This window comes from Vagococcus salmoninarum, assembly GCF_003987495.1.
Lineage (GTDB): Bacteria > Bacillota > Bacilli > Lactobacillales > Vagococcaceae > Vagococcus_D > Vagococcus_D salmoninarum.
In genome coordinates this window covers 1-57,425 of record NZ_NGJU01000017.1, presented here as the reverse complement: position 1 = coordinate 57,425, position 57,425 = coordinate 1, and the positions used below count along the sequence as shown (strand labels likewise).

The window sequence follows — 57,425 nt, the reverse complement described above, 5'->3', positions numbered from 1 at the left end:
AGAAGAGAACTGGAGGAAAGGGATGAAACGAATTAGAAGTGTTGTCGGCTACACCTTAGCTGGTTTAATTGTGATGTCAGTTTGGGGAGAAATCGGTCAAGTCGGAATTTTAGGTGGTTTTGTGGCTGCGATTATCATTATTGGTCCTTTATGGTTTTTAAACCATTTTTTAAATTTAACGAGTAACGAAGACGGCGTAGCCTTTGTTGATATGGGCTTAGCGATTGGCATTTGTGGGATTGCTCGAGATAGTTTTATTCACGGCAGTCAGCAACTAGTAGCAGCTTTACCAACTATCAGTTTAGTCGTCATCGGGGCTGTTGTCGGTGGTGTCCTGTCTGCTAAAATTGAAAAACATCAAAAAGCAGAGGAGGAACAAAAATGACCGTTAATTTAGCGATGGCAACAATTGTCGGCAGTGCGATTTTTCCTTTGGCGATTCGTTTAATGTGGGGCAAGATGGTAGCTGAATGGGGAGCCTTGGGAGGTTGGATGGCTGCCGCCTTTATTGTCGGGACTGTCTGGTGTTTAAACCATGGCTTAGCTACGCCGATGATTACCCAAACAGGCGCTTGGGTTGATCAAGGTCTGGCGGCTGGAGTTGGGATTTGGGTCGGAGCTGTTTTGACAGGAGATAAAGTCAAACCTTCTTTGCCAATCATTGCTTGTGCCGTCATTGGAGGAATTTTAGGCGGTTGGTTGTTGTCATTATTTTTGTAGGCGGAGCTGAAAGTTAAAGAAAGGAAGAGGATAGTCGATGAGACGATTATTAAATGATGGTTATGAAGCAGTGGAGGAAATGTTAGCAGGCTATTGTCTAGCTCATTCAGAACATGTCTATTTGTTAGAAAATGATCAGCGAGTCGTCGTTAGTCGTCACTTAAGTCAGGAGCCACGGGTGCGGATTATTGTTGGAGGCGGTTCTGGTCATGAACCACTCTTTCTCGGCTATGTTGGGAAAGACTTTGCTGATGCTGCGGTTATCGGTAACGTCAATACTTCCCCTTCGCCGGAACCTTGTTATCAAGCTGTTAAAGCCGTTGATAGTGGTCGGGGCTGTCTCTATTTATATGGAAATTATGCCGGTGATGTCATGAATTTTGATATGGGCGCCGAGTTAGCAGCTGAAGATGGCATTCAAGTAGAAACGGTCTTAGTAACTGATGATGTCTATTCCGCCAAAGAAGTCAGTGAGCGAAGAGGGGTGGCTGGGGATATTATTGTCTTTAAAGTTGCTAGTGGAGCAGCCGCTCAAGGCTACGACTTAGCTAAAGTCAAAGCCCTTGCCGAAAAAGCGAACAGTCGCACCTATTCTATGGGGGTGGCGTTGTCTTCCTCCACACTACCAGTGACAGGGGAAGTTATTTTTGAAATGGCTGATGGCGAGATGGAAGTCGGTATGGGGATTCACGGTGAGCCAGGAATTGAACGAACGGCATTAGCCACAGCGGATGAAGTCGTCGAACAACTGTTAAGTCATATTTTAGCCGAAGCCAAATTAGCTGAAGGGGCAGAGATTCACGTCTTAGTAAACGGCTTAGGTGGTCTGCCTTTAATGGATCAATACATTTCTTACCGACGAGTCGTTGAAATTTTAGAAGAAGAAGGCTTTGAAATCGCCAGCTCCCAAGTCGGTAATTACGCCACCTCAATGGACATGATTGGTTTATCAATCACGATTGTTGATTTAGATGAAGAAATAAAAGGATTATTAGCTGCCCCTTGTGACACCCCTTACTGGCGCCAGTAAGAGATTGGAGAACGGAAATGAATCAATACACGGGATTTGATATTAATTTTAGTTTAGCAGATAAAGTCGCTGTAGTAACTGGGGGAGGCAGTGGCATTGGCAATGCTATGGTTCGTTTATTTCACGGTAAAGGAGCCAAAGTAGCTATCTTAGATAAAAAACTAGAGACGCCAGAGTTAGCGAAAGAGATTAGTGAGGAAGGTGTCATGGGAGTAGTCACAGACATTACTAATAAAAGCCAAATTGAAGCTAGTTTAGACAAAATTGAAGCCACCTTTGGAAAAATTGATATTTTAGTTAATTCCGCCGGGGTCGTTTTCTTAGAAAAAGCCGAAGACGTAAAGGAAGCTGACTGGGATTTAACTTTCGAGATTAATGTGAAAGGAACTTTTTTAGTGGCTCAAGCAGTTGGGCAGCGGATGATCAAACAAGGTGGGGGCAAGATTGTCAATATGGCGTCCCAAGCTGCCAAAGTCGCCCTTGATCAACATGCGGCCTACTGTGCTAGTAAAGGGGCAGTCGTGTCATTGACTCAAGTTTTAGCAATGGAATGGGCCCCTTATCAAATTAACGTCAACAGTATCTCGCCAACAGTTATTTTAACTGAACTAGGTAAAAAAGCTTGGGCTGGGGAAGTCGGGGAAGAGATGAAAAAATTAATTCCTTTAGGTCGCTTTGGCTACCCGGAAGAAGTGGCAGCGGCTGCTCTTTACTTAGTTTCCGATGGGGCTAGTTTAATTACTGGTGAAAACTTAATGATTGATGGCGGTTATACGATTAAGTAAAGAAAGGTGGTAAAAGAATGTCAGAGGAAAGTGGCTTAACGACGGATTTTTTTATTGATACTTTTGCAAAGATGGCTGACTTAGTCGAAGAGCAACGAGACTACTGGTCTAGTCTAGACTCAGCTATTGGAGATGGGGACCACGGCATTAATTTAAGTATTGGCTTTCGGAAAATTAAAACCGAATTACCCCAACTTAAAGCTGCTGATTTAACAGTTGAAGAACTCTTTAAAACCATTGGTCGCTTCGTTTTAAATAAAGTTGGTGGAGCCGCTGGACCTTTATATGGGAGTTTCTTTATGAAGATGGGCTTAGGTTTAGGACCGAAAAAAAAGGTCACGCCGAGTGAGTTCATCATCATGTTAAGTCACGGTTTAGAAGCAGTTAAATACCGTGGCAAAGCTAAAGTTGGTGATAAAACGCTGATTGATGCTTTAGAACCTGGCATTCTAAATTTACAAGATTACTCAGAAGGAGTTGATTTTTTACCGCACTTTTCAGAGAGTCTTAAGTTAATGAAAGCTGGGGTAGAAAGTACCCGACCAATTGTGGCTCGCAAAGGTCGGGCCGCTCGCCTTGGTGAACGAAGCATTGGTCACCTTGATCCCGGTGCGACGTCAGCTTGGATGTTGATGACCGTTTTTTATGAGGAGCTAGTCAAGGTAGTACAGGAAGAGGGTGTAGAACTAAAGTAACCGAAAAACTGATCGTGAGAGTAGCGAAAGGAGTCCGCCATGAAGAAGTCTCCCTTGAAAATTTGGCCTTTAGGAATTATCAGCTTATTACTTTTAAGTGCCTGTCGCCAAGGAGAACGTCAGCCAAGCCAGATAAGTGAAGCAACTAATAATAGCCTTAGTTCGGTTAATGAAACAAGCCAAGAGTCAACTGAAGTCGAAGCTGTTAGTGGCGCCTCAGTTACTCGCCGGCTCTATCAGGAGCAAATTCCGTATCCGCACTTTACAAATATCGCCAATGCAGAGGGGATCAATAATGCTATTTTAAGCTACTTAGATGAGTTATCCCACCGCCTTATTTTTGACGAAGGGACTTCTTTAGATTATGTTGTGCTATTTGAAAATGCGGACTTTATCTCAATTCTCTTTGAAGGAAGTACGATTCATGGGGCTTATCCAAGAGAAGTAAAAGAAAGTTTGAATCTCAATCTTAGGGAAATGGAGCGAGCCCAGTTAAAGGAAATTATAGCAGTTGATGAGCAGTTAACAGCGCTAATCGCCAGTCAATTAAGTAGAAACCTTCAAGAATTAGGAACAACTTATGAAGCTGCTTTCAATCATCCTTTAGGGGAACTCTTAGTAGAAATCAGTCAAGATGACTCTTTAAAAGGTCAGTTTGTCTTTACTAGTGAGGAATTAACATTATATCTCAGTGTTCAACATGCTTTAGGGGATTACCTTGAAGTCAGGATTCCTTTAGAGATGCTAGCTCGCAGCTTATAGCTCAGTTAATTAGGCAGCTAATGAAAAAGACATTCAAGTTTATGAATGTCTTTTTTTGAGGGGAATCATAATTAGTTATTAAGGCTATTCAACAACGAGACAATCTCATCACGATACCCGTAGCGCTGATTTAAGTCTGCTAAAAGGCCAGGTTCGTGAGTTCGGCGATGACCCGTTTGCAGTAATTCTTCGTATAATTCAAAATACGGTAACTCTTTGGTTTGAGCTAAGTTAATTTCTTGTGGCACATCATAAGGGGTACGCTTAAAATTAACTTGTGGGCGACCTTCTTCGTCAATTTCTAAAATGGCATACTGAGCCCGTAAATCTTTTTGAAGAGTTGGCCAGTGAGTAAAAGGCTGTCCGATGGAACCAGGATTAATAATTAATTGATCCTGATTACTATAACGCATTAACTGATGATGCACGTGAGCATAAACCGCAATATCAACTTCTTCAGCGAATAGCTGTTCAAAGTTTTCTTGTTTTTGGTTCGGCATCAGAGCAGGACCGTAGTTTTTAGTCGGTAAATTATGGGTTAAACTAATTTTTAAGCCATTGATTTCTTGAACAGTTGCTAGAGGTACGTCTTTGATCAAAGTTAAATCAGCAGCTGTTAAGTTTTGCTTTAAATAATGAGCTAAAGTGGCAATGTAGATATCCATTGGCTCATCCACATCTATCTCAGAACCAAGACCAGCTAAAAAACAATCTTCCCAATTCCCTTTGAGAAAAACAGTTGGTGTGACCGATTGAATTAAGCTGAAAAGAGAAGAGGCGCCTGGGCCGGGCATAATTAAATCACCTAGAAACCAATAATCAGTAATTATTTCTTTTTTACAATCGACTAGAACAGCTTTCAAAGCTGTCTCGTTCCCGTGAACATCTGCTAAAATTGCGATTTTATGAATCATATCTTGGCTCCTGACTAGTGTTTATTATAATAAATGACTTTTAAACTTCTTTTAATGCTAGTTAATTATACAAGGTGAGGGATGTGTGGGGCAAGGATAAAAGTTATTAAAATAGTACAAAAAAAGCAACCAGCGGGTAACTGGTTGCTTAAGGAGATTTTATTTACTTTGGAGGAGTAAATAATGAAAAAGTTTGTTAGGGTTGTTTGTTTGGTATGTCATTATTATAGCGTGCAAATTTGACGAAACTATGACGAAAGGTTAAAGGAAAAATAACTATTTAGATTTTTTCTTGACCTCTAAAGAAAAAACTTTGATTTTTCAATAATGAGGGCAGTGGGTCTCAAAGTCGCTTGTTCAATTGTTTCTCCCGTTTGTTGTAAATAAGCTTTGATAAGATGATAACCAATCGTATAGCCAGCGTTTTTAGCAAGGCCAACTGGTTGAAAGCCTTGAGCCTTCGCTACTTCGTCACCATACATATAGGCAGAGACTTGATCAAAGCCACGGGCAGAACGGCCGTCTTTCATGACTTCAATTGTATAAGCCATTTCTTCATCGTCGTAGTCTTGAACCCAAGGCCCCCGGTAAAGAGGGCCATACAGTGATTCAGCAAAGACTTCTGCCAGACCTTCAATGACTAAATAATCGCCGACACTGACATCACCGTAGTTGAAAGGTTCATAAGTAAAGCGGACGTTGTGGTTAAATTCGTGGGCTAAAGCTGATTTTAAGCGCGGGCTGTTAAAGTCATTAGGAACAACAATCAACATAATATAACCAGGGATACCACCAAAACCACTATAACTTTCATTAGCTGCTAGGAGTTTGTTTTCAGAGTCCCCTAATAAAATAGCTAAAGTTATTTCTGATAAGGGAAGGTCGTAACCGATTTGCTGAAATCGGTGAAGTGCTGTAGTTAAAACCGCTTCTGCCTCAGTGAAAATTTTAGTTTCTTTGAGATCCCTTAGCTGGGTGGTAAGTAAAGGATTCGCTTTAATTGGCGTCCAAATGCCTAACATTTCAGCTGCCATGACCACATCGTAACCACCTGGTGTTTTAGCCACTAAAGGGGCATTTAAGTAGTGCCACATTTGCGTTAAAGGTTTCATTAAGTCGTAACGAAAGTCATTGTCATCTGCCTGTCCTAGTAGACACTTATCGTAATAAGCTAGGGAATCGACAATGGTTATTTTTGTTTTATTCATCTATCACACCTCTTTCTCCTTTAGTCTAATGGCTGACGTAAGGGGAAGGTCAAACAAGTGTTACTGATTAGCAGTAAAAAAAATTGATAGCCGAAAGACTAAACAGTCTCAACTATCAGTTTTTTTTATTTTTGAATGGCCTTTGCAAATTTTTCAGTAATCAATTGTGGCCGGGTAATGGCACCACCAACAACGACACTATGGAGACCAAGAGCAAGAATTTTTTTGGCCTTTTCTGGTGTATCAATATTACCTTCAGCAATTAAAGGTAGCTTTGAGATTGCTAGCATTTCGTTTAAAATGGCAAAGTTATTAGATGCTAATGAATGTTACTCCTGTCTTTTTCGATATAGTCATTAACTCGACAGACTTTGATTACTGATTAACCAATTAAAGACTTAACAGCCATAAAAGTCATGTAGAGACTTAAAACAATTAAAAATAAGGCGAAATAGCGTTTAAGGTGGTTATCAGATAGTTTTAACATCAGTTTGACACCGACTTTCGACATGGGTACCGATAATAATGAAATAATAGCCACAGTTGGCAGATGAATAAAGCCTAAAGAATAAGGGGGTAAATTATCGTAACTTAAACCGCTAATAATAAAACCAATGGCTGCAAAAAGGGTTAAAAAGACCCCACAAAAGGCGGCTGTGCCGATAGCTTTTTTGATTGTTAAGCCAGTTTTATTAAAGAAAGGCACAATTAAGCCGGCGCCAGAAACCCCACCTAACGTTGCGATTAAACCAATTCCGATAGCGGCAAAGATATTATTTCTTTTACTATGAGTTAATTCAGGCGGTGTCCCAGGGGCAACTCGTTGACTTTGGCGAAACATTTTATAACCAAAATAAATTAAAAATAAAGAGAAAAAGAGCTTTAAAAAGTTTTGATTAAGACTAGTTACTACCCGACTAGTTAATAAAACCGTCAATAAGAGAGGTGGTAAAAAAAGTGAGACCCGGTCAAAGGCAATGTTTTGATTGCGGTACTGATTATAAGCTGTCGCTGAAGTGCTAATAATCATCGTTGCAAAGGAAGTCCCCATAGCCATGAACATCAGCTCAGATGACGGGACGCCAATCAAAGGCAATAAAGGCAAGAGGGCGGGGACAATAATCCCACCGCCACCAAGGCCAAACATTCCTGACACTAAGCCAACAAAGAGGCCTAAAAGTAATACTCCTAAAATATATGTTGTCATGGCAATCAATGTCCTTTCAAACAATCTATGGCTTTACGCATGATTGTCAATTAGTTTCGTAGAATGTGTAAGAAAGTCAGCAATAGTTGTTAATTCTGTCGGTGATAAGTCAGCCAAGTAAGTAAAAAGTTCTTGGTCTTGAGCCTGGTGATACTCTTCATGATAAGTGTAAGCTTGTTGGCCAGTGTCACTTAAAAAGAGATGGAACCTTTTTTTATCCTCTTCGTCGGGGCCTTTTGTCACAAGCCCTCTTTTATGTAAAATCCCGACAGTTCGGTGAACGACTGCCCGAGTGATCCCTAGTTTTCGGGCTAATTCGGAACAATAGATACCAGGAAAGTCGCCAATCATTTTTAACATATGAATCTCTCCTCGGTGAAAAGTCATTTCAGGACTCCCGAAGTCTAAAACATTTGTCCGACTGTTGGCAATTTTTTCAGTTAAAGAAACAAAGGCTGTGACAATTTCTTTTGGCGTAGTAGTCATTTCCAGAACCTCCTAAGTTTTTGATGTTGTCATCGTAGCATACAATATTTTTGGATGTCAAGCTGACAAAGGTGAAAAAGCTATTTTTAGTTCAATAAATATCAAAAGAAAGCAGTAAAAAAGCTACTAGTAGACAGGCAGTTAACCTGTAGGCACTAGTAACTTTTTAGAAATTAAAGATTTTCCCCATTCGAGCGAATAACTTCCTGATACCAGGAAAATGAGTCTTTTTTATAGCGAGCGAGGGTTCCCTTACCTTCGTCATCTCGATCGACATAAATAAAACCGTAACGTTTAGACATTTGGCCAGTGCCAGCTGAAATTAAATCAATGCATCCCCAAGGTGTATAGCCGATTAGCTCAACGCCATCAGCAATGGCTTGTCCCATAGCAAGAATATGCTCTCGTAAATAAGTAATGCGGTAATCGTCATGAATCTTGCCATCTGTAGTTAATTCGTCTTTGGCCCCCAAACCATTTTCGACGATAAACAAAGGCTTTTGGTAGCGATCTGCTAAAGTATTTAAAACAATCCGTAAACCAAGAGGATCTGTTTGCCAGCCCCATTCACTGACAGCTAAGTAAGGATTTTTTAACCCCGGTAACACATTGCCAGCTGTCACTTCATGCTGTTCGGGAGTGGCACTTTTAATTTCAGAAGAGTAATAACTAAAAGAAACAAAGTCGACAGTATGAGCTTTCAACAAGGCTAAATCATCTGGTTCTAAGACAAGTTCGACGCCTTTTTTCGCCAGTAGTTTTTGAGCATAAGGGGAATATTCCCCTTTAGCTTGGACGTCAATAAACAAGAAGTTTTCTTGGTCATGTTTAAAGGTTTCCCAGACGTCTGTCGGCTGACAAGTGGCAGGATATGCCCCAGTACCAGCCATCATACAACCAACTTGGCAAGTCGGATCAAGCTGATGGGCTAATTTAGTCGCTAAACTTGATGCTACTAGTTGATGATGAGCGGCTTGAAAACGGACCTGATCGGTGATTTCTCCCTCAGCTGCTGACATGGCGCCAGCGAAAAATTTACCATGTAAGAGCATATTGATTTCATTAAAAGTCAGCCAATAAGCGACTTGCCCTTGATAACGGGTCAAGATTGTTTCGGCATAACGAACAAATAAATCAATGACTTGACGATTGCGCCAGCCACCGTATTTATTAAAAATAGCTAAAGGAGTATCAAAATGGTTCATGGTCACCATTAGTTTGATGCCATATTTTCGACATTCGGCAAATAAGTTATCGTAATAGTTGAGGCCTTCTTCATTAGGTAGCAAGTCATCGCCATTGGGGAAAATTCGTGGCCAACTAATCGATGTTCGTAAGATTTTAAAGCCCATTTCGGCAAATAAAGCCACATCTTCTTTGTAACGATGGTAAAAATCAATGGATTCGTAACTAGGATAATAATCAAAGGTGGTGGCAACCATTTTATCAGGATCGCTCATAGCTGCCCACCGGCCTTCCTTTTGACTAGGTGTGACATCGACTAAAGATAAGCCTTTGCCACCCGTTAAGTAGGCGCCTTCTGTTTGATTGGCAGCAATCGCGCCGCCCCAAAGAAATTCTGCTGGAAATTGTTTCATAATTGACCTACTTTCTAAGAGTGCCTATTTGGCAATTTTTAATTAGTTGTTGTTACTTGAGCTTCTTCGGCTAAGGCTTTTTTCTCCATCAGCTTAAAGAAAGGCAAGTAGACAAAATAGCTAATGACTAATAAGGCAACTTGGAAAAGGGCCCAACGCCAACCACCGTTAATAAATCCAGAGAAAATTACTGGTGTCCCAAGAGGTAAAGTGACGCCTGGTAAGTAATTTAACAGACCGATACGAGACAAAACATAAGCTAAAGTTAAATTAATTGCTGGCATGGAAATAAAAGGAATCGCAAGTAAAGGATTTAAAATCACTGGCGTTCCGAAAATCACCGGCTCATTGATCGAGCAAATATTAGGAATCAAAGCTAATTTCCCAAGAGTTCGGTACTGTTCTGATTTCGAGCGGGACATGGCGATGACTAAACCTAAAGTTTGACCAGAACCCATCACAAAAGCAGTCGCAAAGAAACTCCAAGAAATCATATTGGGAATCGGTAAACCAGCATTATAAGCCGCTAAATTTTCCATGTTAATCGGCATTAAAATGGGCATTAAGACGGGAACAGCAATCATCGTGCCATGAATTCCGACAAACCATAAGATCTGGGCGATAATGACAATTAAAAGTAAGGCTGGGAAAGAAGTCCCTAATTTCGTTAAAGGCACTGACAGAACCCCAAAAATCATGTCATGAATACTACCATAAGAAGTTAACCCCATCACCCCACGAATCCCAATCATTACAAAAGCAATCGCCACACCTGGTAATAAACCAGAAAAAGAGTCGGCAATCGTTGATGGTACACCTGGCGGCATTTTAATAACCCATTGTTTTTTGACAAAAGTAGTGAAAATTTTAGCAGTAATTAAACCAACAATAAAAGCTGTAAACATCCCTGTGACACCTAGCCATTGATTAGAGTAACCAGCAAAGGTGCCAGTCTCGCTAAGCTCGTAAGGGGTCACAATGAAGAAAGACATCAAACTAATTAACCCAGCAATTAAGCCTTCACCAATCTGATCTTTAGCAAACTGATATGCTATTAAAAAAACAATATAGACCGACAACAAATTATTCGTAATATCAGCGGGAATCGCCGTTAAGACTTTTAACCCACTGCCGACTAAAAATTCTTGATAAGCAGGAATTGGTAAGCCATTAATCAAACTCCCGATTCCACCAACAATCGTTAAAGCTACTGTCGTCGTTAAGGCCTTAGTAATCGCCCCAATATAGGGATTACTTTGAATCTTACCGGCAACAACTTGAACCTTATCAATCAAAACATCTTTATTCATCTTGCAAAACCTCCTATTTTTAAGGTACGAATTCTGTTAAAATAAAACAAACAGAAAAGCCCTTTCATTAAAAAGTTTAACTGAAAGGTTAAGTTCCATATAGCATGATTTTTGCAAGATATTTGGCAGCTTTTTTAAGCTTATATCAACTGGTCTCAGAGTAACTGTCATTAGTGGAGGATAGAAAATGAAAGAAAAATTATTACTAACTTATTATTTGCAACAAAATCGGCTAATCAAACTGACAGAAATTGCTAGAGACTTTAGAATTTCTCAACGGAAGGCCCAGATGTTAATTCAAGATTTTAATTATTTCAGTCGTAAAACCGGCTGCTTACTAAAAGCTCGGACTAACTTAGGTTACGAACTGATTGTACAAGATGCTCCTAAAATGGCAGACTTTATTAAAGAAACTGCGAGTAGTGTCGCTTATTTGAATCCAAATCACCGACGCTTGTTAACTCAAATATATTTAGTTAGTCAAACTAGTTATGTTAGTAGTAGCCAGTTAAGTGACTATTTAGGTGCCAGTAAATCGACGATTACTGCAGATTTAAAAGCCTTAGCCCCAAAAATGGCCGCCTTTCAGCTAGAAATCACTGCTAAAACGTATTATGGACTAAGAGTTACCGGTAGCGAGTTAAACAAACGTTTATGTTTAATTAAAGCAGTCAATTTATTGCCAGTCATGACCTTGGAAGAAGAGTTAGGGGACTATCAAGTGTCAGAAGCTTTTCAACAAGCAGTCAGGGAGCTTTTTGGAGACTATCAAGTAAATCTGACGGAAAGTGTTTTTTTAACGATCGTGCAATATATGGTAGTGATGGTTGAGCGGTTAGCCACTGGTCAAAAGTTGACGTATTCTCTAGAAATGAAAAATCAACAGCTAGCTTCTTTACAAGAGCCATTAAAAGCCTTACTTGAAAATTGGTACCAGATTGATTTACCAAAAGTTGAGATTAACTATCTGATTGATTACATTGGTGATCAATTAATGACGTATCAGGCGGAAGACCTTGAGTACGAAAGGGTGACAGAACAGGCTTTCGTAAGACTCAGTCAGAAGCTAGGTCTGAGGGGGCAAACTGAGCCTTCTTTTTTCAAAAAACTAAGTAAACATCTACTGAACTTAAGTAAGCGACTGACTTACGGCACCCAAATTTTATTTCCCCAACGAAACGAGTATTACCAAGGACACTTTTTCGAGATTTATCTCACCCAAGCTTTTTTAGCAGAACTAAGTTTAGAGATTACTTTAACAAGTATCACGATTGATGAAGTCTTATATGTCTCCCTTTATTTTAAAGCGTGGCTGTTAGAAACAGGGGAAGTTTTTGATATCTATCGTAAAAAGGTTGCCGTAATGATGGAAAGTCGGAGCGGAAGTTACTTACTTAAAACTCAGTTAGAACATGATTATCCAAGTCTGTCAGTCACTATTTTTGATGAAATTAATTTATTAAGGATTCGTGAAAAAATTAGCAACTACGATTTAGTGATGACATCTAAAGTAATTAATCAGCAATTACAAAAAAGATATCCTTCAATTCTTCAAATCACTGATTATCTTTCAACGAAGGAACACCAGTTAATTGAAAAAAGAATCAAAGAGCTTTTTGAATGGCCGGCGCTGACAGGTTTATTACATTCAAGTAATTATCAAAGGGCCCAAGTTAAGAGCGATCAGAACTGGCAGCAACAAGAGCCGCTATTAATCGTTGAAGGGCTATTTGCCTGCCAACTGAGAATAGTTAAAGAAATCAGTAATAGTCAATTAGTCATTGAACAATTTAGCCAACCAATCATCATTTCAGATAAGAAAGTCTTTGTTTTACTAAGTCTGAGTTACGAGAAAAGTCAGCTTAAAGTTGTTAAAAATGTCTGTCAAGCTTTAGAAAATATCACGAAAAGTAGCCTACTTAAAGGAGAATTGCTAAGTTGCCAAAATGGTGAGGCATTTATAGATATCTTGAGAAGAGGGTATTTAGAGAAGGTGGTTTAAAAATGGAAAATGATTTTATTATGCGACAAATAAAGTTAATGGGTGAAGGGATTGGCATACTCTTTAAAAAGAAGATTTCTTCAGAATCCCTAGGTGAAATCCAAAGTGAGGAAGGAACGACGGTTTCCAGAATGGACTTGTTACTAGAGTACATCGCTGATGACCGGATTTCTGAGGCAGTCCTGTTAGTTAATTCATTGAAGTATAAGATGTCGGTGTATGACTTTCAAAATGTCTCTCATTGGTTTCTGAATTTACTAAAAGATTACCAAGGTGAGAAACCTGATTTATTATCTAATACAGAGTTAGAGCATTATCGCTCAGTCTTAAACGACTTACTTTAAACAGTCTGATTAAAATAAAAAGCCAGTCTAAGTTGACTGGCTTTTTCCAATCCCTTAAATGTTCGTTGTTAAACGTTCTGCCAACTTAATTGCCGTTAACATGGAGCGTTCATTAGCAATCCCTTGACCAGCGATATTGAAAGCTGTGCCATGATCGACAGACGTCCGAATAATTGGTAAGCCTAAAGTCACATTAACCCCCTCATCAAAGGCAAGTAATTTCATCGGAATATGACCTTGGTCGTGGTACATGGCAATGACGACATCGTATTCTTTTTTCAGTGCTTTTAAAAAGACCGTGTCAGGTGGCAAAGGGCCTGTCACTTCAAAACCAGCTTGTCTTTTAGCGATAATGGCCGGTTGGATTTCCCGCTGATCTTCGTGACCAAAGAGTCCACCTTCGCCACTGTGAGGATTAAGGCCAGCAACGCCGATTTTAGGCTGGGAGATGCCTAAACGTAACATCGCCTCATGGGCTAAGGCAATGCATTCTTCGATCCTAGTTCTAGTAACTAGCTGACAGGCATGGGCTAAAGAGACGTGGGTGGAAACGTGAACGACAGAGAATTTCTCACTCCAGAGCATCATCGTGTATGTGGCAGTCTCAGTTAATTTAGCGAGAATTTCAGTATGACCGTCATAGAGATGACCGCCTAAGTGTAAGGCGGCTTTGTTTAGAGGGGCGGTGACGATTGAGTCGATGTCCCCTTTAGAGGCAAAAGCAATTGCTGTGGCAAGGTAGTGATAGGCGGCGTTCCCTGCTAGGGCACTGACTTTCCCAAGAGGAATCTGGGAAATAGCTAAATCTAAAACATTGTAGACGTTGATGGCACCTTTTTTGACATCAACTAAAGAAGTCAGAGAATGAACCTTATAAGGACTATTCAGTAACTGAGCGTAATGGGCTATGATCTGAGGGCTGCCAAAAATGACAGTAGTATCAAGATAAGTCGGCTCTTTAAGGAGCGCTTTTACTGTTACTTCTGGACCGATTCCGGCAGGGTCGCCCATAGTAATGCCTAAGTATGACATCCTCAACCTCCTATTCCTTCAGTTTTTGCAAACTGTGATAGAGTGCTCGGTGATTACCGAAAGCCCCAGCTTTAGTCACTAAAGGCAGGCCAGCATGGGGACCACCGACTAAGTGAGATTTCACAATACCAGGACTTAGTTCTTCGACAATCAAGCAGCCAGTGCCAGCTAAGGCTTGAATCACAGCAATGGCTGTATCACCACCACTTAACAAAAGACCAGCTAAAGTCGCTTCAGTTATGACTCTCTTAGTTATCGTGGCTAAGGTGTCTTTGACAATGTGGCTAATTTTCATAGGGTCAAACTCTTGTTGGCTGGCGAAAAAGTCTAAGGTTTGCTCGTAGTCTGCCGGTGTCCGACTGACCGTTAAAATCACGTCTTGATAGTTTTGAAGTTTGTCGAGGAGAAGTTCTTGGTAATAAGGGATTGTTTCAGCCTTTAGTAAATCTTTGGGAGGAATACTAATCACAGCTATCCCTTGCATTTCTGCGTAAGTCATTTGAGCGAGGCTGACTTGACTAAGACTGCCTACAACAGCTAAAGTTGGCAAAGGTGGCACGAGAGCGGTAAAAAGGGCTTCCGCTAAGCCAGCAGAACCGACGTAAAGAGTTCTGAGGGGTGAAGATAATACAAGAGTGGCTAAGGTTTTTAAATGGCTTTGACTTGTAATATCAAAGCTATGAATAAAGGCATCAGTTAAGTTTAAATCAGAAGTCAGGTCAGTTGTTTGATAGTGGCTGATTTTTTCCGAAAAGACACTAGCTAGTAAGGTCGAAAGGTGGTCAGTCCATAGGGGAGTCAGAGGGTCATGGGCAAAGGCTGTTTGCATTAATGGCAGGCCGTTTAAGTGCTGAATCCCTTGATAAGTGATTCGTTTACTCTTAGGTAAGGCCGGTGCAAAGATAATCCGTTCAGGCTTGTAAGTCTCACAGAGGGCTTTGATTTCAATAGCAATATTTCCTCGTAAAGTGGAATCGACTTTTTTGTAAACTAAGTCGAAGTGTTGGTTAGCTAAGAGAACTTGGGTCAGCTCTTTAACTTGCTGATAAGCTACAGCCGGTGGCAAAGTCCGGGATTCGGTGTCTAAAACTAAAGCGGACTGGAAGGGCGTTCCAGTAGCAGTCAAGTGAACCGTTGTCCTAAGATTACGTTTCGTTAGTTGAACACCGGTATCATTAGCACCGGTTAAATCATCAGCAATAATTAAATAGCGATTAGTCATGGAACATGACCTCCTTTTGATTCTTAGGCTTTTCGAGACGGTCCAAGAGACTAACAAGCAAGGGACATAAGAGTGCTGTAACGATAATTGCCGCTGCCACTTGTGCAGTGGCTTGGCTAGCAACTTCTGCAGTGGCTTGGCTAGCAACTTCTGCGAAGGTTTCGTCAATCAAAGCCACAGCTGCCGGTGTGCCAATCGCGTTGCCAGCTGTGGTGCCGATGGCTGCGCCAATGGCAGGAAAGTTAAAACCAAGTAATTTATACACGAAGTAGCACATCCCACCAGTAATTACCGTACAAGCCACACCTAATAAGATCCCTGATGGACCAGCAGAAAGGAGTTGGTTCAAATGCAAACCAGCCCCTAAAGGAAAGGCAAAAAAAGGAATCAAAAGACTCGCTCCTGGTGCTAGAAATTCTCGGAGCTCATGATCGATATTACCTAAAATTAAGCCAATCATAATCGGAGTAATCGCCGCTAATAAGGCTGTTAGAGGAATTTCAGCAATACCAGTGGCCCCAAAAGCAATTAAAGTAAAGAAAGGCCCATCGTTTAAGGCGATCACCGAAGTCACACCAACATCGGTGGATTCGCCATACTCACCTGCTAAGGCAGCATATAAGCCACCGTTACTATTTGTCAAAGCTGCGATTATAGCTAAAGGGGAAAGACCTAAGACGCCTTGAAGACCAAAAAAATGGTTAACAATAATTCCTAAAGTGGCTCCAATTAAGACTTTACAGACTAATAAAACAAGCCCTTTATACAAAGAGGTCCCAGCTTCCTTAAGATTAATCTGAGCGCCACTACAAAAGAGAAAAGCGCCTAAAAGAGCGGTAGCACCCGTTTTGAAAAGTGCTTCGGTAAATCCACCTAAGGCGAAAAAGTGAGGTAAAAAAGTATTGATTAAGGCTCCCATTAAAAGGGGAATCACCATCATACCTCCAGGAACTTTTTTGATTGTTCGTAAGATATTCATTATCATTCCTCCAAAGATTCAAATTAAAGGAACAAAACAAGTGGTTAAGAGGGACGATAGTCAAGATTAAGCAAGCACGTTAATTCATTAATGACATATAAAAAATAGCGATATCAGACCGGATGTCTAATATCGCTATCAACAAGTTCAGAACTTTTCCATCTTAAAAGATGGTGTGACACATTCAGAATAATTCTATTTTTTGAGGTGCTCAAAGAAGCCTCGCTTTTAAAGGTAAAAGGCTAAGTGAGAGTAGCGCCAATACTTAAAATTGAGTACAATAGAATTACTAGCCCTGGGCTAGCTTATTGGCAACTTGATTAGTCAGTAGAGGCTGATTTTTCAAGGCTTCATTTTTGAGTTCCCGCTCAAAAATGGAGTGCCAATTTATTTTATTTAATTAATGAAACGTACTTGCTTAACGCCATTACTTTAACAAGAAATGAGAGCGTTGTCAACGAATAAAGGTAGTGTATTTGTGGGAGAAAGTTATTTTTTTGAAAAATATAGTTGGTCGAAATAAGTTCCTCAAATAGATGGCAGGAAATAGCTACAGCAATCATTCGATGTTAAAAACACTTGTTAAAAATAACGCAATTAGGTTTATTAGTGACAGGAGGATAATAAGGTCAAATAAGGAAAAGTTACTACGTTAAAAGGATAGTAACAGTGGAAAGTTTAGCGAAGTCCTTTAAAATAAATAACTAAGTTGGAGACGCGAGATGTTTGACAATCACAAAGACCTGTGATTATAATGGGGCTAATTGAATACTTGAATCACTAGGGGAGCAATTTTTTGCTGAGAAAGACATGTCTTGACCCTTTGAACCTGAACTAGGTCATACTAGCGTAGGGAAGTGGTGGCGATACGTCTAATTGTATCTTTTACTCTACCATTCCCTTTTTTTACGGAATGGTTTTTTTGATTCGTTATTCAAAATAGAAAAAAGGAGATGTAATAGTATGACGTTTGCTAATCGTTTATTCAAAACTGTAGAACCTGTCTGGGATAGTTATTTGTCTCACCCATTTGTAAGAGAAATTGGCGAGGGGACGCTAGCTAAAGAGAAGTTTATTCATTACATGAAACAAGATTATCTGTACTTAATCGAATACTCACGAGTGTTCGCCATTGGGAGTACGAAGGCAAATGATTTAAAAACAATGACTATTTTTGCGAATTTGCTTCATGGCACACTGAATTTTGAAATGGATTTGCATCGAAAATACGCAGCAATGTTTAATATTTCTGAAGAGGAGCTAGAAGCAACAAAACCTTCAGCAACGACAACTGCTTATACAAGCTATATGATTAGCCAAGCTCAGCTTGGTGGTGTGGAAAATGCTGTGGCAGCAGTCCTTGCTTGTGCTTGGAGTTACAATTGGATTGGAAAAAAGCTAGCAAAAACCTCAGGCTCACTGGATCATGAATGTTATGGGAAGTGGGTTCAGATGTATTCATCTGAAGAGTTCACGGCAATGGCTGAAAACTGTATTGAATTGATAAATGAAGTTACAGAAGGTAAGCCTGAAGAGGAGTTAAAGAGGATTGAAGAGATATTTGTTAAGACGAGTTACTTTGAATATATGTTTTGGGAAATGGCGGAAAAGGAGTCGATGTGGCCAGTTAAAGAATTAGCAAGGGAGACATTTCAGTGAAACTGAGAAAAATCTGTCGATGATAGACCAACTCTGATGTTTTTTAGACGTTAGTTCATGAAATCGTTTTCTCGACTAATCAATGGGTAGTCCGAAGTTGCAAATAGAGAAAGAAGGTTAGGTATGATGAGTAAGCTAGAAAAAATAATGGCACAAGTAGATGAACGTCAAGATGAGTTAGTAAGTTTATTAGCTAAGTTAATCTCATTTAAAACCCCTGGTCCGCCAGCTAGAAATACAACAGAAGCCCAAACTTATGTGGCACAATATTTAGAATCTCTAGGTTTCTCGATTGATATGTGGGAGGTGTATCCCAATGACCCTAATGTAGTTGGTGTCCATCAAGGCATAAAATCCGACAAGTATCAAAGCCTTATTCTTAACGGTCATATTGATGTGGCAGAAGTTAGACCAGGGGAAAACTGGGAGACAGACCCATTCAAAGCTGTCATTCGGAACGGCTACATTATTGGTCGTGGAGCGGCGGATATGAAAGGCGGACTAGCTGGTGCATTATTCGCCTTAAAGTTGTTAAAGGAAGAAAATATGCCTCTTTTAGGTGATGTGATTTTTCAATCAGTCATAGGAGAAGAAGTTGGTGAAGCCGGTACATTACAATGTTGTCAGCGAGGGTATCAAGCAGATTTTGCTCTCGTTGTCGATACCAGCGACTTACATATCCAAGGCCAAGGAGGCGTCATTACTGGCTGGATTACCATTAAGAGTAAAAAAACTTTTCACGATGCCACCCGGAGAAATATGATTCATGCCGGCGGCGGACTATTTGGGGCAAGTGCAATCGAAAAAATGGTGAAATTAATAGCCGGTCTTCAGGAACTTGAACGGCATTGGGCTGTAACGAAGCAATATAAAGGCTATCCTGGGGGCATCAATACAATTAATCCAGCAGTTATCGAAGGTGGCCGTCATGCAGCGTTTATTGCTGATGAATGTCGGTTGTGGATTACTGTTCATTACTATCCAGATGAAACTCATCGACAAGTCACCACAGAAATTGAAGAGCATCTTTTAAAAGTAGCGGAGGCTGATGTCTGGTTACGAGAAAACCCACCGATATTTGAATGGGGAGGAACATCGATGATTGAAGACAAGGGGGAAATTTTTCCTTCCCTGGAAGTAGATCCAACTCATCAGGCAGTTAAATTACTATCAAATTGCCATCAAGCAGTTACCGCTGAAGATGTGACGATTGATGTTTCCCCATCTGTTACAGATGGCGGATGGTTCTCAGAAGCAGGCATTCCGGCAGCTATTTATGGACCAGGGGATTTCCTTCACGCACACGCTGTAAATGAACAGTTAGCTATTGACCAATTAGTATCTTTTACAAAAACGATGATTAACTTTATTTACCAGTGGTCCAATCAAAAAAAAGAACAATCAATAATTTTATCAAAGAAGGATAGAAAGGATGAATCCCTGTGACCTATTTATTAGTCAATGAGAAAGATGGGCTTCAGTTTCAAAATGTCCATTTTGATTATACAAATAGTACCGGAGCTAGAGCTATTTTAAAAGATGTCAGTTTTTCGATTAAAAAAGGAGAATTTGTCAGTATTGTTGGTGCAAGCGGTTCAGGAAAATCAACTATTTTTCGACTGATTGCTGGCTTGGAAGAGCAAAGCAGTGGCACTATCTCTCTTAACGGGGAAAAGACAGAAAAGCGTTTAGGTAAAGTAGGCTACATGCCACAACAAGACTTGTTAATGCCTTGGCGAACCATTCGACAGAATGCGGCACTTCCTTTAGAACTCCAAAAGAAAACAAATACTGATAATGAAAAAGTCGATAAGTTATTAGAAGACTTTGGTCTAAAAGGGTATGAAAATAAATACCCGAATGAACTATCCGGTGGTATGCGTCAACGAGTCTCCTTTTTACGGGCTACTTTATCAGGTTCTAATGTGTTATTGCTAGATGAACCCTTTTCGGCCCTTGATGCGATGACACGATTACACATGCAAGAATGGCTACTACAACAATGGGAGAAGCAAGGGGCAACTATTTTGTTCATCACTCATGATATTTCCGAGGCGTTATTTTTGTCCGATCGGATTTTAATGATTACAGAGACACCGTTTACAACAATGGAAGAGGCAGAGGTGCCTCTCCAACGACCAAGGCAACAACATCATTTGGACCAACAAGCAGTGGTTGAACTAAAAAACAATTTAATAGAACGTTTTCGAATGAGGGGGTAGTACATGAGAAATTATGTTTATTCGACAGTATTGATTTGTGTCTTATTCTTTTTCTGGGAAATCGGTGCAAGGTTCCTAAATACGTCGTTTATCTTGCCAGCACCAAGTGAAATAGGTAGGAAGCTTTGGGAGTTACGGGAGGCATTATTATTAAACCACCTGCCAGTTACTTTTTCGATTATTGCCATTGGTCTAACTATTTCCTTAATACTAGGAATTTCTTTAGCGATTGGTATGAGTATGTCAAAAATATTAGAACAAGCGGTTTACCCATTATTAATTGTCTTACAGACAATCCCGATTATTGCCTTGGCACCAATTTTTGTTCTGTGGTTTGGCTATTCTATTTGGAGTAAAGTTGTTGTGACAATTATTATTACTTTTTTTCCGATTACAGTCAGCACTGTTGATGGGTTTCGGTCCACCAATAAGGAGTTGAAAGAATTATTTCAATCCATGGGTGCCTCTCGATGGCAACTTTTTTTAAAATTAGAAGTTCCTTCTGCACTCCCCTCCTTCTTTTCAGGGTTAAAAGTAGCTGTACCGATGAGTGTGATTGGTGCAGCGATTGGCGAATGGTTAGGGGCGCAAGCGGGCTTAGGGTATTTCAGTCGGCGAATGATGACACAATTCGATGGTGCTGGAGTATTTGCACCCATCGTTTTACTTTCTCTGATAGGTATCCTTCTGTTCATAGTCGTTGTTTTATTAGAAAAATATATATTGAATTGGAGACGAACGTAAAATGAAAAAAATATCGAGTTATATAGTTGCGATTGCTTGTTGTTTGCTAGTCTTAAGTGCCTGTGGTAAAGAGAGTAGCGAAGCTGAAAATGAAAGTTTAGTCACTAATGAAGACATGGCAAAAGTGAGCATTATGTTAGATTGGTATCCAAACGCCGTCCATAGTTATTTATATGTGGCAGAAGAAAAAGGCTATTTTACTGAAGAAGGACTTGAGGTAGCGTTCCAATACCCGGCAAATCCCACGGATCCACTTGCTTTGGCAGCTTCTGGGAAGGTGACAATGGGGCTGTATTACCAACCGGATGTCATTATGGCAAAAGCCAATGAAGGAATTCCAATAAAATCAGTGGCGGCGGTAGTCAGAGAACCACTAAATCATGTCGTGTATCCTTCAGATAAGCCAATAAAATCACCTAAAGAATTAGAAGGTAAAAAAGTTGGTTACCCAGGCATCCCTATAAATGAAGCACTAGTAAAAACGATGGTTAATTTTGACGGTGGTGATTATAACAAAGTTGAAATGATCAATGTTGAATTTGAATTAGCCTCCTCTTTAATTTCAAAGCAAGTCGATGCAGTAAGTGGGATGTATGTGAATCATGAAGTACCGGTTTTACAAAGTAAAGGTCATGCCATTGATTACTTTAATCCAGTTGATTATGGCGTACCGAGTTATTATGAAATAGTAGCTGTGACAAGTGAAGAAACATGGGAAAAGGAGCAAAGAAATATTGAGGCTTTTTGGAAAGCCGCTCGAAGAGGCTACGATTTCATGGCTGAAAATCCTGAAGCAGCCCTACAAATTATTCTTGATAATCAAGACGCTGCGAACTTCCCTCTTGATAAAGACGTAGAGATGAAAAGCATGGATATTTTATTGCCGAAAATGACAAGCGACTTAGGGTTTGGGTCACAAGACAAAGCTTCTTGGCTAGAGACTGCTGATTGGCTTAAGAAAAATGAATTAATTGATGAAATCCCTGACATGGATCAATTAATCGTAAATATTAAACCTTAAGTTAAGTGAATAATGAGTGATTTAGGAGGTGGTGTCAGCAGTCACTAGCCTCCTATTTTACTTAACTAGGCCAAAGCAGATCACCATGGGCTTGTTTAGCTCTAGTATCATTTAATAATAACTAGCCTTTTAGTAAGCTGATAGTTTACAGAATCGCAATAAGTCTGACTCGCTCAACTTTCGAGGATACCATTAAAACTGTTAATGCTCAATAAATTTCAAAATGCTATATAATAGAATTAAAATTAGGGGAAAAGGAGGGGAAACTATGAAAGTTAATAAGTATCAAGCTGACTATTGGAAACGAATTTATTTAATACAAGATTACATTGAAGCCAACCCGACAGACATATTCACCTCTGAACAACTCGCTAAAATTTCGGGACTTTCGAAGTATCATCTTCATAGAATTTTTAGCGCGCTGACAAATGAATCGATATTTCAATATGCAACAAGAGTGAAGATGGAATGGGCACTAGGTATGGTAACAGAGCGAAAAAACTTATCAATAACTGAGATTGCCTATGAACTTGGATTTAGTGATTCAGCTGTTTTCTCAAGAAGCTTTAAAAAGTATTTCGACATGTCACCTAAAGAGGCAAGAAGTGAAAATAGCAACAATTGCAAAGATACTGATTTAAATTCCCCTTATAATCGATTTATAGATGAAAAGAAAAGCCCTGTTCAAGGCGAGATTAGAGTAGCGTCAATCCAAAGTATGAAAGTCATCTATAAAAGAATATTAAGTTCATACGGTGATTTAGATTCAAACAATAGTAGCCTAGGCGAGTTATATCAATTTGGAATAGCAAAGGACTTGCTAGATAGTAAGACCGCTCTACCATTGACTATTTATCATAGCCACCCTGATTTGACTTCACCAAGAAATCAAAGGACTAGTAATTGTATTATTATTAAAGAAGGAATAGACCATGTAGATAGTGATAAAATTGGTGTGATGGAGATACCAGTAGGTTTATACGGTATTATTCATTTTGAACTATCCCTAAATGACTATCCTCTGGCTTGGGAGTTTGCTTATAGTGAATGGCTGCTGTCTAGTGGTTACTTTCCAAGAAACTCATTTCCATTTGAAGTCTATTTAAACAATCCTTTGGAAGAACCAGCGCGAAAACATATTGTTGAAATCTACATTCCAATTGAACCAATACGTGAATAACGAAGGAGAGTATATGAAATATATTGAAATCGAAAATGCACATGTTAACAATTTAAAAAACATAAACATTAGGATTCCTAAACAAGAGTTGGTTGTAATAACTGGTATTAGTGGTTCTGGAAAATCAAGTCTGGCTTTTGATTTGATATTTGAAGAAGGGCGAAAAAAAATCTGCAATCGATTGGTATGGCATTGGACTTTGGGGAAAACGACTATACTAGCATTGTTGGCCTAAGTCAGACTGTCGCAGTCAAACAAAATTTGATTAGGCAGAGTAATCCTAGGTCTACCTTAGGTTCAAAGACAGGTATTTTAAATAACGTCGGCTTGCTCTTTGCTAAAGAAGGGGTTTCAACAGATGATTCAATGGGATCGATTGATGACTTAGATGCAAGTGTCTTTTCGTATCTTTCGCCAACAGGTATGTGTTTTGATTGTGGCGGGAAAGGGAAGACATTCCATATGCATATGGAAAATATTATTTTCTCTAATACAGCAACAGTCGAGGAAGTTTTTAAGAATGTTGGTTCAACAAAAGGCTTCCTTAATCTGCTACAGAGAAAGTACAAGGAGTATTTTGATAAACTGTTTTTAGCTTGTCCTGATGATATCCAAGATGAATTAACTTATGGAGTAGTCGATAATAATTCTGGAAAAGTTAGTTATTGTCTTGAACGAGTATTGCAAAATCGCTTTAATCGTGGGGAAGACATTCAAGCCTTATATTCTGAGGATATTTGCGAAACATGCCAAGGCTTCCGGGTTTGTGAGGAGGCAATCGAGACAAAAATTAATAGCCGGCACATTGGAGAAATTGCTAATATGCCTTTAACGCAAGTCAAAGAATTCTTAGATAATGTAATCGATCAGAATGAGCTATCTTCGTTTGGCACAGAAATGTCTAAAACCATAATTAGAGCCTTAAATTTACTTATCGACATTAAGTTAGGTTATTTAACTCTGTACCGGGAAATGCCTAGTTTAAGCGGCGGAGAATTACAACGTGTTTTTTTACATGACCACATGGAGTCACAACTAGATTCGCTGATCTATGTGTTTGATGAACCGACCAGTGGGTTACACGAATCGGAAAAGCAAGGAATCATTGATTCGCTGCAAGCTTTGAAGAAACAAGGTAACACGGTGATCGTTGTGACACATGATAAGCGAGTCATTCAAGCCGCTGATAACATTATCGATGTTGGCGAAAAAGCTGGTGATTTAGGCGGGGAGATTGTTTTTCAAGGAACCTATCTTAAGTTTATCGATTGTCCGACCTCTCTCTCTGCTATGTATCTGGATTATGATATGACAAAAAGTAAAAAGAAAGAATATTCCAGTGAAAAGGGAAGCATCCAGTTAAGGAATGCTTGTAAGAACAATCTGAAGAATATTTCAGTTGATATTCCTAGCAATCAAATTGTTGGGATTGCAGGTGTCTCAGGAAGTGGAAAAAGCACATTAATTTCTAAAACATTAGTGCCACTTTGCAAAGAACAGTTGAAAAATAAGAACCATAACGTTCAAAACATTAGTAGCTTAGGCAATATTAAAAATATCATAGAAATCACGCAAGCGCCTATTGGCCGAAAATCAAACTCCAATCCTGTTACTTATTTAGGGTTATGGGATAAAATAAGAGAGCTGTATTCGAAACAACCTCAAGCTTTTGAAGGGAATCTCAAGGCTGGCGACTTCTCTTTTAATTCAAAGGGGGCTTGTCCTGCTTGTAAAGGTAGTGGAATAGAAAGTATTTCAATCGGCTATGATATTCAATTTGATAAAGTGTGTCCAGAATGTTTAGGTACACGATTTAATCAGAAAACGTTACAAGTGACATATAAAGATAAAAATATTAATGATGTTTTAAAAATGAGTATTGATGAAGGGATTATCTTCTTTGAAGATTCAATGATTGATCTCTCAACGTTACACATGCTCAAAAAAATCGGGATGGACTATATGAAACTAGGTCAACCAACGTCTACTCTTAGTGGCGGTGAAGCCCAAAGAATCAAGCTGGCAAAAGAAATTGGAAAAGCTAAAAAAAACAATACGCTATATGTGTTGGATGAACCTTCCACTGGTTTGAGTCAATATGATATTTCAAAATTAGTTTATTTATTAAACGAATTAGTCGCCTCTGGGAACTCTGTTGTGGTCATTGAGCATGATATTGATATATTAAAGGCTTGTGATTGGCTGATAGAACTTGGCGAAGGCAGTGGCGATAAAGGTGGTAATATTATTAGCCAAGGAACCCCTGATGACTTAAGAAAAAATGAATTATCAATGACAGGGAGGTATTTGTAGCGTGACTAAGAGGAATCTAAGAACTGAAGATAAATTAGCGATTGATAAGCTAATCAAAAATCAACATTCAACTATTAGAGGCTTAGCTATCTTATCAAATAATCAAATTATTTTAGAGACATATTATGGCCGAAAGACGAAAGAATCAAAGTTCAACGTTGCTTCTATTACCAAAAGTGTGATGTCTTTGTTGATAGGAATCGCAATCGATAAAGGATATATTCAAAGTGTGAATGAACGAGTGATGAGTTATTTCCCTGAATACAGTTTCACGGATAATAATAAGCAGAGAGAGCAGATTACTATCAAACATCTTTTGACAATGACGACCCCCTTTCCTTTTCAAAATATGAGAGAACCTTTAACTAGAATACGCAGACAGCCTGATTGGATCGAGTATGGGCTAAAAATCATGGGTAATGGGGGAAGAATTGGCACATTCAAATATTCCACAACAGGTGCTCACATACTATCGGCAATTCTTACAAAAGCTACTAAAATGAGTGCCCGTGAATTTGCAAATCTTTATCTTTTCAAACCGTTGTCAATTGACGACATCCCTAAATACCAAATGACATTCGATATCGAACATGTTTTTGGTAGCAAGATGAAAGGCTGGGTCTCTGATCCCTTAGGTTATAACTCAGGGGGCTGGGGGTTAACCTTAACCTTAACTGAAATGACTAAAATTGGGCAACTATGTCTGGCTGATGGAGCGATTAATGGCCTTCAACTAATTAGCAAAGAATGGTTAAAAGAATCGGTTATGGCAGTAAAAAACAGTTATGGTTCCTACGGCTATCTTTGGTGGATAGGCGATACTGATTACGAATATATGGCAACTGGTTCTGGTGGAAGTATTATTTATATAAATGAAAAAGAGAACATTGTGATCACAATAGCGTCAACCGTTATTTCCAAGCACGTTGATAGAAAAAAATTAATCGACAAAATTCTGGATATGTTGAAAAGTGAAGAAGAGCATAGTGGTTGTGGTAGATGAGGGGGATTATCAAGTATGATGAGTTATTGATACATGTAAAAACGAATCTGCGGAAATTACTTTTCCAACTAATGGTCAAATTTAATGTTATTTGGTATTTTTTCAAGAGATAAAAGGCAATTCTCTGTAATTAGTCGTTTAAGAGTTGATATAGATTAGCTTGTCTTCATAAAGTACAATCAAATAAGATAAATAAAAAATAGTAAGTTTTATCATTGGGTCAACAGGATATTATTGAAGATGAAAAGGGGTAAAAATGAAAACTAGAATGCCTGAAATCCTTTCTTTCATTTCAGAGGAAGCGGTTAATAAAAAAATGACAAGCGAGGAAATTGCGAAGCATTTTGGTTATAATAAATATCACTTTAGTCGGAAATTTAAAGAAATAAACGGTTTTAGCGTTGCCGAATTTCTATCTAGTTTAAAAATTGAAAAAGCAATCATTGAACTTGATGAAGAAAAGAGAATAATTGAGATACAAGAACATTCAGGATTTGAAAGTAGTGGTAGTTTTACGAATATTTTTAAAAAATATACAGGTAGTTCACCCAAAAAATACCAAACTGAAATGAATGAAATGTTTTACGATATTAAATCGTTTGAAAATGAAGATAAGAATAAATCACTTGATTATTTTGAAGAAAAAAACGATTCTTTTTGTACCGTGAACATTGATGTGCCTGAGGGATTTGAAAAGGGAATGATATTTATTGGTCTTTTTCATACGCTAATACCTAATCATCTGCCTATATCAGGATTAGCCACTAAAACTTTAAGAGAAAATAAATTAAAAAATATACCAAGAGGAAATTTTTATTTATTAATTTGTGCTATAGATAGTTCCAACAATATTTTATCTTATTTTAATTTAGAAAAGAGTTTAAGAGGGAAAGTGGATGAGAAATTATCCTTTCCAGAAAGTTCTGGAAATAGCTACACAATTAAATTAAGAGAACCAATACCAGAAGATCCACCGATATTAGTTAATGTAGTTAAACTTTTAGTTTCCCGCTTAAAAAACACAATCTAGAATAATAATAGTTGTCTTAGAAATGGTAAGATACTTGTAAGAAGATGAAATGGAGGAAATCGTTATGGGATTAAAGGCGAAAAGTATCACTGTAGGTCTACCAGTAAGTAGTTTGGACAAATCGGCTAGTTGGTATGAAAAAGTTCTTATGAGTGATGAGAAATTTATACCTGTTGAAGGAGTTATCGAGTATCCAATTGGTTCCGTTTGGATTCAACTTTTCGAAGAAAAAATAAATGTATCAGAGAATGTTTTGCGTTTAGAAGTTGAAGATATAGAAAGTGAATTTGAACGTTTGAAAGCTCTTGAAATAATAGTTGATGAAAAGATAGAGGATGTCCCAGGTCTAATTCGATATTTTGATTTCTCTGATCCAGATGGCAATAAGTTATCTTTCTATTGGTTATACACTCAAGAATAAATTTTATATATTCTGCCTTTTCAAATTAAACTAGTTGGTATTAGCAAGTTATGAAAGTACCTATTGATAACATATTTTGGAACAGATTAAAAAACCCCGCTAAGAAAGATTTTTCTTGGCGGGGTTTTTCGCGGGAAACTATTTTATTTTTAATTAGTGTTTACCTTTTTACAATAACTAATAAGCTGTTAAATCAAGATAAACTAGTCAAAATTATGTTTATGAATTATTCTCACACTAACCAATTCGCTAAGGATAAAAGATAAGGACGTGCTGTTTTTGAGCAGTTTGGGAAAGCTGAGAGTCACAGTGAGGGTTACAAGTTTCTTTTCTTTTTTATTTTTGACAGAATGATGACATGAAAGGTTCTGTATGGAAACAAGTGGTCACATTAAGGGTCACCTAGTCCCAGTCTTTCATAATTCTATTCTAGCAGAAACTTTTCTAGTTCATTCTTAGAGCTACATAAGTACGAGCAACTAACACTGCCGAGATTTCCTGAATTTTTTACTAGCACTCCCATATAAGGTTTACCATGATTAAATGGTTTTCTACCAGAAGCTACAATTACTCCTATATTTGCTCGCATTTCATAGCTAGTCATAGCCTCTGTAAGCTGGATTAAGGCTATACCATGAATTTCTGCATATTCTCTTGCACCTTTTTGGAAATTAGAACTAGATATTAATATACCTTTCTGAGCGCCTATGGATTCTATTTTCCCGTTCAAAACTTGCACTTTTTCTCTGGAAATTGATTCTTTATAATGTTTGCATTCAACAATCGTTCGGTATATGACACTCATAAGTTCGAACTCAATATATCCGTCAATTTGGTAATTGCCATCATGAGTTTTAATAATTTTATTATGTTCAAATTTTACATTTGGCAAATTATTCGTTTGTTCTTTGAGAAGATCAAGTGAAAATTGTTCGAATTCAGTCGGTGTTAAATTCATGAAAGATTTCTCCATAGGATTGTACATTTTTATCCTCCAATTATTTTATTCAGATTCAAGACTTAATATATCGCCTAAACAGATGTTGGTATGAATGATACATTTAACAGCGTTGTCCTTAGTAATTTTTGAATGAACTCCTTTATTTTTGTCATTTAATAACCTCTAAAGTAGATATTATATGTATTCATTATATCAAATCACTACATATTAAAGAGGTTAAATTATATAAAAGTATGAACAGATTGATTACCATTAAAGTTGACCTGATTTTCTTCCGATTTTACCAATGGAGCAATAGATATTTGCCAGAAAGAGAATGAAAAATGTAGCCAATTTAGACTAGATTTGATGATTACAATGAGAGTAGCTTATTATTTAAACAGTTAATAGGAATCTTATTTTAATTTCAATTTATTTTTTTCGTTGATTTCGATTGCTTTTGCAAGACGTTCGTTTAATTGGGGGTTAAATCCGACGTTTCTTATACCAATTTTCAAAATTTCTACTTCATCATTAAAACGTTTTTGTTTACGGTATAAAATTCCAAGTTTTTCATACAAGGCCGGAGCATCAAAATTTCCTTTTACAGAACGTAACAACCAATCTTCAGCTTCTTTGTATTTACCTTGCTTATAATAGTTAATCCCTTTTATTTCTTCATCAAATCCATCAGATAATGGTTCTTTAGATAACAGGATTCTTTCTTTCAATGTTAAATTATCAGTTGGAATGAAAAATACGGTTTTTTCTTTTTTAGGGGAGCTTACTGTATTAGTATTTTCAGGAATTATTTCTTTTTTACTTTTGCGTGTACGAGCAACGTCTTTTTTTGTCATTTCATGACTTTCTTTTAGTAATAAATAAATATCAGATTGAATTTTAGAACTTAGTAAAGTGTTTGGATATTGGAATTCTCTATTTTCTATTGAAATATTGGATAAGCTTAATCTAATTTTTTCACGTGTATCCATTGGAACTGAATTATCTAATTTATAATATTTTTGACCATAATTTTTAATCAATAATTCTGTTAAATTTTGTTGAAATACTTCGGGGGTTGATTTTATATATCTGTTGTTAGTGAAACCTACTCCTTTTGCCAATACCATTAAATCCTCAGCGTTAAATTCCCCAATGAAAGATCCTTTTACTAAAAAAAGCAATTCAGGTCTCAAGGTGTCTAAATTAATATTAAATAAAATGTTGGGATCTTTTTTCTTCATAGCCGCATATATTAGAGCGTCATTAGAGTATGCAATAAAAGAACGATTATTATGTCTTTTTTGTAAAGCCATGATCATGTCAACAGCTTCATACAAATTATCATCTAAAAATATTTTTCGCTCCAAACCATAGTAATAAGTAAAAACATATCCGATATCAGTTTCTTGATCGATATTTGTCAAAAAGGTTAAATAATTATATCTTTGTTCAGGGGACATTTCGTAATAAGAAGGATAGTATCCCAATGGTTCAGCTTTACCTTTGATAACAGGTAGGGTGGTTATAATCTCTGACGGCTCATAATCGCTTTCAGACTCTAACGTAATAGTTATTCCGTTATATGTATTTGAGTTTGTATTAACGGCTGCTCTTACCTCAGAAATAAAAAGTAGCTTTCTTACGTTAAATGGAATGGATTTAGTTAAAATATCTAGGTTATTATTTGTGTTTTTTTTTGACGTAGGTGTCTTTTTTTTCTTGAATAAATCAAATAGTCCCATCCTTCTTCCTCCTTAAAATTACTATGTGCCTAATTATATCAAAAATTTTTAATATGGTTCTTAATTTCTGACTTTTAATTAAATTAAAAAGCTAGTCAATTAAGACTAGCTTCAATGGTCACAATGCGGTCACATCACAACAGATTTAAGATATATTTCATGCGTAAACAGTGTAATGATTAGGCTGAAAGCTTATTAAATCAATACTTTAAAATGTGTTCACACTAGCTACTATTCCCACTCAACAGTCGCTGGTGGTTTACTCGTAATATCGTACACGATACGGTTAACGTGATCGACTTCATTAACGATTCTGACAGAGATTTTTTGTAATAAGTCCCAATCAAAGCGGGCAAAGTCAGCAGTCATACCATCGATAGAAGTAATTGCACGAATACCAACAGTGTAATCATACGTACGGCCATCTCCCATCACACCAACACTACGGATGCCTGGTAAGACAGTGAAGTATTGCCAAACGTCGCGGTCAAGACCGGCAGCGGCGATTTCTTCACGTAAGATAGCGTCACTTTCGCGGACGATTTCTAGTTTTTCTTCAGTAATTTCACCAAGGACACGAATACCTAAACCTGGTCCTGGGAAAGGCTGGCGCCAAACGATGTTGTCAGGCATGCCAAGTTCAGTTCCAACTGCGCGAACTTCATCTTTGAATAACGTATTTAAAGGTTCAATTAATTTGAATTGCATGTCTTCTGGTAAGCCACCAACGTTGTGGTGAGATTTAATGACTTCAGCAGTTTCCGTTCCACTTTCGATCACGTCAGTGTATAACGTTCCTTGAGCTAAGAACTCAATGCCTTGTAACTTAGTTGCTTCATCGTCGAAGACGTAGATGAATTCATTACCAATGATTTTACGTTTTTGTTCTGGGTCAGAAACACCAGCTAGTTTGTCCATGAAACGTTTTTGAGCATCAACTTTAATGATGTTTAAGCCGAATTTTCCGCCTAACATTTCCATTACTTGAGTGCCTTCGTCTTTACGGAGTAAGCCGTGGTCAACGAAAATACATGTTAATTGGTCGCCGATGGCTTTTTGTAAAAGGACACCAACAACACTTGAGTCAACACCGCCAGATAAAGCTAATAAGACTTTTTTGTCGCCAACAGTTTCGCGAATTTTTGCGATTTCGATGTCGATAAAGCTTCCCATTGACCAGTCGCCAGTTGCGCCACAGACGTCAAAAGCAAAGTGACGTAAGACGTCATTGCCATATTCTGAATGTTGAACTTCTGGGTGGAATTGGACAGCGTAGAAGTTTTTAGCTTCGTTTGACATTGCCGCAATCGGGCAGTCGCTACTTGTGGCAGTGACTTCAAAACCAACTGGGACTTCAGTGACTAAATCGCCGTGGCTCATCCAAACTTGTTGTTTCTTAGGTAATTTTGCAAAGACACCAGATTCAGTGTTTTGGACGTCGATGAACGCTTGACCGTATTCTTTTTTCGAAGCAGCTTCAACTGTTCCGCCGAATTCTAAGGTCATTAATTGCATGCCGTAACAAATTCCTAAGATGGGAATCCCTAAGTTGAAAATTTCAGGATCGACTTTGAACGCATTGTCCCCATAGACACTGTTCGGTCCACCTGAAAAGATGATGCCTTTTGGTGCGATTTCTTTGATCTCAGCCGCAGTAATGCGGTGGCTCATTAATTCAGAGAACACTCCGAATTCACGAATCCGTCGAGTAATTAATTGGTTGTATTGACTTCCGAAGTCTAATACGATGATTTTTTCTAATGTTGTCATGTCGGCAACCTTGGTCACGTAGCTTCACCCTTATCTTTTATTAGTTTTTTATTTTCAGTTAATGTTGCCACTAACTAATTTATACATTGGTTAATACTTCGTTAAGAACACTTGGTCAATTTGATGATTATCAGTTTTGTGTAAGATAATATCGGCATTGTTCCGTGTCGGTAAGATAAACTCTTCTAAGTTTTTTAGATTAACGTCTCGCCAAACGCCTTTTGCCATTTCAAAGGCATCTTCACGATTACCGATGGCATAGGAATAATAAAAATTGTCTGGTTCTAAAAACGCCGTATCTAGTAAGGCGCCAAAGCGAGTTAAATACCACTTTTCAATTAGCTCAGGATCGGCATCAACAAAAAGTGAGAAGTCAAAGAAGTCACTAATATAAATCTGTTCATTCGTCGGCACTTGTAAGACGTTAATGCCTTCGACGATTAAGATATCCGGTTCATTAATGAATTCTTCTTTATCTGGGATAATATCGTAAATATCGTGGGAGTAAACGGGCGTTGAAATGTTTTCTTTGCCACTTTTAACTTTATCCAAGAAGGAAATCAGTTGTTCCATGTCGTAACTTTCTGGGAAACCTTTCCGATCCATAATGCCACGTTCTTCTAAAACAGCATTCGGATAAAGGAAACCATCTGTTGTAATCAACTGGACATTTCGGCGCTTAAAAATCCGCGAAAGCATCATTTGTAAGAGACGAGCCGTCGTGCTTTTCCCAACAGCCACACTGCCAGCCACCCCAATAATAAAAGGTGTCAGACCTTGATAAGATTGCATAAATAAGCCTTTACTTAACTGTAGTGATTCATACTCTTTCATATAAATATGGATGAGATGAGTCAAAGGCATATAGATGTCTTGAACATCTTGTAAAGAAATGCGGTCGTTAAAACTTTTAATTTCTTGTAACTCAGCCTCGGAAAGTGGGGGAATACCATTACGGTAAAATTTCTTCCATTCTTCACGAGAAAATTGATAGTGCTTTTTTGAGCTCTTCATTGGGTTTTAGCCCTCCGTTAAAATTTTACGATTGTCTATCGTCCTATTGAAAACATTTTATCATAATATTAAGTAAATATCTTAGATTTGAATCTGAAATCTCTTTTTTGTTAAGAAAATCTCATTTATTACATCCAAGGGATATTTAATGATACGGTTTTAGAGAATTTTTCATGAAAAGCTTTCTCTTTTAAGCCATGAGCGCGTCGTTCTTCATAACCGGCACAGATCATAATTTCTTCATTAGTTTCCGGTTGAACAGCTGGCACGGCGAAATCGGCTTCTGGTTTTTCTTTAGAAGCCACAGCGACAAAAGTCATAAAACAAGTAGCCGCTAAGTAACGCTCGCCACTAATTAAGTCTTCACCAATAATTTTGGCAAAAGTTTCCATTGATTTCGTACCAGTACCGCTGACAAAGGTTTCGACACAGACTGAGTGGTTTTCACCAATGGGATGAAGGAAATCAAGGCGATCCGTTGAAGCTGTCACAGAATTCCGTCGACAGTGACGAGTAATTGAAATCGAAGCTGTATCGTCGATTAAGGCCATTAATTTACCACCAAAAAGGGTACCATGGGAATTTAAGTCAGTTGGAAAGACTCGGTGTGTTTGAATCACTCGTGATTCACGCCAGTATTTTGTCGGATTATCTAAAGGCTGCATCTATAAAAAACTCCTTTATCGTGCTATTATATGATTTAGAATTAAAACTAGCTGAATTATAACATAAAAAGCCATAGATGCGTTGAAATGAAAGGGGAAAGGTGGATTATCATGACAAAAATAATTTTATTTGGCGATAGTATTACTGCCGGCTATGCTGATGGGGAAATCAATCCGATTTTAACTGAGGCAGTCAAGGCAGAATTTAGCCAATTCGAAGTGATTAATGCTGGGATTCCAGGGGATACAACAGTCGATGGATTAAAGCGGGTAGGGAATCATGTGACGACGTATCAGCCGGAAGTTGTCACCGTCTTTTTTGGCGCCAATGATGTGGCGTTGCATAATCAAGTTTCATTAGCCGACTACCAAATCAATTTACGAAAAATTATTGAAGCAATCGGACCGGCGAAAGTCATTTTATTAACAACCCCCTTTGCTAGTCAGCGCAATCAAAGCTTAGATCGCCCTTTGGAAGCAATTGAGAGCTATACTATTGCCGCCCTTGAGTTAGCAACAGAGCTTCAGCTACCAGTCATTAATCTTTTAGAGGTTATGTTAACGAGTCCCGAACCTGAGAACTACTTACAAGCCGATGGTTTGCATTTTTCAGCTGCCGGGTACGACATGTTAAGTCGCGAAATTAATCAAGCAATCAAGAAATTAATCAAGAGAAAGAGTGATTCCCATGAGTAACAATCATTATTATACTAACCAACCAAGTACTCCCCACGATTTATCAGAGTGGATGTTTGATTTAAAAGGTAAGACTTTCCGCTTTACTACAGATAGTGGCGTTTTTTCAAAGAAAACTGTTGATTTTGGCTCACGAGTCTTAATCGATGCATTTTCAGAAGAAGGCTTACCAACTGGGGATATTTTAGATGTGGGCTGTGGTTATGGGCCAATCGGTTTAGCATTAGCTAGAACGAGTACCCGTCATGTTGAGATGGTCGATATTAATGAACGAGCGGTGGCTTTAGCTCAAAAAAATGCGACGAACAACGGCATTAAAAATGTCACGATTTATGCTTCAAATATTTATAGTGAAGTAACAGAAACTGGTTATGCAGCAATTTTAAGTAACCCGCCAATTCGAGCTGGGAAAGAAGTCGTCCATGAAATTTTAAGTGGCGCCTACCCATTATTAGCAGAAGGTGGCACGTTGACGGTCGTTATTCAAAAGAAACAAGGGGCACCAAGTGCGGCTAAAAAAATGGCAGAAGTTTTTGGTAATGTCGAAACGTTAACGAAAGATAAAGGCTATTTTATTTTACAAAGCCGCAAATAATGACTTAGCTATTAATAGGCGTAAAAACCTCAAAAAAAAAAAGACTAAAAGGTCATCAATTAGTCATAAACTAAAGTTATAGTATATTTATACCAAACAAACCCTAACTAAAATTTTTCATTTTTTCATTATTTACTTAAAGGGTCTGACTAGCTAATTAGCTTACAGAACTAATAAGTAAATGAAACTCCTTCAGCGGCCAGTAATGATTACTGGTCGCTCTCCTTTTGTCAAAAAATAAAGACAAGTTGCTAACTCTCGCTTAGGGATAGCTACTTGTCTTTTTATTTTTGAAAAATTGTAATAAGTAATACAAAAAATACTGACTAAGTAAACTAAAAAGAGTAATAGTAAGCAAACAGCCAAAAGGGCTGAATGGCTTAAAGTAGGTATCCCAATAGTCAGGGTTACTAAAACCAACCAAACAAACATAAACTAGCACTTAAAAAAGACAAGCTCATACCAACTAAGATTAGTTTAGATTCTTTGAGACGGCTAATTAAAAGGACTGCTATGAAATGCAAGGCGAACTGTAAGAGATAGCCTGTTAGACTGGCAAAGTAAAAATCTAAAAACATTGCGAAAAAACTTAAAGGGAGCAAATAGCCAATCAGAAGAAGGGGTGTTAAATTTTTTTTGACATAAAAGCCCTACTAAGTCATCGTTTTTTTGATTGTGTCAGGAATCATCATAACTTCGGTTTTTAAATCCACGGGTTGAAAACTTTCATCAATACATTCTGCCCAATAGGCTAAGTATTTTTCATCAATCCAATGAGTCGAATCAGTGACTTCTTGACCACCACTTCCTTGAATCGAGTACCAATACAAGTATTCTTGCCCATCTAAGACTTCTCGAAAAATAGTTTCCACATATATTTTTTCCATTCCAAGAGTAATTAAGACTTCGGCCATATTTTCATTTAAAAAAGCGAGCCAGTCATCGACAATGGCAGATTTACCAGCTTTGACTTTAAAGCGGGTGAGTTCAGTTGTTAACATGTGTCAGCACCTTCTAGACTTGTCGCCAAGTCATTTCTAGTTCTAGTTCATTCGTTTCTGTATCTAAGGCTTCTTTTTGAATCTCAAAGCCTTGTTTTAAGTAAAATTGGCGGGCAGTGGCATTTTTTTGATAAACACTTAAATGAAGTTCACTGGCTTCAGCTTTGGCTGCTGCCAGTAGAGCCTTGCCAAAGCCTTGACTAGTATAAGCTTTTTTTACAAAAATCCCCGCAATGTATGAATCCATAAGTCCTAAAAAGCCAATAATTTCAGACTGGTGATAGGCTAAAAAAAGGCTAGCTTCAGGTAATAGTTCTTTAACTTGGTCCTGGCGTTCTTGCCAATAGACGGGAGGGATGAAGTCGTGAGCGTCAAGATTAGCCTCAAGCCAAATCTGACTGATCTGATCTAAGTCTGTTTGAGTAATGTTACTAGCAAGTTGTATCATTATAAAAAACTCCTTTTCGATTAGAGGTCTATTTATATAGCAGCTTATCGTATTTAATTATATTTTAGCACGACTTGCTATAATATAGGTAGAATAATAAAAAGTAAAACGTTGAGTTACCACTTATCGTTCGATAAGTGTATACTTGGATAAAGTATTTATGAAACGATGGAAAGAAAGTCAAAAATACTTTTAGTCTCGTCTTGTAAAAGCAAGAGACTAGCAAGACCATAGGAGGGAATGTTAGTGCCAGAAAACCCAAAAATAGAACTAAACCACTTGATTCAAGCCTTTAAGTTAGGGGCAGAACGGGTGATTGCCAATAAAAATGAGTTGAATGAGATCAATGTTTTTCCAGTTGCAGATGGTGATACTGGAAGCAATTTAGCCTCATTGATGACTGGGATTCTGACTACGACATATCAGAAGACTGAAACAGTTACTAGTTTCTTAGAAGAAATTGCGGAGGCCGCATTTGAAGGGGCGAGAGGCAACTCGGGAATTATTCTTTCCCAATATTTTAGCGGGTTAGCTCGCTACACTAAAAGCAATCAGTTCAGTGATTTCACCCAAACTCTTCAATTCTCAGTTGATTACGCATATGAAGCGATTGAAACACCAGTAGAAGGAACAATGTTAACAGTTATTAAAGTTTGGGCAGAAGCTGTTAGAAGCAACTATGCTGAAACAGGAGAAGTGAAAGCAACCTTAGAGTTAGCCTTTAAAGCAGCTGAGGTGGCTTTAAAAAACACGCCTAATCAATTAGCAATCCTCAAGAAACGAAAAGTAGTCGATTCTGGGGCAAAAGGCTTTGTTTATTTTTTAGAAGGCTTTACTGAAAGTTTTTTAGGGGAAGTATCAGTAGTAACAGACAATCAACAAACTGGAGCAATTAATAAATTGTCGAAATTAAACGTAGACCGGGAAATAACGAAAGCACCGAAGTTTAGGTATTGCACAGAAATATTGCTTGAAGACGTCTATTTAAATAGTCAGGAACTAAAAATCATGCTTCGTGAACTAGGGGATTCTTTAGTTGTCGGTCAAACTCAGAGACAGACTCGGGTTCATATTCATACGAATGAACCAGCTAAGGTTATCGCTTCTTTGAATGCGGTAGGGACGATTAAACAGCAAAAGGCTGATGACATGTTGTTACAATATCTAGTGAAGTCGGAACCTAATTCAACTATTGCAATCGTCACCGACTCAGTTGCGGACATCCCTGAAAAGGTGCTTTTAAATCAACAAATTCATGTTTTACCTTTAACAATTATCGTTGATGGAGTTGCTTATATTGATAAGGTTACCTTAGATAGTCAAGGTTTGTTTCAAATGGCATCTCAGGTCAATCAACGGTCAACAACTTCCTTGCCAAGTTTAGCCACAATCCAAAATCTATTTTCATTTTTAGAGAGTCATTATGAAAAAGTGATTTTTATCACAGTCGCTAAAGAGTTGAGCGGGACGTATAATGCGGTGGAGAAACTTGCTAATAATTATCGCAGCCAAAGCTTTGAGGTAGCGGTGATTGATTCTAAACAAAATTCGGCGGCGCAAGGTCTAGTCGTTTTAGAGGCAGCCAAAATGATTGAGGAGCAGCGGCCATTTAATGACATTGTGGAACAACTTAATAATACCATCCAAGGAACCAAGATTTTTGTTAGTATCGAAAGTCTAGATGCGATGATTAGCTCAGGGAGAATTCCGACTAAAGTTGGCAAAGTGATTAAAAGGATCAGCTTAAATCCGATAGTCAGTCTTAGTAAAACTGGCGGTGGAGCAATTGCAGGGGTGGCATTTAGTCGCCAAGGCAGTGAGAAAAAAATCTTGAAAAAAGTCTGCCGATTAGCGAAAGAACATCAGTTAGTAAGTTATAGTATTGTCCATGCTGGAAACAGTTTAAAAGCTCAAGAATGGGCTAAAATTTATACCGAAAAAATAGGTGTGGCCCCAGCTTATGTCATGAATATTTCAACAGTTGTTGCCTTAGGAGCAGGTCAAGGCAGTGTCGCAATTGCTTTAACGTATCAGGAAAGAGGGTAAAATATGTCAATTTATTTAATTATTGCAAGCGTCTTGTTTATTTATTTCACAGGCCTATTTATTTGGGCTCAATTACTAAATAATAACTCTATTGTAGATTTAGCGTGGGGAATTGGTTTTATCTTAGTCGCAGTGACTGGTTACTTGAATATGCCTAATAAAACGTTAGCAGCCACAGTGACTTTAGTTTGTACGACTATTTGGGGAGTGCGTTTATTTATACATTTAGCTAAGCGAAATATCGGTAAGCCAGAAGATTATCGCTATGTAAATATGCGTAAACGTTGGGGGACACAGTGGCCAAGGTTGAAAGCATACTTAAATGTTTTTGTCTTGCAAGGGGTGTTGCTCTACATAGTGTCTCTGCCGATTATCTTAGTGATGACTAGTTCGATAAAAAATTTTACTGTAATCAATAGTCTCGGAATAGCTATTTGGGTGATTGGTTTTACCTTTGAAGTTGTTGGAGATTACCAGTTGATGGTCTTTAAAGGGAAGTCGGAGAATCAAGGGAAGTTATTAACAACTGGCTTGTGGTCATTAACTCGGCACCCTAATTATTTTGGTGAAGCCATGTCATGGTGGGGCATTTATTTAATTACTCTTGTTGAGTTAAGAAATATCAGTGGGATAATTGGGCCGATTATCATAACTCTATTATTATTATTTGTCTCAGGTGTGCCTTTATTAGAAAAAAAATACAAGGATCGTCCAGATTTCATCGCTTATGCGGAAAAAACACCGAAATTTCTGCCTTTTATCGGAAAAAAAGGACTTTAAGAGGGTGAATGGTCGACTTTTAGAAGGAGGGTATCAATGAATAAATGGCGTAAAATTAGTATTAGTGTCTTGTTAACTGTCTTTTTTTTGATAGTCATTGGTTATTTTGGTTTGAAGAGCGTGACTTACCAACCAAGTCAACTTGCCCAAGAGGCAGCGGGCAGTAGTTCGGGAATTAATGTGAGTCAAAGTAAGGATGGCCTGATTTTCAGTCCGGAAAAGCCGACAACTAAACCTTCAATTTTGTTTTATCAAGGAGCTTTAGTCGAGGAGATGAGTTATAGTCTATGGGCTAAGACTTTGGCAAAAGCTGGCTATCCTGTTTATTTGATTCACCTGCCTTTAAATTTAGCAGTCTTCCAAGGAAATAAAGTTGAGGAAATCATTGAAGAGTTTTATCTTGATAATTATGTATTAGGGGGGCATTCTTTAGGGGCTGTTATGATCAGTCGCTACGCTCACGGAGATACTAGTGAGAATTTAAAAGGTGTCTTCTTCTTAGCTAGTTACCCAGATGAGAAGGGAGCGTTAAATCAGTTAGGAAAACCGGTTTTATCATTAACAGCTTCGGAAGATGGGGTCTTAAATCAAAAGAACTATGAGGCGAGTCGGATGTTCTTGCCTAAGGAAACCGAATTCCGAGAAATAGTTGGCGGCAACCATGCTGGTTTTGGCAGTTACGGTCCCCAAAAAGGCGATAATCCAAGTCAGTTAACAGAAAAAGAGCAACAAGATTTAGTAGCAGATGAATTGTTAAGCTGGTTAGAACGCTTATAAAAAAGAACTTTTCTTAGGAATGAGAAATGCTTCTCAATGTGAAAGAGAAGTATCTCTCAATCTCATCTTTTATTTTGTGTTATGGTAATGAAGTAGAAAAGTGAAAGATGGTGGCTAATTTCTTAAAAAGGGAGTGATGCCTATGATTAGAGCTGTGACTCCTAGAAAGGTCTAGCATGTCGGTATACGAAACATTGACAGTGGCAATCAGCTTTGCCATGTTAGTGCTTACGGTATTGAAATTTAATCAAAAAAAATAACTATCCACTAACTTTAGACTGTTAGGATAGTTATTTTTTTATATTCAACAGCTACCGTCTTAAAACGGTTCTACAAAGGGAGGTATGTTTCAGCATATCTCTCTTTTCAGTTAAATTATATCATAGGGGAAATTAGATGTATACTGATAACCCCGCTGTTTTACAGGGGTATTTTAAGGCTTGTACTGTGCTCAATGAGAAATGCTTCTCACTATAAAAGAGAAGTATCTCTCAATCTCATCTTTTATTTTGTGTTATGGTAATGAAGTAGAAAAGTGAAAGATGGTGGCTAATTTCTTAAAAAGGGAGTGATGCCTATGATTAGAGCTGTGACTCCTAGAAAGGTCTAGCATGTCGGTATACGAAACATTGACAGTGGCAATAAGTTTTGCCATGTTAGTGCTTACGGTATTGAAATTTAATCAAAAAAAATAACTATCCATTAACTTTAGCAGGTTAGGATAGTTATTTTTTATTATTCTTAAGCTACCGTCTTAAAACGGTTCTACAAAGGGAGGTATGTTTCTGCATATCTCTCTTTTCAGTTAGATTATATCATAGGGGAAATTAGATGTATACTGATAACCCCGCTGTTTTACAGGAGGATTTTAAGTTTTTTTACTGTCATTAATTTTTTGATATTGCTGAGCGAGAGCTTGTTCGTACTTACCGGTATTTTTTGGTTCGTAGTAACGGGCTCTTTTAATTTTATCAGGTAAGTATTGCTGGTCAACCCAAGAGCCTGGGGCGTCATGAGGGTACTGGTAACCGACACCACGATTCAAATCTTTAGCGCCACTGTAATGGCTGTCTCGTAAGTGGCTAGGAATCTCACCAGATTTACCTGCTCGAATATCAGCAATGGCATTGTCTAAGGCAGAATAGGCCGTATTCGATTTTGGTGATAAAGCGAGGTCTACGACAGCATTTGCTAAAGGAATCCGGGCTTCAGGAAAACCGAGTTTTTCGGCTGCTTGAACAGCACTAACGGTTCGAGCAGCAGCGGAAGGATTACCGAGACCGACATCTTCATAAGCAATCACCATTAAACGGCGGCAAATAATAAACAAATCACCGGCTTCAACTAAGCGACCTAAGTAGTGCAGGGCGGCATTAACATCACTGCCACGAATTGATTTTTGCAAAGCGGAGATGACATCGTAGTGAGCATCGCCTTTTTTATCATGAGTTAAGGCTTTCCGTTGAATGCATTCTTCAATGATACTAATCGTTAGGTGGATTTGCCCCTCATCATTGGCGGGTGTCGATTTAACTGCTAATTCTAAACCATTCAAAGCACTGCGTAAGTCACCATTAGTCGCGCGAGTTAAATGGAGCATGGCGTTGTCATCAATCGTGACAGCGTGTTGACCAAGGCCCCGTTCTTCGTCGGCTAAAGCGTGGTTAATGGCCACTTCAATATCCGTTTCACTTAAAGGCAGGACTTCGAAAATCTGAGTCCGACTACGAATGGCTGGGTTAATACTAATATAAGGATTTTCAGTCGTGGCGCCGATTAAAATAATCCGCCCATTTTCTAAATGGGGTAATAGAAAGTCTTGTTTCGTTTTGTCTAAACGGTGAACCTCGTCTAAGAGCAAGATCACGGTTCCGCTCATCTTCGCTTCTTCCGCCACGATTTGTAAATCTTTTTTAGTATCAGTAGCGGCGTTTAGCATGCGGAATGCGAATTTAGTTGAACCGGCAATCGCACTAGCGATACTTGTTTTACCAGTACCTGGTGGTCCGTAGAGAATCATGGAAGATAACATCTCAGCATCGACCATGCGACGAATGATTTTACCAGGTCCGACTAATTGCTGTTGGCCAACAACTTCTTCTAAATTACGGGGCCGCATTTGGTAAGCTAAAGGCTTGTGCATAAGTCCCCTCCTCTTCATGTCATAATACGCCTATTATACCATAGCTGAAGGGTCTTGCCTTTTTAGCGGGTTTCTCTGTTAATTTAGGAGTAATAGTTAAGGTCCCAGGATTTAATCAGTAATCGCTGAATTCATCATAGCTGATCCGACCATCTTCTAAAACAATTTTACGATTACAATAAGTTAGTAGCTCAGCTTCGTGGGTGACTAAACAAATCGTATGACCAGAGTTATGTAAATCTTTCAAATAGGTCATGACTCGTATCGTATTCTGATTATCTAAATTACCAGTTGGTTCGTCTGCTAAGATTAAAGGTGGCTGATTGATCATGGCTCGGGCAATGGCAGCTCGTTGTTGTTGGCCCCCAGAGAGTTGGTTAGGGTATTTTCCTAAGATATCTCTGATGTCAAGCTTATCAGCGACGTCATGAATGAGGGCTTTTTTAGCTTTACCAGTTAATTTTTGGTAATGGAGCGGTAGTTGGATGTTTTCAAAGATGGTGTAGTCTTGAATTAGCGCAAAAAACTGCACAACAAAACCAATTTCTTGATTACGAAAGTTGGCTAATTGCTTATTTGAATAAGTAGCCACATCATTTTCTTTGTATAAATAGCTTCCCTGAGTAGGGGCATCTAAAGTTCCTAAGATGTTAAGTAATGTTGATTTGCCGCTACCAGAGGAACCGGTAATTCCGATAAAGTCACCTTGTTTAATCTCTAATTTTTTTATGTCCAAACCTGTGGAAGTTAGCTCTTTTTGTTTGTAAATTTTTTTTATCATTTCAAGTTTTATCATACAAAAACCTCCTTTAAGTAGGCACTAATATTAATCATTTTAAACTTCCAAAGGGTTGGTAATATCAATAATGAGAACCAAAGTGTAAACAAAAAATAACTGATTATGAGAGTGACTAAAGATAACTGGTTGTCGCCAATAGTTATTAGTTCCCTTGGGAAAAAAGCGTTGAGGAAGAAACTTAAAGCAAAACCACTAGTGATAATAACCATCGTCATTAAGTAATTAATTAAGATAATGTCTTGTTTAGTCGAGCCGATACTTAAGTAGACAAAGAAGACTGGGGAACGCTGTTTGATAATCTCTTTAAAACAAATAAAGAAACTAATGCTAGCGAAAGTTAACATAATAAAAAACTTAATAAGTAACTGGGAAAATTGGTTATTTAAAATGTCTAGTTGGTTACTAATTTGTTGTGAACTATCATTTAAAACTAAATGAATCGGCGAAAGCTCCTGATTAAGCTCAGCTAAAAGTTGATTGATGTTGTCCATGCCAATGGTCTCTAACTGATTGTGACTCATGATTAGTTGGTACTGATATAAATTATTTTCAGGCAAGACATCATGAAACTGGTTTTGCGGAAGTAACATTTGTTGATTAAGGGACTGATAGGAAAAACTTTGTTCACCGGTTGATAAATCAAGTTGTTGTTGTGGGTTTAAAAAACCAATGATCGTGTAATCAATTCTGCTTAAGCTGTCTGTTTTGCCAGCGAGAAACCTTTCATCGGCTCTGCCAAAGTTAATTTTATCGCCTAACTGATAATGGTTTTGATAATCTGAACCTAAAATAACTAGAGGACTATCGGTTTGAAATTCTTCTGCAGAAAAAAAACGACCTTCCGCTAAGTCTACTGGAAAAGCCTTAAAAAAAGCCGAATTTGCTTCGATTACTTGAGGAACACTAGCGCTATCGCCACTATCTAGTAAAAAATTGACAGGTGGGTTGTTTTGGAAATGGAAAGCGGCTGTGCTGACAGCGGTCACTTGGCTTGAAAATCTGGAATAATAGAGAAACTCAGTCTGGGTTAACTCTTCAAATTTCTGCAAGACAGTCCTTTGAGCTTCTTGAGTCAAGGAAAATGACGTATCAAATAAATGCATGACTTGCTGACCAGCAAAGGTTCTTTCAAATTGCCTCTTTTTCATAAATAAATTGCTGCCAATTTGAATTGCTCCAAAGGATTCAAAAAAGATCAGACTAATTAGCAAGATTACTAATAGTTTTCTGAAAGGAAAGGCGATTGTTTCAACAGCAGTGTAACGTAAATTTTTCATAATGAACGACCTCGTAGTAAGCTTAATGGTGATGTGTGTATCAGACGGATAGTTGTGAAGGAGAGCATAATCAGACTCGTTAGAAAAGTCCAGCCCAATGTAATGACTGCCGGCAAGGAATAGACTTCAGGAAGACTAAAGATGAACTGAGCCAGCAATCGATGGCTCATTAGGCCGACTGCCACACTTGTCAAAATAGCTGTCAGTAAAGGTATTATTTCATGCCAAATAATTGTTGGGTTTTTCCAACCAAGCATTTTTTTGACACCGATAGTGACAATAGTTTTTTTCAAATAATTTGAAAAGACGAGTATGAGACTAATGACAGCTATCGAAAAAAGCGGCAAAGAAGCTTGAATAAACTCAAAGATTGACTGTTTTTTTTCGGTAATGACGGCGTCAGAAGTTAGTTTAAAAATATATCCTTGATCTGCTAGGGCAGATACAAAAGCTTGATAGTTTGCCTGGTCTTGTTGCGAAAGGATTATTTCAGGGAAATAAATCGTGTCATCTTCACTGAGGAAAGCCCTAGGATTAAGGTAGATAGGACTAGTTAACAAATTGGCCCGTCGGTAATCTTCGATGACTCCGACAACGGTATAAGCTTTATTTTTGATTTTAAGCTGACTTAGTTGGTTATTTTGTGCCCAAAAAGACTTACTAATTATGGCGACTGGTTGTCCCTCTTCAATTTCTTGGGTCGAAAACCAGCGGCCGCTAGCTAGATTAATGTGAATTAGCTTAGTTGAAAAATTAGCTAAGACAATCGGTGGGGACTTTTCCGTTAAGCTGTCATGATGCTGAGTATCGATTAAATAGAGTGGGGCATTTTGATTAGTTAAAGTATGGATAATTTTTTTAGGATCAGACTTGATCTGAGGATTAGTGGTTAGCTGTCCAGCAACTAAATCGTAACTGCTGATGCCATTGAGTTGCTCAGCGCTTTTATAATTAGCGTAAATTTGAGACAGTAGAAGTGAGAAAGTTAATGCAAGTAAGGAAAATAAGACAACTAAGGGGAGAAATTTAGTGAGTTTCTTGATAAGCTGAGAGATCAACATAACGCCCCTCCATTTTCTTGTCTTTGATTGTAACAACTTCGACGAGTTTGTCTCTGTTCTCTTTTTTAGGGACTTTATAAACAATCAACCCTTGTTGTTGCTGAAGACTAGGATCAAAGCTGGCAGTTAGAAAACTAGACAATGCTAAATCAGGTGTATATTTTTGTTGATCCTCTTTTGAATATAAGTAAAAATCTACGTTGTCCACGTCAAATAATTCACTAGTATTCAAGGTGTACCAAGAGAAATAATAATTTTCTTGATCTGTTTCGGTATCTAATTTCAGAATGACAGTTTTTTTTTCCTCCTGATCGACGTCGTAGTGTTCAACTGAGTAATTAGTCATACTAATGGTCTTTGAAAGCTGAGTGAACTCATCCTTTAAGACACTAATTTCTTTTTTTTGAGTGGTTTCAAGGGAGGTTAAAAGCATATGATTTAGTAGTAAACGTTGTTGGATTAAGCTTTGTGTGTTTTTAGACTTAGTGGCATAGTCATCTATTAGTTTAGACATAGTTTTTGAGTCTGAGTATTCAGGGTAGCCTTGATATTTCTCATCTAATTGTTCAAAGGTTAAATCTGGAGGTGAAGCTATCTCGGAGGGGATTTCCCGTGCTTTAGGCTTAACTAAAAAAACAGAGCTAATGAGTACTAGCAAGAGAATTATGGCGATGCTAACTTTTTTCATAGTAATTCAGTGAACCTCCTAAAAATTAATGTAACAGCGAGTGACGAGGATAAGCTAATAAGAAAGGCAAAGCGCTTGGTCTTTGCCTTTCTTATTTCGTATGTTTCTTACGAACCACTATTTTGAAACCACACTGGGTGATTTCCGTAAAGACGTTGGGTAGCTCGAGCAGATCCCCAACCTCTAGCAGTTCCCCATTGAGACCAGCCGACTTTTACTGATGCAACAGCAGCTCCCCTAGAATCATAAGTTAAAGCGACACCAGTAGTTATGTTAAGGTTGTAGTCTCGGGTGTTGTGAGCGCGCCAAGCGTTAGCCACTGTTCCAGTAAAAGTTACACTGAGAACAGCAATAGATAAAATACCGACAATAAAAAATTTGAATTTCCTCATATTTTAAATCCTCCTTTATGTGTATAGTTTAAATTGTTTTTATTGGAAAATCAACTGTTTTTTCGTTCGTAAAAACATTAATAAAGCTTGATGTGTCAACGTTTCGTTAGTTTTCCTACTAGTTTTTAAACACTCTAAGCAAGTAAAAAAACTAAAGGAATTTCAATGTGTGATATTCTGTTAAAAATCTTGTTTTATAGACGGGAAAAGCCAGGATGAAATCTCGAAAAAGAGCTGCCTTTTTGTGTATAGATTTCAGATACGCAAAAGAAAAATTACTAAAAAACTAGAATGTTTTTGAAAAGCGGTGATAACTTTCAAGAGAAAATTGACAAACAACTTCACAAGATAGTTCGCCTTTTTATCGATAAGTCGTTATAATAATAAAGGAGCCACTTTGGTGACGAGAAAATGAGTATCATTAAATAAAAGGGCTAGTTTAATAGCCAAAAGAAAGGGCGTTGTCATGATGAAAAAAGAAAACATGTTAACATTTTTAGAGAAGCAGTTAGAAAAGCACTTAGGAGAATATGACTTTGCCATTGATTGGGACACTAAAAACCACCGGGTAGAAGTCATTGCTGTTTTATACGCTCAAAATCAAGAGGCTGCTGAAATTACTGATACTGAAGGGGTTCAATCAGAAGAGGAAGTCATCGAGTTTGAAGATAGCTTAATCATCTATGACCCAAGTAAAGGTAGCGAAACTGATGAAGAATACTTAGCAGCCATTCCATATGAAGGCAAAAAAGGCTTACCTAAAACGACGATTATGACGATCGCTAAATATTTAGGTCAAGTGATGACTGAAGGGGAAAGTGATTTAATTGATTTCCTTAACAATGAAGACCAAGAAGTCTTTGAATTGAAATGGGATCAAGCAGCCTATGAAAAAATGTTAAGTGAAGCAACTGGCCCAAGGGACTATGTTGCTTATCCGAAATATTAAGGAGACTGAATTAAATGAAATGGACAGAAGTAAAAGTAACGACTGCCAGTGAAGCAGTTGAAGCAATTTCAAATATTATGATGGAAGCTGGTGCCAGTGGCGTTGCCATTGAAGATGCCTTAGACGTAGCGAATTTTGTTGAAGATGGTTTTGGTGAGTTACTAGACTCAGCTACCTTTGAACACATTCAAGAAGGGGCGCTAGTAATGGCATATTTCCCAGAGACGATCTTCTTACCAGAGCTTTTACCTGAGATGAAAGAACGGATTTTAAAATTGCCAGAGTACGGCTTAGCAATTGGGGCTAACACGTTAGAAATTAGTGAAGTGGCAGAAGCTGATTGGGCAACAGCTTGGAAAAAGTACTATCACCCAGTCAATATTAGTCGTTACTTAACTATCGTGCCAGATTGGGAAGATTACACTCCTAAAAATGTTGATGAAAAAATCATCAAATTAGATCCAGGCATGGCATTTGGAACGGGCACTCATCCAACGACAATGGTTAGTTTACACGGACTTGAGATTGTCTTACGAGGTGGGGAAACAGTTCTTGATGTAGGTACAGGTTCTGGTGTTTTAAGTATCGCTAGTAAGCACTTAGGGGCTAAAAAGGTCTATGCTTATGACTTAGATGATGTGGCAGTCACTGCCGCTAAAGAAAACATGGCATTAAATCCTGTGGCCCAAGATGTTGTTGTTAGTGCCAATGATTTATTAAAAGGGATCACTGAAGAAGCTGATGTGATTGTCGCCAATATTTTAGCCGAAATTATTTTATTGTTAATTCCTGATGCTTGGCGTTTACTGAAAGATAACGGCAAACTAATTGTTTCAGGGATTATTGCCGATAAAAAAGAGGAAGTTATGACAGCACTAGTGGCTCAAGGCTTTGAGGTCTCTGAGATTTTACAACAAGGGGATTGGTTTGGCATTATTTTAACGAAACCAGTTGAAGGAGAATAAGAGATGCAACGCTATTTTTCTAGTCAAACTTATGAAGAAAGTCAGCAGTCCGCTTTAGTTTTAAGTGGGGATGATTTTCATCATAGTATTCATGTGATGCGTATGAAAGCTGGCGATCAGTGTTACTTAGTCTTTGCTGATCAAGTGGCAATCATCGCTGAACTAACAGAAGTTTTAGCTGAGACAGTTAGCTTACGGGAAGTTAGTCGTGAGACCCAAGAGAAAGAATTACCAGTTGCAATTACGATTGCTTCAGGCTATCCGAAAGGTGATAAGTTAGATCTAATTGTCCAAAAAGGGACGGAATTAGGGGCTTATCAATTTGTTGGTTTTCCTGGTCAAACCTCAGTCGTAAAATGGGATGCTAAAAAACTTAACAAACGGCAAGAACGGCTAACTAAAATTGCGAAAGAAGCGGCGGAACAGTCTCACCGCCTAGTCCAACCTGAGGTTACATTATATAGTCAGATGTCAGAATTTATGGCAACTTTAGCAAACTATGATCATGTTCTAGTCGCTTATGAAGAATCTGCGAAAGCAGGGGAGCATGGCCAGTTAGTGAAAACCTTAAGCCAAATTAAACCAGGAGAAAGTCTCTTAGCGGTATTTGGCCCAGAAGGCGGCTTGTCTTCCCAAGAAATTCAAACATTTCTTGGGGCTGGGGGAAGTCTATGTGCCTTAGGTCCCCGAATTTTAAGAACGGAAACTGCACCCTTTTATTTATTAAGTGCTGCTAGTTACCAGTTAGAATTATTAAAGAATGTTTAATAGTCAAGGAAAAAACAGTAACCAAGGGGGTTACTGTTTTTTTATTTATAGCCCGTAAAAAACTCTTTACAATGAAAGTGTACCGTGTATAATAGTACACGTAAGTCACTTGAAGAGAAATGGAGGAGGGGCTCAATGGTTATCATTGATAAACAGAGTAAAAAACCATTCTATGAACAAGTTGTCCTGGGGATTAAAGAAGAAATTTTACAAGGGTTACTCGTACCAGGGGAAAAAATTCCTTCTGTTCGTGAGATGGCCAGCCAACTGATGATGAATCCTAATACGATTAGCAAAGCTTATAAGTCTTTAGAAGAGCAAGGGGTTATTACGACAGTGCAAGGTCGAGGGACATTTGTGAAAGAACTAGTCGCCAGCCGTGGTGATGAAGAAAAAATTGCTAAAATTAAGGGGAAGATGTTAGATCTAGTCATCGAAGCCCGCTATTTAAATGTAGAATTACCAGAGATGATCACTTGGTTGTCAGAAACAGCAGATGATTTAGGAGGGACTAAGAATGAGAGTTAAACACTTAAGTAAGACAATTGACAGTCAAGAGATTTTGAAAGACATTAGTTTTTCAATGGTCCCAGGTCAGATTAATGGCTTAGTCGGTCGGAATGGTACAGGGAAAACCACATTATTTAGAACAGTCGTGGACCATTATCAAAAAGATCAAGGATCGATTACGATTTCTGATCAAGAAATAGACGTTAAACGAGAATTGTATACGACGATTTTTTATTTAGATACGCAATTAAATCCTTTAACGACGATGACGCCTTACACGATTGAAAGCTATTATCGGAAGTTATATCCAAACTTTGATACGGAGAAATTTTTAAGTTTATTAGAAAAATACCAATTGCCTAAACGAGGTTTTTATCGGAATTATTCAAAAGGCATGCAAGGATTGTTTAATGTTATCTTAGCTTTTTCCACTGGCGCAGAGTACTTGTTTTTTGACGAACCTTTTGATGGCCTAGACATTATTATTAAGAAGCAAGTCATTCGTTTAGTCATTGATGAAGTCAGTAAAAATCAATTATCTTTGATGATCTCCTCTCATAATTTACTTGAATTAGAAGGTTTAGTTGATCGAGCCTTAATTTTAAAAGACGGTCAAATCATTAAAAACTATGACTTAGAAAGCATGCGTTCCACTAGTGTTAAGGTTCAGTTAGCGTTTAAAGAGAAAGCAATTCCACATTTACTGCAAGAAAGCGGCCATATTTTAAGTCAGCAAGGTCGAGTCATTACAGTCTTATTTGACGAATTAAAGCCAGAGCTATTAACGGCGATTAAAGCTTTGGAGCCGGTGATTTTTGAAGAATTACCGATTTCTTTAGAAGATTTATTTGCTTCAAATTTAACGACAGAAAGTGACTATCACTTTTATGAATAGGAGGAGTCAAAATGGATAAAGGGTTATTAAAGTTAATTGGTCAACGCTATTGGAAATTTCTGGCTCTAATTGCTGTCTTAGTCATCGGAGCCTATGTGATCGAAGGCTCAAATAGTGTGAAATATTGGAAGTTTGAGAATAATTACTTACAAACGAAAGAGGCAGAAGATGACTTTGTAGAAAATTACGCTAGTGCCGACCCTGAACAAGAGCATTATGAATATTATAATCGAGTAACGAAAAAATACGAAAAGACAACGAATTTTGAAGTCTATCGTCAAGACCGCTTGAATTACTTCAATGAGGATGACACATATTATGGACTATATACGTATGGTTCTAGTTTTTATCAAGAAAACACCTTTTACTTTTTTGTAATAGCAGCGGTTGTCGGTTTCTTATTATTTTTCTTTGACATGAAAAGTCATTTCAATACCTTGTTATTTTCTTCTCAATACAGTCGTCCCAAAATTTATTGGAGCAAGTATTTAGTTGTTGGTGGTAGCTTGCTACTATCCGTTTTACTAGGTAAATTGTACGTCTTACTAACGATTAAAAGTGGCATTCCATCTGAATATTTCAATGGCGAGATGAGTCTATTAGTGACTAGTGTCTTAGCCGGAACTTGTGTGATTGGGCTAGTTTTTCTGATTAGTAGTTTTGCCGGATTAATTTTAGGAGAATGGGTAACAGGCGTGTTGACATTATTTGGTTTCTTCTCCTCATTACTTATCTTTCTTTCCGCTATAGCAGAACTAGAAGAAGTCTTTAAGTATTATGTTTTAGGCTATGCGTTGACAGAGGATTACTCAAGAGTGTTATCTGATCACTTGTTTGTCGCTGGTTTAAATAATCGAGCAATTCCCACATCGAGTTTTTTAGTCTATCTTTTAATCGCTTTAGTTTTGTTAATTAGTGGCCAAAAGCTATTTGCAAAAGTGACTTTAGAAAATAATAACAAGTACTTAGTTTTTGCTAATTTAAGACGACCAACTTTAATTATCTTTATGTTGTATTGTACTATTTTAGTTGCTGGCTTTGGCAGTAGTTATCATCTATACGCTGAACATGAAGTTTTTAACTTTTGGGGTTGGCTTTTGAAAATAATTTTAGCGGGGATAGTCTCTTATCTCATAGGTTCCTTAACGATTTACCGCCAGTTAAAAATTGGCCGTAAAAGAATCTTTTCAATTAAGTGAAAAATCAAAGTAAGTCACTAGTTGTTAGCAGATGCTAATGGCTAGTGATTTTTTCTTTAGGCGGATTGAGATAAGCTAATTGACTAGTGAAATATGTTATAATATGAACTATTATTAGTCACACGTTGAAAGGGGCAAGTCTTAATGGGAGAGTTAAATTTGGCACAAGTTGTCCAAGAACAACGGCATTTTTTTGAGAGCGGTGAGACTGAGAGTTTAAGTTATCGTTTGACTCAACTGACTCAATTAGAAAAGCTGTTACGCAGTCATGAAGCTGACTTACAGGCGGCTTTAGTCAAAGATCTAGGCAAGGCACCACTAGAAAGTTATTTAACTGAAATCGGTTTGCTTTATCGGAGTTTAGCTGAGACGAAGAAAAACTTAAAAAAATGGGTAAAGCCACAAAGAAAAAAGACGCCCTTATTTTTATGGCCTGCTAAAAGTTACACCTTAGCTAGTTCGTATGGGGTGACTGTGATTATGAGCGCCTATAACTATCCATTATTGTTATCTCTTGATCCGCTGATTGGTAGTTTAGCTGGTGGTAATACAGCTATCGTCGCTTTGTCAGAAGATACCCCCCATGTCAATCAAGTCTTAATCGCTGCTAGTAAAAATTATTTTAAAGAAAATTATCTGTATTTTTATCAAGGCAATCGTGAAAGGAATACAGAACTCTTAAAAGAAACGGTGGATTATCTCTTTTTTACTGGCAGTTCAGCTGTTGGGAAAGTCGTCTTACAAGCAGCTAGTCAGCATTTAACCCCAGTGACTTTAGAGTTAGGCGGGAAAAGTCCCGCCTTAGTGACGAAAAATGCTAATGTGAAAACGGCAGCGGAGCGAATTGTTTGGGGCAAGTTTTTAAATGCTGGTCAAACATGTGTAGCGCCAGACTACTGTTTAGTCGATCAGGCCGTAGCCGATGAGTTTATTGTAAGCTTAAAGGTCAGTATTCAAGAACTTTATGGTCAAGAGACTCAGCAGAATCCTGATTACGGTCGAATTGTGAATCAAAGGCATAGCCAACGCTTAATTAATTTATTAACAAAAGATCAGTCGAAGATTATCTGGGGTGGTAAGAGTCTCTTAGCAGAAAACTTTATTGAACCAACATTACTGAAAGTCGACAGTCATGAAAGTCCTCAGTTAGCTAGTATGAAAGAAGAAATTTTCGGACCAATTTTACCAATTTTGATTTATCAAAAACGAGCAGAAGCAGAAAATCTAATAAACTCGCAACCAAGTCCTTTAGCGTTCTATCCTTTTTCCGAAAACAAAGCTGAAATTACTGAATTAGTAGCAGGGATTCAAGCTGGCGGCTGTACTGTTAATGATACAGTTTTGCACTTGTCTAACAGTTATCTGCCCTTTGGTGGAGTCGGTATGTCAGGCATGGGAAGTTACCATGGCAAGGCTAGTTTTACGACATTTACACATCAAAAAGCAGTTTTAGTCAGACACTCTAAACTGCGATTAAATCTGATGTTTCCACCTTACACTAACCAAAAGGCTAAAATAATCCGCCGATTTCTCAAGTAAGGCTGACGATAAATCAGTGGCTTATTGAAAAGATGGCCTAAAGTTTGTATAATAACACTAATATCCTCAAGTAATAATTGATTGAGATCAAAGTCGATTACTAGAGTCAGTAAAAGGGAGTGAAACACATGCCAAAAGATGAAGAATTAAGTGGACCAAGTGTCATTAAAATCGTTTCAACATACATGAGCCCCGAGCACGTTGCCTTTGTCAAAAAAGCATGTGACTTTGCCACAGCCGCTCATGCTCATCAAGCCCGGCAGTCGGGAGAACCCTACATTATTCATCCAATCCAAGTGGCAGGAATTTTAGCCGAATTAAGAATGGACCCACACACAATCGCCACTGGTTTTCTCCATGATGTGGTGGAAGATACTGATGTGACCTTAGAAGATTTAGCCAATGAGTTTGGCCCAGATGTGGCCATGTTAGTTGATGGTGTAACGAAACTAGGAAAAATTAAATACAAATCACATGCCGAACAGTTAGCGGAAAATCATCGTAAAATGTTATTAGCCATGGCTCAAGATTTACGGGTAATTATGGTTAAACTAGCTGACAGACTCCACAATATGCGGACTTTACGGCATTTACGAGAAGATAAGCAACGGCGGATTTCTCAAGAAACAATTGAAATTTATGCACCTCTAGCCCATCGCTTAGGGATTAGTCGGATTAAATGGGAGCTGGAAGACACTGCTCTGCGTTACTTAAATCCGAATCAATATTATCGAATTGTTAATTTGATGGACTCGAAACGAGATGAACGGGAAGCTTATATTGAGGGAACGGTGGAAGAGATTCGCTTATCAACAGAAGAGTTAGATATTTATGCGGAAATCTATGGCCGACCGAAACATATTTATTCCATCTATCAAAAAATGAGTGGTCAGAAAAAAGAATTTGAAGAAATTTATGATCTCCTAGCGATTCGGGTCGTTGTTGATACGATTAAAGATTGTTACGCCGTGTTAGGAGCGATTCATACTAAATGGAAGCCAATGCCTGGCCGTTTCAAAGATTACATTGCCATGCCGAAGACGAACATGTATCAATCCTTACATACAACGGTCATCGGTCCGAAAGGCAATCCTGTGGAAGTTCAAATTAGAACGCACGAAATGCACCAAATTGCCGAGTTTGGGGTAGCTGCTCACTGGGCGTATAAAGAAGGGAAAACTGAGAAAGTTGTCGAAGAAGGCAATGATAAAAAATTAAGTTGGTTTGACGAAATCATTGAATTACAAGATGAAAGCTATGATGCTGCTGACTTTATGGAAAGCGTTAAAGGGGATATCTTTAGCGATAAAGTTTACGTCTTCACGCCAAAAGGTGATGTAACGGAACTTCCCCAAGGCTCAGGACCTTTAGACTTTGCTTACAACATTCATACGGAAGTTGGCAACAAAACAACTGGGGCGAAAGTTAACGGTAAAATGGTACCATTAGACTATAAGATGAAAAATGGTGACATAATCGAAGTTTTAACTTCGGCTAATTCCTTTGGCCCAAGTCGCGACTGGGTCAAGTTAGTTGCTACTTCTAAAGCCCGTAATAAGATCAAACGTTTCTTTAAAGTCCAAGATCGGGAATTGAATATTATTAAAGGGAAAGAGATGTTAGATAAACAGCTGATTAACTTAGAATTCAAACCGAAAGAATTTTTAACGAAAGTCAAAATCCAAGATGCCTTAGAACGCTTTAATTTTCAAACGGAAGACGACTTGTATGCGGCAATTGGCTTTGGTGAAGTAACAGCCCAAGTTGTGGCAAATCGCTTAACGGAAAAAGAACGTCGTGAGCGTGAGCAAGAACGTCAAAAGCAAGAAGCTGAAGAGTTAATGACTCAACCAGTCAAAAAAGAACCTGAGAAGATGAAAGTTCGCCATGATGGTGGCATTGTGATTCAAGGGGTTGAAAACTTACTAATTCGGATTAGTCGTTGTTGTAATCCTGTACCAGGAGATGAAATCGTTGGTTATATCACAAAAGGCCGTGGAGTTTCCATTCACCGGGCAGATTGTTTGAATATTGTGAACAATGAAGCTGTTGAACAACGTTTAATTGAAGTGGAATGGGAAGACACTGCCGCGAAAAGTGGCAAAGAATACAATGCTGACCTAGAAGTCTACGGCTATAATCGAACAGGCTTGTTAAATGATATTTTACACGTAGTCAATGCAGCGACAAAAAATCTTTTAGCAGTTGATGCTAAGCCAAGTAAAAATAAAATGGCTGTGATTCATTTGACCTTATCGATTCAAAACTTGTCACATCTTGAACGGATTGTTGATAAAATCAAAAATATCCCTGATGTCTACAGTGTTCGTCGAACTAAAAACTAGTAGTAAAGGGGAAAGGTGAGGTCAATAAATGAAAGTTGTTTTACAAAAAGTTAAAGAAGCTCATGTCGTTGTTGAAGGTAAAATCTTATCTCAGATTGACCAAGGATTTATGTTGTTAGTCGGCGTTCAAAAGGGAGACACAACAGGCGAAGCTGACTACTTAGTCAATAAAATTAATAAGTTAAGAGTCTTTGAAGACGGCGAAGGTAAGATGAATTTGTCAATTCATGAAGTGTCAGGGCAAGTCTTGTCAATATCCCAATTTACGTTATTAGCGAATACTAAAAAAGGGAACCGCCCGAGTTTTACTGAAGCCGCAGCGCCAGCTGAAGCAACGGAACTTTACGATTATTTTAATGAAGAATTACGAAAAACCGGCTTAACTGTTGGTGAAGGTCAGTTCGGTGCTCAGATGGATGTTAGCTTAATCAATGACGGGCCTGTAACGATTATTTTCGACACAGATGCAAAATAAAACTAGGACAGAATTAGCTAATACAGCTAGTTCTGTTTTTTTGTGTATAGAAGAGCCCTTGTTTTTGAAAACTCTTTATGGTAAATTAAATGTGAAAAAGGATGGTTTATTAGAAGGGAAGCGCAGAAAATGAAATTGATTATCCAATTAGATGATTTAGGCTTTAGTGAAGCAGTTAATTACGGAATTAGTAAAGTAGTTCACGAAGGGGTGGCTAGTGCCGTTGGATTGATGAGCAATATGCCCTACGCCCAACATGGTTATGATTTGATTAAGGACAGCTCCAAAGTCGTGATTGGTTTACATACGAATATTTGTACGGGTCAACCAGTCAGTGACCCACAAAGCATTCCAACTTTATGCAATCCTCAAACAGGAGAGTTTTACACGAGTAATGACATTCGTCAACGTACTGAAGACACGGTGGATTTTAAAGAAGCATGTTTAGAAGTCGAAGGCCAAGTCTTGCGATTTAAAGAAATTGCTGGCGTTTACCCCGTCTATATTGATGGTCATGCAGTGAAATCCCAACAATTATTTGCAGCAATTAAAACTGTTGCGAAACAATACGGTATCTTTTTATCAATGCCTTTATTTCCTGAGTGGCAAAAAGTTTCAGGGATTACTAGTGCCAAATGGTTTGAACTAGATGAAAAAGGCGTGTATGACCCAATCGAGTATTTAGTTAAAGATAAAGGTGAAATTTTAGACAAAGAGGTGGCAGTCGTTATTTTCCACCCTGGTTTCTTAGATCACTTCATCTTAACTAATTCGTCATTTACAACGATCAGAACTCTAGAAGCGAATGCCTTATGTAGCCCTCAAGTCAAAGAATGGCTAGAAACTGAAAAAATTGAATTATGTCATTTTAAAAATTATCTAAATTAAAAAAGTGGGACTGTGACAAATGTCATAGTTCCACTTTTTACGGCTGTATAATTTTTGGTGTGGATGAAGAAATTCATTCACGCCTATTTTTACACAAAAAAATAGAAACATATGAACTTTCCAGTTAGAATAAAGTTGCTAAGACCAATTCAGGGAGGAAGATTCATA

General features: G+C 38.1%; 59 protein-coding genes, 1 pseudogene and 1 riboswitch (1 of these 61 running past the window's edge). Of the genes and pseudogenes, 37 read left to right on the top strand and 23 right to left on the bottom strand.

What is annotated here, in order from left to right; translation table 11 throughout:
* The 7 genes in view from CBF35_RS11130 to CBF35_RS11100 are tightly spaced (at most 39 nt apart) and all read left to right on the top strand, a layout consistent with a single transcriptional unit that may run on beyond the window.
* Window positions 1–36 carry the final stretch of a PTS-dependent dihydroxyacetone kinase phosphotransferase subunit DhaM gene (locus CBF35_RS11130; RefSeq protein ID WP_126781162.1) on the top strand. The gene continues 381 nt to the left of window position 1, outside the view, so the window shows 36 of its 417 coding nt (coding positions 382–417); the start codon falls outside the window, past its left edge; the stop codon is at window positions 34–36.
* On the top strand, window positions 23–385 hold the full coding sequence (locus CBF35_RS11125) for a Lin0368 family putative glycerol transporter subunit (protein WP_126781160.1): 363 nt from the start codon (window positions 23–25) through the stop codon (window positions 383–385). Before CBF35_RS11130 ends, CBF35_RS11125 begins: the two co-directional genes overlap by 14 nt.
* Window positions 382–720, top strand: a complete 339-nt coding sequence (locus tag CBF35_RS11120) for a Lin0368 family putative glycerol transporter subunit (RefSeq protein ID WP_126781157.1) — start codon at window positions 382–384, stop codon at window positions 718–720. Before CBF35_RS11125 ends, CBF35_RS11120 begins: the two co-directional genes overlap by 4 nt.
* A 37-nt stretch (window positions 721–757) precedes the next feature.
* Window positions 758–1,750, top strand: coding sequence for a dihydroxyacetone kinase subunit DhaK (locus tag CBF35_RS11115; protein WP_126781155.1), 993 nt, complete (start codon window positions 758–760; stop codon window positions 1,748–1,750).
* Window positions 1,751–1,767: 17 nt separating this feature from the next.
* Window positions 1,768–2,535: an SDR family oxidoreductase gene (locus tag CBF35_RS11110; protein ID WP_126781153.1), complete on the top strand. Its 768-nt coding sequence runs from the start codon at window positions 1,768–1,770 to the stop codon at window positions 2,533–2,535.
* A gap of 17 nt (window positions 2,536–2,552) precedes the next feature.
* Window positions 2,553–3,230: a dihydroxyacetone kinase subunit DhaL gene (gene dhaL / locus CBF35_RS11105; RefSeq protein WP_126781151.1), complete on the top strand. Its 678-nt coding sequence runs from the start codon at window positions 2,553–2,555 to the stop codon at window positions 3,228–3,230.
* A gap of 39 nt (window positions 3,231–3,269) precedes the next feature.
* Complete coding sequence (locus CBF35_RS11100) at window positions 3,270–3,992, top strand: hypothetical protein (RefSeq protein WP_126781149.1); 723 nt, start codon at window positions 3,270–3,272, stop codon at window positions 3,990–3,992.
* A gap of 71 nt (window positions 3,993–4,063) precedes the next feature.
* On the opposite strand, the gene CBF35_RS11095 is transcribed toward CBF35_RS11100, so the two are convergent.
* The 7 genes and pseudogenes from CBF35_RS11095 to CBF35_RS11065 form a co-directional block, all read right to left on the bottom strand.
* Window positions 4,064–4,906, bottom strand: coding sequence for a metallophosphoesterase family protein (locus CBF35_RS11095; RefSeq protein WP_126781147.1), 843 nt, complete (start codon window positions 4,904–4,906; stop codon window positions 4,064–4,066).
* 299 nt (window positions 4,907–5,205) lie between these two features.
* Window positions 5,206–6,114: a DUF2268 domain-containing putative Zn-dependent protease gene (locus CBF35_RS11090; RefSeq protein ID WP_126781145.1), complete on the bottom strand. Its 909-nt coding sequence runs from the start codon at window positions 6,112–6,114 to the stop codon at window positions 5,206–5,208.
* Window positions 6,115–6,239: 125 nt separating this feature from the next.
* Window positions 6,240–6,419 (bottom strand): annotated as a pseudogene (locus tag CBF35_RS11085) (N-acetylmannosamine-6-phosphate 2-epimerase); the annotation flags it as partial.
* Window positions 6,420–6,496: 77 nt separating this feature from the next.
* Window positions 6,497–7,321: a sulfite exporter TauE/SafE family protein gene (locus CBF35_RS11080; protein ID WP_126781141.1), complete on the bottom strand. Its 825-nt coding sequence runs from the start codon at window positions 7,319–7,321 to the stop codon at window positions 6,497–6,499.
* A gap of 33 nt (window positions 7,322–7,354) precedes the next feature.
* Window positions 7,355–7,807: a MarR family winged helix-turn-helix transcriptional regulator gene (locus tag CBF35_RS11075; RefSeq protein WP_244922593.1), complete on the bottom strand. Its 453-nt coding sequence runs from the start codon at window positions 7,805–7,807 to the stop codon at window positions 7,355–7,357.
* A gap of 173 nt (window positions 7,808–7,980) precedes the next feature.
* Window positions 7,981–9,405 carry a 6-phospho-beta-glucosidase gene (gene ascB, locus CBF35_RS11070; protein ID WP_126781137.1) on the bottom strand — a complete coding sequence of 475 codons (1,425 nt, stop codon included), beginning with the start codon at window positions 9,403–9,405 and terminating at the stop codon, window positions 7,981–7,983.
* A gap of 38 nt (window positions 9,406–9,443) precedes the next feature.
* Complete coding sequence (locus tag CBF35_RS11065) at window positions 9,444–10,715, bottom strand: PTS sugar transporter subunit IIC (RefSeq protein WP_126781135.1); 1,272 nt, start codon at window positions 10,713–10,715, stop codon at window positions 9,444–9,446.
* Between the two features lie 187 nt (window positions 10,716–10,902).
* Here CBF35_RS11065 and CBF35_RS11060 point away from each other — a divergent pair, with 187 nt between their 5' ends.
* Window positions 10,903–12,717: a BglG family transcription antiterminator gene (locus tag CBF35_RS11060; protein ID WP_126781133.1), complete on the top strand. Its 1,815-nt coding sequence runs from the start codon at window positions 10,903–10,905 to the stop codon at window positions 12,715–12,717.
* Window positions 12,718–12,719: 2 nt separating this feature from the next.
* Complete coding sequence (locus CBF35_RS11055) at window positions 12,720–13,061, top strand: hypothetical protein (protein ID WP_126781131.1); 342 nt, start codon at window positions 12,720–12,722, stop codon at window positions 13,059–13,061.
* 54 nt (window positions 13,062–13,115) lie between these two features.
* Here the strand turns inward: CBF35_RS11055 and pdxA are convergent, their stop codons facing one another.
* From pdxA to CBF35_RS11040, 3 genes are read right to left on the bottom strand one after another with little or no spacing between them, the layout of a single operon-like run.
* A complete protein-coding gene (gene pdxA, locus CBF35_RS11050; RefSeq protein ID WP_126781129.1) occupies window positions 13,116–14,093 on the bottom strand; it encodes a 4-hydroxythreonine-4-phosphate dehydrogenase PdxA in 978 nt (325 codons plus the stop codon).
* 10 nt (window positions 14,094–14,103) lie between these two features.
* Window positions 14,104–15,315: a four-carbon acid sugar kinase family protein gene (locus tag CBF35_RS11045; protein WP_126781127.1), complete on the bottom strand. Its 1,212-nt coding sequence runs from the start codon at window positions 15,313–15,315 to the stop codon at window positions 14,104–14,106.
* Window positions 15,308–16,294, bottom strand: coding sequence for a 2-keto-3-deoxygluconate permease (locus CBF35_RS11040; RefSeq protein WP_126781125.1), 987 nt, complete (start codon window positions 16,292–16,294; stop codon window positions 15,308–15,310). The genes CBF35_RS11045 and CBF35_RS11040 overlap by 8 nt, the downstream gene beginning before the upstream one ends.
* A gap of 772 nt (window positions 16,295–17,066) precedes the next feature.
* A riboswitch (TPP riboswitch) is annotated at window positions 17,067–17,167 on the top strand.
* A gap of 90 nt (window positions 17,168–17,257) precedes the next feature.
* On the opposite strand from CBF35_RS11040, the gene tenA reads away from it, so the two are divergent.
* The 11 genes from tenA (at window position 17,258) to CBF35_RS10990 (ending at window position 27,887) form a co-directional block, all read left to right on the top strand.
* The gene (gene tenA, locus CBF35_RS11035; protein ID WP_126781123.1) at window positions 17,258–17,953 is read left to right on the top strand and encodes a thiaminase II; all 696 of its coding nucleotides are present in this window, start codon (window positions 17,258–17,260) and stop codon (window positions 17,951–17,953) included.
* Between the two features lie 126 nt (window positions 17,954–18,079).
* On the top strand, window positions 18,080–19,399 hold the full coding sequence (locus tag CBF35_RS11030) for an acetylornithine deacetylase (protein WP_280530460.1): 1,320 nt from the start codon (window positions 18,080–18,082) through the stop codon (window positions 19,397–19,399).
* On the top strand, window positions 19,396–20,175 hold the full coding sequence (locus CBF35_RS11025) for an ABC transporter ATP-binding protein (protein WP_126781119.1): 780 nt from the start codon (window positions 19,396–19,398) through the stop codon (window positions 20,173–20,175). The genes CBF35_RS11030 and CBF35_RS11025 overlap by 4 nt, the downstream gene beginning before the upstream one ends.
* A 3-nt stretch (window positions 20,176–20,178) precedes the next feature.
* Window positions 20,179–20,919, top strand: coding sequence for an ABC transporter permease (locus CBF35_RS11020; protein WP_126781117.1), 741 nt, complete (start codon window positions 20,179–20,181; stop codon window positions 20,917–20,919).
* Window position 20,920: 1 nt separating this feature from the next.
* On the top strand, window positions 20,921–21,940 hold the full coding sequence (locus tag CBF35_RS11015; RefSeq protein WP_126781115.1) for an ABC transporter substrate-binding protein: 1,020 nt from the start codon (window positions 20,921–20,923) through the stop codon (window positions 21,938–21,940).
* Between the two features lie 268 nt (window positions 21,941–22,208).
* Window positions 22,209–23,120, top strand: a complete 912-nt coding sequence (locus CBF35_RS11010) for an AraC family transcriptional regulator (RefSeq protein ID WP_126781113.1) — start codon at window positions 22,209–22,211, stop codon at window positions 23,118–23,120.
* Between the two features lie 13 nt (window positions 23,121–23,133).
* On the top strand, window positions 23,134–23,355 hold the full coding sequence (locus CBF35_RS14970) for a hypothetical protein (protein ID WP_211345310.1): 222 nt from the start codon (window positions 23,134–23,136) through the stop codon (window positions 23,353–23,355).
* Window positions 23,307–25,433 carry an excinuclease ABC subunit UvrA gene (locus tag CBF35_RS11005; RefSeq protein WP_211345309.1) on the top strand — a complete coding sequence of 709 codons (2,127 nt, stop codon included), beginning with the start codon at window positions 23,307–23,309 and terminating at the stop codon, window positions 25,431–25,433. Before CBF35_RS14970 ends, CBF35_RS11005 begins: the two co-directional genes overlap by 49 nt.
* Window position 25,434: 1 nt before the next feature.
* The gene (locus tag CBF35_RS11000) at window positions 25,435–26,436 is read left to right on the top strand and encodes a serine hydrolase domain-containing protein (RefSeq protein ID WP_126781111.1); all 1,002 of its coding nucleotides are present in this window, start codon (window positions 25,435–25,437) and stop codon (window positions 26,434–26,436) included.
* A 256-nt stretch (window positions 26,437–26,692) separates the two neighbouring features.
* Entirely contained in the window at window positions 26,693–27,466 is a 774-nt protein-coding gene (locus CBF35_RS10995; RefSeq protein ID WP_126781109.1) for a helix-turn-helix domain-containing protein, read from the top strand.
* 64 nt (window positions 27,467–27,530) lie between these two features.
* Window positions 27,531–27,887, top strand: coding sequence for a VOC family protein (locus CBF35_RS10990; RefSeq protein WP_126781107.1), 357 nt, complete (start codon window positions 27,531–27,533; stop codon window positions 27,885–27,887).
* 424 nt (window positions 27,888–28,311) lie between these two features.
* Here CBF35_RS10990 and CBF35_RS10985 read toward each other — a convergent pair whose 3' ends face one another.
* The 5 genes from CBF35_RS10985 to CBF35_RS10965 all read right to left on the bottom strand — a co-directional run bounded on the left by CBF35_RS10985 (window position 28,312) and on the right by CBF35_RS10965 (window position 34,021).
* Entirely contained in the window at window positions 28,312–28,845 is a 534-nt protein-coding gene (locus CBF35_RS10985; protein ID WP_244922592.1) for a restriction endonuclease, read from the bottom strand.
* A gap of 398 nt (window positions 28,846–29,243) precedes the next feature.
* Complete coding sequence (locus CBF35_RS10980) at window positions 29,244–30,572, bottom strand: TerB N-terminal domain-containing protein (protein WP_126781103.1); 1,329 nt, start codon at window positions 30,570–30,572, stop codon at window positions 29,244–29,246.
* A 231-nt stretch (window positions 30,573–30,803) separates the two neighbouring features.
* Window positions 30,804–32,360: a glutamine-hydrolyzing GMP synthase gene (gene guaA, locus CBF35_RS10975; RefSeq protein WP_126781101.1), complete on the bottom strand. Its 1,557-nt coding sequence runs from the start codon at window positions 32,358–32,360 to the stop codon at window positions 30,804–30,806.
* Window positions 32,361–32,432: 72 nt separating this feature from the next.
* Window positions 32,433–33,356: a type I pantothenate kinase gene (gene coaA, locus CBF35_RS10970; protein ID WP_126781099.1), complete on the bottom strand. Its 924-nt coding sequence runs from the start codon at window positions 33,354–33,356 to the stop codon at window positions 32,433–32,435.
* Between the two features lie 128 nt (window positions 33,357–33,484).
* The gene (locus CBF35_RS10965) at window positions 33,485–34,021 is read right to left on the bottom strand and encodes an acyl-CoA thioesterase (protein WP_126781097.1); all 537 of its coding nucleotides are present in this window, start codon (window positions 34,019–34,021) and stop codon (window positions 33,485–33,487) included.
* 111 nt (window positions 34,022–34,132) lie between these two features.
* On the opposite strand from CBF35_RS10965, the gene CBF35_RS10960 reads away from it, so the two are divergent.
* Together CBF35_RS10960 and CBF35_RS10955 are read left to right on the top strand one after the other, a co-directional pair.
* On the top strand, window positions 34,133–34,717 hold the full coding sequence (locus tag CBF35_RS10960; RefSeq protein WP_170174782.1) for a GDSL-type esterase/lipase family protein: 585 nt from the start codon (window positions 34,133–34,135) through the stop codon (window positions 34,715–34,717).
* Window positions 34,710–35,312, top strand: a complete 603-nt coding sequence (locus CBF35_RS10955; protein WP_126781093.1) for a class I SAM-dependent methyltransferase — start codon at window positions 34,710–34,712, stop codon at window positions 35,310–35,312. Before CBF35_RS10960 ends, CBF35_RS10955 begins: the two co-directional genes overlap by 8 nt.
* 653 nt (window positions 35,313–35,965) lie before the next feature.
* Here CBF35_RS10955 and CBF35_RS10950 read toward each other — a convergent pair.
* Entirely contained in the window at window positions 35,966–36,313 is a 348-nt protein-coding gene (locus CBF35_RS10950) for a DUF6176 family protein (protein ID WP_126781090.1), read from the bottom strand.
* Between the two features lie 13 nt (window positions 36,314–36,326).
* On the bottom strand, window positions 36,327–36,761 hold the full coding sequence (locus tag CBF35_RS10945; protein WP_126781088.1) for a GNAT family N-acetyltransferase: 435 nt from the start codon (window positions 36,759–36,761) through the stop codon (window positions 36,327–36,329).
* A 246-nt stretch (window positions 36,762–37,007) separates the two neighbouring features.
* Here CBF35_RS10945 and CBF35_RS10940 point away from each other — a divergent pair, with 246 nt between their 5' ends.
* The 5 genes from CBF35_RS10940 (at window position 37,008) to CBF35_RS15130 (ending at window position 41,059) form a co-directional block, all read left to right on the top strand.
* Window positions 37,008–38,807 (top strand): DegV family protein, encoded by a 1,800-nt coding sequence (locus tag CBF35_RS10940; RefSeq protein ID WP_170174781.1) that lies wholly within the window; start codon window positions 37,008–37,010, stop codon window positions 38,805–38,807.
* Window positions 38,808–38,810: 3 nt separating this feature from the next.
* Window positions 38,811–39,587: a DUF1295 domain-containing protein gene (locus CBF35_RS10935; protein WP_126781084.1), complete on the top strand. Its 777-nt coding sequence runs from the start codon at window positions 38,811–38,813 to the stop codon at window positions 39,585–39,587.
* A 36-nt stretch (window positions 39,588–39,623) separates the two neighbouring features.
* Entirely contained in the window at window positions 39,624–40,364 is a 741-nt protein-coding gene (locus CBF35_RS10930; RefSeq protein WP_126781082.1) for an alpha/beta hydrolase, read from the top strand.
* Between the two features lie 176 nt (window positions 40,365–40,540).
* Window positions 40,541–40,624 carry a putative holin-like toxin gene (locus tag CBF35_RS15135; RefSeq protein ID WP_228025900.1) on the top strand — a complete coding sequence of 28 codons (84 nt, stop codon included), beginning with the start codon at window positions 40,541–40,543 and terminating at the stop codon, window positions 40,622–40,624.
* Window positions 40,625–40,975: 351 nt separating this feature from the next.
* Window positions 40,976–41,059: a putative holin-like toxin gene (locus CBF35_RS15130; RefSeq protein ID WP_228025900.1), complete on the top strand. Its 84-nt coding sequence runs from the start codon at window positions 40,976–40,978 to the stop codon at window positions 41,057–41,059.
* Between the two features lie 173 nt (window positions 41,060–41,232).
* Here CBF35_RS15130 and CBF35_RS10925 read toward each other — a convergent pair whose 3' ends face one another.
* The 6 genes from CBF35_RS10925 to CBF35_RS10900 all read right to left on the bottom strand — a co-directional run bounded on the left by CBF35_RS10925 (window position 41,233) and on the right by CBF35_RS10900 (window position 46,724).
* Complete coding sequence (locus tag CBF35_RS10925) at window positions 41,233–42,507, bottom strand: replication-associated recombination protein A (protein ID WP_126781080.1); 1,275 nt, start codon at window positions 42,505–42,507, stop codon at window positions 41,233–41,235.
* A 115-nt stretch (window positions 42,508–42,622) separates the two neighbouring features.
* Window positions 42,623–43,303, bottom strand: a complete 681-nt coding sequence (locus tag CBF35_RS10920; RefSeq protein ID WP_126781078.1) for an ABC transporter ATP-binding protein — start codon at window positions 43,301–43,303, stop codon at window positions 42,623–42,625.
* Entirely contained in the window at window positions 43,300–44,583 is a 1,284-nt protein-coding gene (locus CBF35_RS10915; RefSeq protein ID WP_126781076.1) for an ABC transporter permease, read from the bottom strand. The genes CBF35_RS10920 and CBF35_RS10915 overlap by 4 nt, the downstream gene beginning before the upstream one ends.
* Complete coding sequence (locus CBF35_RS10910) at window positions 44,580–45,644, bottom strand: ABC transporter permease (protein WP_126781074.1); 1,065 nt, start codon at window positions 45,642–45,644, stop codon at window positions 44,580–44,582. The genes CBF35_RS10915 and CBF35_RS10910 overlap by 4 nt, the downstream gene beginning before the upstream one ends.
* Window positions 45,610–46,332: a hypothetical protein gene (locus tag CBF35_RS10905; RefSeq protein ID WP_126781072.1), complete on the bottom strand. Its 723-nt coding sequence runs from the start codon at window positions 46,330–46,332 to the stop codon at window positions 45,610–45,612. The genes CBF35_RS10910 and CBF35_RS10905 overlap by 35 nt, the downstream gene beginning before the upstream one ends.
* 107 nt (window positions 46,333–46,439) lie before the next feature.
* Complete coding sequence (locus CBF35_RS10900) at window positions 46,440–46,724, bottom strand: hypothetical protein (RefSeq protein WP_126781070.1); 285 nt, start codon at window positions 46,722–46,724, stop codon at window positions 46,440–46,442.
* A 469-nt stretch (window positions 46,725–47,193) separates the two neighbouring features.
* Between CBF35_RS10900 and CBF35_RS10895 the strand changes: the two genes are divergently transcribed.
* From CBF35_RS10895 to CBF35_RS10850, 10 genes are all read left to right on the top strand, one after another.
* The gene (locus tag CBF35_RS10895; RefSeq protein WP_126781068.1) at window positions 47,194–47,673 is read left to right on the top strand and encodes a DUF3013 family protein; all 480 of its coding nucleotides are present in this window, start codon (window positions 47,194–47,196) and stop codon (window positions 47,671–47,673) included.
* A 14-nt stretch (window positions 47,674–47,687) separates the two neighbouring features.
* On the top strand, window positions 47,688–48,638 hold the full coding sequence (gene prmA / locus CBF35_RS10890) for a 50S ribosomal protein L11 methyltransferase (RefSeq protein ID WP_126781066.1): 951 nt from the start codon (window positions 47,688–47,690) through the stop codon (window positions 48,636–48,638).
* A 3-nt stretch (window positions 48,639–48,641) separates the two neighbouring features.
* Complete coding sequence (locus CBF35_RS10885) at window positions 48,642–49,406, top strand: 16S rRNA (uracil(1498)-N(3))-methyltransferase (protein WP_126781064.1); 765 nt, start codon at window positions 48,642–48,644, stop codon at window positions 49,404–49,406.
* 135 nt (window positions 49,407–49,541) lie between these two features.
* Window positions 49,542–49,934, top strand: coding sequence for a GntR family transcriptional regulator (locus CBF35_RS10880; RefSeq protein ID WP_126781061.1), 393 nt, complete (start codon window positions 49,542–49,544; stop codon window positions 49,932–49,934).
* Entirely contained in the window at window positions 49,924–50,811 is an 888-nt protein-coding gene (locus CBF35_RS10875) for an ATP-binding cassette domain-containing protein (protein ID WP_126781060.1), read from the top strand. Before CBF35_RS10880 ends, CBF35_RS10875 begins: the two co-directional genes overlap by 11 nt.
* Before the next feature lie 11 nt (window positions 50,812–50,822).
* On the top strand, window positions 50,823–52,010 hold the full coding sequence (locus tag CBF35_RS10870; RefSeq protein ID WP_126781058.1) for a hypothetical protein: 1,188 nt from the start codon (window positions 50,823–50,825) through the stop codon (window positions 52,008–52,010).
* A 144-nt stretch (window positions 52,011–52,154) separates the two neighbouring features.
* Window positions 52,155–53,549: an aldehyde dehydrogenase family protein gene (locus CBF35_RS10865; RefSeq protein ID WP_126781056.1), complete on the top strand. Its 1,395-nt coding sequence runs from the start codon at window positions 52,155–52,157 to the stop codon at window positions 53,547–53,549.
* Window positions 53,550–53,677: 128 nt separating this feature from the next.
* The gene (locus CBF35_RS10860) at window positions 53,678–55,894 is read left to right on the top strand and encodes a RelA/SpoT family protein (RefSeq protein WP_126781054.1); all 2,217 of its coding nucleotides are present in this window, start codon (window positions 53,678–53,680) and stop codon (window positions 55,892–55,894) included.
* A gap of 28 nt (window positions 55,895–55,922) precedes the next feature.
* Window positions 55,923–56,369, top strand: coding sequence for a D-aminoacyl-tRNA deacylase (gene dtd, locus CBF35_RS10855; protein WP_126781052.1), 447 nt, complete (start codon window positions 55,923–55,925; stop codon window positions 56,367–56,369).
* A 129-nt stretch (window positions 56,370–56,498) separates the two neighbouring features.
* Window positions 56,499–57,257, top strand: coding sequence for a ChbG/HpnK family deacetylase (locus tag CBF35_RS10850; protein WP_126781050.1), 759 nt, complete (start codon window positions 56,499–56,501; stop codon window positions 57,255–57,257).
* Window positions 57,258–57,425: the final 168 nt, after the last annotated feature.

Coding starts and splice junctions, on each gene's coding strand:
- CBF35_RS11020 (WP_126781117.1), top strand. CDS start 20,179: ATGAGAAATTATGTTTATTCGACAGTATTGATTTGTGTCTTATTCTTT.
- CBF35_RS10895 (WP_126781068.1), top strand. CDS start 47,194: ATGAAAAAAGAAAACATGTTAACATTTTTAGAGAAGCAGTTAGAAAAG.
- CBF35_RS15130 (WP_228025900.1), top strand. CDS start 40,976: ATGTCGGTATACGAAACATTGACAGTGGCAATAAGTTTTGCCATGTTA.
- CBF35_RS11060 (WP_126781133.1), top strand. CDS start 10,903: ATGAAAGAAAAATTATTACTAACTTATTATTTGCAACAAAATCGGCTA.
- CBF35_RS11095 (WP_126781147.1), bottom strand. CDS start 4,906: ATGATTCATAAAATCGCAATTTTAGCAGATGTTCACGGGAACGAGACA.
- CBF35_RS11010 (WP_126781113.1), top strand. CDS start 22,209: ATGAAAGTTAATAAGTATCAAGCTGACTATTGGAAACGAATTTATTTA.
- CBF35_RS10900 (WP_126781070.1), bottom strand. CDS start 46,724: ATGAGGAAATTCAAATTTTTTATTGTCGGTATTTTATCTATTGCTGTT.
- CBF35_RS11075 (WP_244922593.1), bottom strand. CDS start 7,807: ATGACTACTACGCCAAAAGAAATTGTCACAGCCTTTGTTTCTTTAACT.
- CBF35_RS11055 (WP_126781131.1), top strand. CDS start 12,720: ATGGAAAATGATTTTATTATGCGACAAATAAAGTTAATGGGTGAAGGG.
- pdxA (WP_126781129.1), bottom strand. CDS start 14,093: ATGTCATACTTAGGCATTACTATGGGCGACCCTGCCGGAATCGGTCCA.
- CBF35_RS10965 (WP_126781097.1), bottom strand. CDS start 34,021: ATGCAGCCTTTAGATAATCCGACAAAATACTGGCGTGAATCACGAGTG.
- CBF35_RS11110 (WP_126781153.1), top strand. CDS start 1,768: ATGAATCAATACACGGGATTTGATATTAATTTTAGTTTAGCAGATAAA.
- ascB (WP_126781137.1), bottom strand. CDS start 9,405: ATGAAACAATTTCCAGCAGAATTTCTTTGGGGCGGCGCGATTGCTGCC.
- CBF35_RS10860 (WP_126781054.1), top strand. CDS start 53,678: ATGCCAAAAGATGAAGAATTAAGTGGACCAAGTGTCATTAAAATCGTT.
- CBF35_RS11065 (WP_126781135.1), bottom strand. CDS start 10,715: ATGAATAAAGATGTTTTGATTGATAAGGTTCAAGTTGTTGCCGGTAAG.
- CBF35_RS11015 (WP_126781115.1), top strand. CDS start 20,921: ATGAAAAAAATATCGAGTTATATAGTTGCGATTGCTTGTTGTTTGCTA.
- CBF35_RS10905 (WP_126781072.1), bottom strand. CDS start 46,332: ATGAAAAAAGTTAGCATCGCCATAATTCTCTTGCTAGTACTCATTAGC.
- CBF35_RS14970 (WP_211345310.1), top strand. CDS start 23,134: ATGAAATATATTGAAATCGAAAATGCACATGTTAACAATTTAAAAAAC.
- CBF35_RS10875 (WP_126781060.1), top strand. CDS start 49,924: ATGAGAGTTAAACACTTAAGTAAGACAATTGACAGTCAAGAGATTTTG.
- CBF35_RS11125 (WP_126781160.1), top strand. CDS start 23: ATGAAACGAATTAGAAGTGTTGTCGGCTACACCTTAGCTGGTTTAATT.
- CBF35_RS10990 (WP_126781107.1), top strand. CDS start 27,531: ATGGGATTAAAGGCGAAAAGTATCACTGTAGGTCTACCAGTAAGTAGT.
- CBF35_RS10955 (WP_126781093.1), top strand. CDS start 34,710: ATGAGTAACAATCATTATTATACTAACCAACCAAGTACTCCCCACGAT.
- CBF35_RS10995 (WP_126781109.1), top strand. CDS start 26,693: ATGAAAACTAGAATGCCTGAAATCCTTTCTTTCATTTCAGAGGAAGCG.
- prmA (WP_126781066.1), top strand. CDS start 47,688: ATGAAATGGACAGAAGTAAAAGTAACGACTGCCAGTGAAGCAGTTGAA.
- CBF35_RS11100 (WP_126781149.1), top strand. CDS start 3,270: ATGAAGAAGTCTCCCTTGAAAATTTGGCCTTTAGGAATTATCAGCTTA.
- CBF35_RS10925 (WP_126781080.1), bottom strand. CDS start 42,507: ATGCACAAGCCTTTAGCTTACCAAATGCGGCCCCGTAATTTAGAAGAA.
- CBF35_RS11115 (WP_126781155.1), top strand. CDS start 758: ATGAGACGATTATTAAATGATGGTTATGAAGCAGTGGAGGAAATGTTA.
- coaA (WP_126781099.1), bottom strand. CDS start 33,356: ATGAAGAGCTCAAAAAAGCACTATCAATTTTCTCGTGAAGAATGGAAG.
- CBF35_RS11090 (WP_126781145.1), bottom strand. CDS start 6,114: ATGAATAAAACAAAAATAACCATTGTCGATTCCCTAGCTTATTACGAT.
- dhaL (WP_126781151.1), top strand. CDS start 2,553: ATGTCAGAGGAAAGTGGCTTAACGACGGATTTTTTTATTGATACTTTT.
- CBF35_RS11005 (WP_211345309.1), top strand. CDS start 23,307: ATGGCATTGGACTTTGGGGAAAACGACTATACTAGCATTGTTGGCCTA.
- CBF35_RS10950 (WP_126781090.1), bottom strand. CDS start 36,313: ATGTTAACAACTGAACTCACCCGCTTTAAAGTCAAAGCTGGTAAATCT.
- CBF35_RS10920 (WP_126781078.1), bottom strand. CDS start 43,303: ATGATAAAACTTGAAATGATAAAAAAAATTTACAAACAAAAAGAGCTA.
- CBF35_RS10985 (WP_244922592.1), bottom strand. CDS start 28,845: ATGAATTTAACACCGACTGAATTCGAACAATTTTCACTTGATCTTCTC.
- CBF35_RS11120 (WP_126781157.1), top strand. CDS start 382: ATGACCGTTAATTTAGCGATGGCAACAATTGTCGGCAGTGCGATTTTT.
- CBF35_RS10910 (WP_126781074.1), bottom strand. CDS start 45,644: ATGTTGATCTCTCAGCTTATCAAGAAACTCACTAAATTTCTCCCCTTA.
- CBF35_RS10850 (WP_126781050.1), top strand. CDS start 56,499: ATGAAATTGATTATCCAATTAGATGATTTAGGCTTTAGTGAAGCAGTT.
- CBF35_RS10880 (WP_126781061.1), top strand. CDS start 49,542: ATGGTTATCATTGATAAACAGAGTAAAAAACCATTCTATGAACAAGTT.
- CBF35_RS10935 (WP_126781084.1), top strand. CDS start 38,811: ATGTCAATTTATTTAATTATTGCAAGCGTCTTGTTTATTTATTTCACA.
- CBF35_RS11045 (WP_126781127.1), bottom strand. CDS start 15,315: ATGACTAATCGCTATTTAATTATTGCTGATGATTTAACCGGTGCTAAT.
- CBF35_RS11080 (WP_126781141.1), bottom strand. CDS start 7,321: ATGACAACATATATTTTAGGAGTATTACTTTTAGGCCTCTTTGTTGGC.
- dtd (WP_126781052.1), top strand. CDS start 55,923: ATGAAAGTTGTTTTACAAAAAGTTAAAGAAGCTCATGTCGTTGTTGAA.
- CBF35_RS10885 (WP_126781064.1), top strand. CDS start 48,642: ATGCAACGCTATTTTTCTAGTCAAACTTATGAAGAAAGTCAGCAGTCC.
- tenA (WP_126781123.1), top strand. CDS start 17,258: ATGACGTTTGCTAATCGTTTATTCAAAACTGTAGAACCTGTCTGGGAT.
- CBF35_RS10915 (WP_126781076.1), bottom strand. CDS start 44,583: ATGAAAAATTTACGTTACACTGCTGTTGAAACAATCGCCTTTCCTTTC.
- CBF35_RS10980 (WP_126781103.1), bottom strand. CDS start 30,572: ATGGGACTATTTGATTTATTCAAGAAAAAAAAGACACCTACGTCAAAA.
- CBF35_RS10960 (WP_170174782.1), top strand. CDS start 34,133: ATGACAAAAATAATTTTATTTGGCGATAGTATTACTGCCGGCTATGCT.
- CBF35_RS10865 (WP_126781056.1), top strand. CDS start 52,155: ATGGGAGAGTTAAATTTGGCACAAGTTGTCCAAGAACAACGGCATTTT.
- CBF35_RS11040 (WP_126781125.1), bottom strand. CDS start 16,294: ATGAATATCTTACGAACAATCAAAAAAGTTCCTGGAGGTATGATGGTG.
- CBF35_RS10945 (WP_126781088.1), bottom strand. CDS start 36,761: ATGATACAACTTGCTAGTAACATTACTCAAACAGACTTAGATCAGATC.
- CBF35_RS10870 (WP_126781058.1), top strand. CDS start 50,823: ATGGATAAAGGGTTATTAAAGTTAATTGGTCAACGCTATTGGAAATTT.
- CBF35_RS15135 (WP_228025900.1), top strand. CDS start 40,541: ATGTCGGTATACGAAACATTGACAGTGGCAATCAGCTTTGCCATGTTA.
- CBF35_RS11030 (WP_280530460.1), top strand. CDS start 18,080: ATGAGTAAGCTAGAAAAAATAATGGCACAAGTAGATGAACGTCAAGAT.
- CBF35_RS10930 (WP_126781082.1), top strand. CDS start 39,624: ATGAATAAATGGCGTAAAATTAGTATTAGTGTCTTGTTAACTGTCTTT.